Origin of the sequence: Acinetobacter sp. 826659 (assembly GCF_000588515.1) — a bacterium.
Taxonomy (GTDB): domain Bacteria; phylum Pseudomonadota; class Gammaproteobacteria; order Pseudomonadales; family Moraxellaceae; genus Acinetobacter; species Acinetobacter pittii.
The window spans coordinates 1-56,067 of record NZ_JFYD01000003.1 but is presented as its reverse complement, the minus strand read 5'-3'; the positions used below and the strand labels follow the sequence as shown (position 1 = coordinate 56,067).

Genomic DNA, 56,067 nt, shown 5'->3' with positions numbered 1-56,067 from the left:
AAGTGGCTGATGAGTTGCGTCAATATATTTTATATGCAGCAGGCCAGAGTGGTGGCCATTTCGGTGCTAACCTCGGCGTGGTTGAGCTGACGGTTGCGCTGCATTATTGCTTTAATACTCCAAATGACCGATTAGTTTGGGATGTAGGACATCAGGCGTATCCACACAAAGTCTTGACTGGTCGCCGTGAGCAAATGACAACAATCCGTGCTAAAAACGGTTTGGCAGCATTTCCCGCTAGAGAAGAATCAGTTTTTGATACTTTTGGTGTAGGGCATTCATCAACTGCAATTTCGGCAGGTTTGGGAATGTCTTTAGCACGTCGCTATCAAAATGACCCATGTGAAGTCGTTTGTATTGTGGGTGATGGCGCAATGACAGCAGGTATGGCATTTGAAGCCATGAACGATGCTGTGGCACACGATGCCGATTTAATTGTTGTACTTAATGACAATGACATGTCGATTTCTTGCAGTACAGGTGGTTTTGCTAAGCATTTAGCTGCAATTTGGGAAAAAGGCCATTTAGTTAATGTCGATGAACATGGCGAGGCGTATGTACAGCCACATCCGAAATGGACGTACAACTCTCGTTTACATCAATCGGCAACAGATGCGGCTGATAATTTATTTAAAGCGATTGGTTTTGATTACTTCGGTCCTTTCGATGGACATGACGTAAATCAACTCGTTCAAGTATTTAATGCTTTGAAAAAACGTAAAGGTCCACGCTTAGTCCACGTCTATACTAAAAAGGGTAAAGGCTTTACTCCGGCAGAAGCAGACCCTATTACCTATCATGCAATTGGCAAAATTAATGCAACTTCAGCAGGTAAAACGCCACCAAAATATTCTGATGTATTTGGTCAATGGTTGTGTGACGAAGCTGCACAGGATGAACGTTTATTAGCAATTACCCCAGCTATGTGTGAAGGCTCGGGCATGGTTAAGTTTGCTAAAGAATTTCCAAAGCGCTTCTTCGATGTTGCAATTGCTGAACAGCATGCAGTAACACTTGCAGCAGGCATGGCTTTTGAAGGGTTAAAACCTGTTGTTGCGATTTATTCAACATTCTTGCAGCGTGGTTATGATCAACTTATTCATGATGTCGCATTACAAAATCTTGATGTGACTTTCGGAATTGATCGTGCAGGCTTGGTTGGTGAAGATGGTCCAACCCATGCTGGTGCATATGACTATGCATATATGCGGACAGTTCCGAACATGGTCATCATGGCACCAAAAGATGAAAATGAATGCCGTCAAATGCTACATACCGCTTATGCTTATAATGGGCCAGCAGCAGTACGTTATCCACGTGGTGCGGGAGTAGGCGTTGAAATTCAGCAAGAGCTAACGGCCATTGAATTAGGTAAAGCAGAAGTCGTTGCTGAAATTAAACCTGCTTGTGATGAGCAGATTACGATTTTAGCGTTTGGTAGCCGCGTTATGGTTGCCATAGAAGCTGCTGAGCAGTTTGCACAAAAACATGATGTTGGTGTGCGTGTTGTAAATATGCGTTTTGTGAAACCACTTGATGAAAAAATTATTCGTGATTTGGCTGAACACACACATTTATTTGTCACTGTTGAAGAGCACGCAATTATGGGTGGTGCAGGCAGTGCGGTAAATGAGTTCATGGCACAAGAACAAATTGTTAAACCTATCATTAATTTAGGTCTGCCAGATTTGTTCTTGCAGCAAGCATCACATGGTCAAATGCTACAAGATTGTGGCTTAGATGCTAAAGGTATTTTAAACTCAATTGAGCGAGCTTGGCTTAAGCTAAATCAGGTGGTTTAAGCCTTTAATAAAATTTTTGAAACATTTTTTCCCCTAAAGCGCATTCATTTGCTAAAATGTATGCGCTTTTATGCATTATTCTTTGTCAAAATCTTCAAATTTGTATTGTAGTGGGTGTTCAATGGAACCTATGGTGGTTATGGCTGCGCGTGCGGCTCAAACAGTTGGTCAAGAGCTTTTAAAAGCGCATCAAAATCGTCATAAACTCGATTTGCAAGTTGAAGAGAAAGGTATTGATGGCCCAGTAACACGTGTAGATCGTTATTTGGAACAATTGACGATTGATACATTACGTAAAAGTTATAAAAACCATAGCTTCTTAGGTGAAGAGTTCGGTTTGCAAGAGGGCAAAGGCCACGATGCAGACTGGTGCTGGGTAATCGACCCGCTTGATGGCACGCAAAACTTTATTAATGGTTTCCCTCATTTCTGTATTTCTATTGCAGTTCAGCATAAAGGCGTTACTCAGCACGGCGTAATCTACGACCCAGTACGTGACGAATTATTCTCTGCAAGTCGCGGTCGCGGTGCGGTGATGAATCAACGCCGTATTCGTGTAAATGTAAAAGATACTTTAGAAAATACATTCTTGGCAGTAGGCCATCCTTACCGTGCTAAACGTGCTGGTGAGATTGTATCTTATGCAGAACAACACTTTGCTTCATTATTAGCTGTGACTCAAGCAGGCGCACAAATTCGTCGTGGTGGTTCAGCTGCCCTAGATTTAGCATATGTTGCTGCTGGCCGTTTTGATGGTTTCTTTGAGCTTGGTTTAAAACCATGGGATATCGCTGCTGGTGAACTTATTATTAAAGAAGCAGGCGGTGTAGTGGTTGACGCGCGCGGTGGTAATGAGTCTCTTGAAAATGGTCAAGTGCTTGCAAGTTCACTCAAAATGCTAAAACCTTTAATGCAAACTGTAGTTCCAGCTTGGGGTAAAGCCGCAAAATAATTTAATTATTTATTAATAAAACCCTCTATTATCAGAGGGTTTTATTTTTTTAAGCCATGGGTAAATTTTACTGAGTTCAATAAATATGAAGAAAGTTGATTAAAACACATGACTTTTAATTTCTTTCTGCTATAATCCGCCCACGCACTTAAATTTCCGTTCATTACCTGAACATTCTGTTCTATTCATTGTAAGCGCACGCTGTCCATAGAGAGGACCATTTCTTGCGCCCCGATCGCTCAGCGATTCTTCAGGTTCGGCCGTAATCAAGCGTGCGTTTAGTCCACATCGTCGTTACTCGGATTGCTGCTGAAAAAAACGTTTCAGCTAACTTTGCTTTGCCGCTTTGTGCCGATGTCTATTTTGTATTTATTAAAAATGGAGCACCCACTAGGGTGAAACTCTCTATGAGCAAAACTTTTGCCGAATTTTCTTTGCATGAAACCTTACAACAAGCGCTTGAAGGTTTAGGTTTTACTACCCCGACTCCTGTGCAAGAACAATCTATTCCTGCAGCTTTAGAAGGAAAAGACCTTCTAGTATCTAGCCAGACTGGTTCTGGTAAAACTGCGGCATTTTTATTACCGACATTACATAATTTAGCTGGTCAAGAAACTTTTGTTCCGTTCAAAGAACGTATGAAAGCTGTGACCCAACCTAACATTTTAGTTTTATGCCCAACACGTGAATTGGCTCAACAAGTTAGCCAAGATGCGATTGCTTTCGTACGTCACATGAAAGGTGTTCGTATTGCTGCAATCATGGGTGGTATGCCTTTTGGTAAGCAAATCCAACAACTTAAAGGCGCGCAAGTTATTGTTGCGACTCCTGGTCGTTTATTAGATTTAGTAAACCGTCGTCAATTAAAGTTAGATAAAGTTGAAGCTTTAATCGTTGACGAAGCTGACCGTATGTTAGACCTCGGCTTCTCTGAAGATTTAGAAGCGATTAGCGATTTAGCTGGTAACCGTCGTCAAACATTAATGTTCTCTGCAACTTTCGCTGACCGTATTATTCGTCTTGCTGAGCGCATGATGAATGAACCTGAGCGTATTGCAATTGAAACAGGTCACAGTACAAACACTGACATCACCCAAACTTTACACTGGACAGATGGTTTCGAACACAAGAAGAAACTTCTGACTCACTGGTTGGCTGATGAAACTCTTGATCAAGCGGTTGTATTCGCGAGTACTCAAGAAGATACAGATATGTTGGCTGAAGAACTTGCAGAAGCAGGTCACTCTGTAGTTGCACTTCACGGTGCAATGCCGCAAACAGTTCGTAACCGTCGTTTACGTAGTATTCGTGAAGGTCGTGCAAAAATCTTGGTAGCAACTGACGTTGCTGCACGTGGTCTTGACGTACCGACAATTTCACACGTAATTAACTTCGGTTTACCAATGAAACATGAAGACTATGTACACCGTATTGGTCGTACAGGTCGTGCTGGTCGTACAGGTCAAGCAATTACTTTAGCGACTTATCGTGAACGCGGTAAAATCCGTGCGCTTGAAGACTATTTAGATGCACGTTTAAGTGTTTCTGAAATTGAAGGCTTAGAGCCATCTCCACCTCCTGCTCGTTCAGGTCGTGATGGCGGTGGTCGTGGTCGTGGCGGCAACGGTGGTCGTGATGGTCGTCGTGGTGGCGGTTTTGGCGGTGGTCGTCGTTTTGAAGGCGAAAGCAACTTCAAACGCCGTGAAGGTGGTCGTGATGACCGTCCACGTCGTAGCTTTGATGACAAACCACGTGGTGAACGTCCATTCGGTGGTGAAGATCGTCCACGTCGCGAGTTCAATTCAGATCGCCCACGTCGTGAAGGTGGTTTTGAAGATCGTCCACGTCGTGAGTTCAACTCAGATCGTCCACGTCGTGAAGGTGGGTTCAACGATAAACCGCGTTTTGACTCAAATGATGACAACCGTGGTAACCGCGTAGATTACAAACCACGTCGTGAAAATGGTTTTGGTGATCGTCCAAAACGTAGTTTCGGTGGTGAAGATCGTCCACGTCGTAGTTTTGATGATAAACCTCGTGGCGAGCGTCCATTATTTGGTGGCGAAGATCGTCCACGTCGTGAGTTCAACTCAGATCGTCCACGTCGCGAAGGTGGTTTTAACGATAAACCGCGTCGTAGCTTTGATGATAAACCACGTGGTGAGCGTCCAGCGTTTGGTGGCGAAGATCGTCCAAAACGTAGCTTCGGTGGTGAAGATCGTCCACGTCGTAGTTTTGATGATAAACCGCGTCGTAAATTCGACCGTTAATCAAAAGTTCGTTTAAAGAAAGGCCAGTAGAAATACTGGCCTTTTTTATTTTCCAGTTTTGTTATAAAATAACAAAGTGTGAATTGGTTCAATTTTTTATTAAATAATGAGTAAAAGTAAACGAAAAGAAACAATAATGGCACAGTTGAAGAACTTATTAGTTCAGCATGGCTTGCCTTATCTTTTTATTGCACTTGTTTTGTGTAATGGGGTTTATTTTGCCTATGCTTTTATAACTGGAAGTTCTATTGAGCAGTTTCAAATTTCTGAATTAACCTCTTTTTACGAACATACCTCTTCTATTTCTACCAATTAAGTTAGCTTTGCTTTTGTCAAAATAACAACAAGTTTGCCAATTTTCAGTGTTATAGTATGCGTGCATAAAAGTGCAGGAACGATTGCCATTATGAATAATAAAACTCCTCTCTCGACTCAACCACTTATTGAAGTGAAAAATTTGAGTTTTAATCGAGGGGAACGCGTCATTTATGACAATATTAGTTTAAATATACGTCGTGGCCAGATTACGGCTATTATGGGACCTTCTGGTACAGGTAAAACAACATTATTACGTCTGATTGGTGGACAGTTAGTTCCTGATCAGGGTGAAGTTTTGCTCGACGGTAAAGATATTGCAAAAATGTCCCGTCAGGAACTTTTTTCAGCCCGTGCACGTATGGGAATGTTATTTCAGAGTGGTGCTTTATTTACGGATATGTCGGTCTATGAAAATGTGGCATTTCCGATTCGAGCACATACCAAGCTTCCTGAAAATCTAATTGCTGAACTGGTTGCATTAAAACTGGAATCAGTTGGTTTGCGTGGTTCTGAACAATTAATGCCTACAGAACTCTCAGGTGGTATGAACCGTCGTGTTGCCTTAGCACGTGCGATCGCACTTGACCCTGATTTAATCATGTACGATGAACCGTTTGCAGGGCAAGACCCAATTGTAAAAGGCGTGTTGACACGTTTAATTCGTTCATTGCGAGAAGCTTTAGATTTAACCACTATTATTGTTTCGCATGATGTTCCCGAAACCCTTTCTATTGCTGACTACATTTATGTTGTAGCAGAAGGAAAAATTCAGGGGGAAGGAACACCAGAAGAATTACAGGCATATGCTTCTCCATTTGTGCGCCAATTCTTAACAGGTTCGGCAGAAGGACCAGTTGAATACCAATTTAGTCATCAAGCCTATTTAGATAACGAGGTTCGTCCATGAATACGATTGCCTGGTTAGGTAGACTCGTTATTGAGCGGATTCGAGGGATTGGTGTTGCGGCACTAATGCTCTTACAAATTGTTTTTTCTTTTCCTTCATCTGGTGGGTTTGGACGATTTATTTACCAAATGCATCGGGTAGGGGTGATGTCTTTGTTAATTATCACTGTGTCGGGCCTATTTATTGGTTTGGTACTGGGTTTACAAGGATATTCAATTTTAGTGAACGTCGGCAGTGAATCAATGCTAGGCACAATGGTGTCTTTAACATTGCTGCGTGAATTGGCACCTGTGGTTGCTGCTTTATTATTTGCTGGTCGAGCAGGTTCTGCATTAACAGCAGAAATTGGTTCAATGAAGCAAAGCGAACAACTTGCCAGCATGGAAATGATCGGGGTTGACCCATTAAAACAAATCGTATCACCACGTCTTTGGGCGGGAGTGGTCAGTTTACCGATGCTAACTGTCATTTTTGCTGCGATTGGTATTGTGGGCGGTAAAATGGTAGGTGTCGATTTTCTTGGCGTCGATGAAGGCTCATTCTGGAGCGGAATGCAAAACAACGTGCAATTTGGGCATGATGTCGTAAATGGCATTATCAAAAGTATTGTGTTTGCTTTGTTATGTACATGGATTGCGGTATATCAAGGATATGCGTGTGATCCGACTCCAGAAGGAATCGCAACTGCAATGACGAGAACAGTTGTATATTCTTCATTATGTGTTTTAGGTTTTGATTTCGTGTTGACTGCGGTCATGTTCGGAGGGATTTAATGAAATCACGTAGTAGTGAGCTGGCCGTAGGTATCTTTGTTATTATCTTCGGTATTGCCTTGTTCTTTTTAGCCATGAAAGTTAGTGGCCTTGTTGGTACCAACTTAAATGATAGTTATACCATGAAGGCTCAGTTTGATAACGTCAATGGTTTAAAGCCTCGTGCTAAAGTAACGATGAGCGGTGTCACAATTGGTCGTGTTGATTCAATTACCCTTGATCCAGTTACGCGTTTGGCTACGGTAACCTTTGGTTTAGATGGAAAATTGACAAGTTTTAATGCTGAGCAGCTAAAAGAAGTTCAGAAAAATGCTTTAGATGAACTACGTTATAGTTCTGACTATACGCAGGCTTCTCCAGAGCAACAAAAAGCAATGGAACAGCAACTGATCAGTAACATGTCCTCCATCACCAGTATTGATGAAGATGCTTATATAATGGTTGCAACCAATGGTTTGTTGGGTGAGAAATATTTGAAAGTCGTTCCAGGTGGTGGTTTAAACTATCTTAAACGTGGCGATACAATTTCAAATACCCAAGGAACCATGGATTTAGAAGATTTAATTAGTAAATTTATTACTGGTGGTGGCGCAGGTAAAGTTGCCGCTGGTTCATCCTCAGCAGAAGAAAAAGCTCCTGCAAGTACCGACAGCAGTGCACAGCCGTCATTTGTTGAGTAAGAGTTTATTTGAAGGAGTGGTTCCAGGTGAATACGTTGTTTAAACAAACCCTGACAGCAAGTCTTTTGTCTACTATGATTGCAGGTACAGCTTTTGCTGCACCTTCAGAAGCACCACCTGATTTTATCAAGCGTGTTGCTGATGGCTTGATCGCTCGTTTAAAAGCAGATCATGCTAAGTTGCAGAACAATCCTGCTTTAGTAAAATCAATTGTACGTCAGAACTTAGACCCATATGTTGATTCACAAGCGTTCACTCGTATTGTGATGGGTACTTATGCGACGAATCAGTATAGTACAGCTGCACAGCGTGCTCAGTTTGAAACAAACTTCCGTAATACATTAATTGAAAATTACGGTAGCGCATTTGCTAAATATACAAATCAAAGCTATACCATGCGTCCTTACAAGGCAACTGCGGGTAAAAACCCTGTAGTGACATTGGACTTTAATCACAATGGTGAAAAAATTCCTGTTTCTTTCCAGTTGGCTGACAAAGGTACTCAATGGAAAATCCGTAATATCAATGTTTCTGGTATTGATCTAGGATTACAGTTCCGTAATCAGTTTGCTGCAACAGTGAAACGCAATGGCGGTGATTTAAATAAAGCAATTGCAACTTTCCAACCTGATGCAGACGCAGCTGTTAATCAAAACAAAAAGAAATAAGTAGGTGACGTGTGGTTCAGTATCTCAACCAACAATTGGTTGTTTCGGGAAAAATTGATTTTGAAAATGCGGAACAACAGTATCAAGCAGGTTTAGCTATCATAAAGAAGCAGCAAAGCTTCCCACTTGTGGTGGATTTAACTGAGCTTGAGCATGGTAGTACTTTGGCATTGGCTGTTTTAGTTCAATGGTTACGAGAGACTCCAAAAAATACTGGTTTGCATTTTAAAAATGTCCCTGAAAAAATGCTGAAGATCATTCAAGCCTGTCATTTGCAGGATGATCTGCAAATGATCTGATGTTTTTGATGTAAAAAAAGCACCTATATTTAGGTGCTTTTTTATGCTCGAAATTAGCATTTTATTACAAAGCTTAGATCCATTTTTTCCAGCGGAAATAAATGATCGGCCCAATAAAGAAACCCATAATAATCAGCAAAACAACGAAGAAACTGGTCGTACCATGTGCAAAAGGTAATACGTCTGTGTTCATGCCATAAATACTGGCAATAAGCATTGGAGGAGCTAACATACTTGGTAAGATCGAGAATCGACGAATCGTATCATTCTGTTCAGTGTTAATGAATCCAGAAGTTGTATCAAGTAAGAATCGTACTTTTTGGAATAAGAACGCATCATGTTCTACCAGTGAGCGCACATCTTCACTGAGCTCTCGAATGTCTGCATCATAAATATGACTGCCTAAAGCACGTGGACGTGATAAGAAAGTAAGTACACGTCGTAAGTCAATGAGACAAAGCTGTGCTTTTCCTAGCATGTCTTCTTGTTGAGCTAGGCGTGTAATCATGTCATCGAGATCTAGAATTTTTTCACGTTGGTGGTTATTAAGAACCTCTGTGGAGTATTTTTCTAAATCTTTGTGGATATCTTCTAAGATATCCGCAAGCTCATCGAGTTTTGCTTCAAGAAGGCCTAATAAGATCCAAGTAGGATCTTTATAGTCCATGTCATAGTCATTTCGGCGAGCACGGGCACGAAAGGCACGAAACGCAACTAGTTTTTCTCCGCGCATCGTAAAGAGGCGGTCTTTATGTAAAATGAAAGCGACCGTTTGCACCATGGCAAGCATATGTGATGACTCTTCAGCGTCGCCATCCACCTGATAATTTTTATTTTTCGTTAAAAAATAAGTACTGATGTGCAAAATACCGTCATCATCACGGTAAAATCGTGCAGAAGATGAAATGTCTTCAAGCGACTTTAGTGTTGGTAAATTTTGGTCATAGGCATCTAATACCCATTGTTGCTCTTCTTGCGAGGGTGCAATAAGATCAAGCCAGACTAATTCGGGATGTAGATCAAATCCACCATTGATGGTGGCATCTTCCAGACTTCCGCGTTCTGTGGCATAAAAGGCTTCAAGCATGTGTCTTTTTTCCTCACGCAGTCTGATGGAAATGGATGGGTGTATTTTAGACAAGGATTTGCCGAAAAACACTTGCCAATACGCTATTTTGCAAAAAAAAACTCTATCGATAGTTTAGTTTGTCAGCATGACAGTTCAATAAAACGGTTTTTTACACTATGAAATCAATTTGTATTTTCTGTGGTTCATCTCTTGGTTCAAACCCAATTTTCCAAAAAATTGCCCAAGCTACAGGCGAGGCTATTGCAAAACAAGGGAAGACCTTGGTTTATGGTGGTGGTCGCTCAGGCCTAATGGGTGTGGTGGCCGATAGCGCTTTACAAGCAGGTGGACAAGTCATTGGCGTGATCCCTCGTGCTTTAGTTGATCGTGAGTTAGCTCATCCGGGTTTAACCAGATTATATGTGGTTGAAAATATGCATGAGCGTAAAACCAAGATGGCGGATCTTTCAGATGGCTTTATTGCTTTGCCGGGTGGCGCTGGTACATTGGAAGAAATCTTTGAACAATGGACGTGGGCGCAATTAGGGATTCATCAAAAGCCATGTGCTTTCTTAAATGTAGCGGGCTTTTATGAAGATTTACTTAAAATGATTCAAGGAACGGTGGATAATGGATTCAGCCAAGCACGGTTCGTTGATAAATTGATCGCATCAGACAAAATTGAAGATATTCTTCAGCAATTCGAGCAATATCAGGCTCCTGCTCCAAAATGGACAAACGCAGATGTCCAACCATAAACGAGGTTAAATAGGTGAAAACAATTACGGTCGCTGCCGCAGTGATCTTAAATGAGCAAAATCAGTTGTTGCTTGTAAGAAAGCGTAATACACACACTTTTATGCAAGTGGGTGGCAAGCTAGAACCTAATGAGGCCCCAGAGATCACCATGCAGCGAGAAATTTTAGAAGAAGTCGGGAGCTCTTGTGTAATTGAGCAATTTATTGGTCATTTCGAAACAGCAGCTGCCAATGAGCCAGATCATATTCTGGTGAGTCATTTATATCTTGTTCAGCTCGACCAAGCACCTAAAATTGCAGCCGAAATTGCAGAAATGAAGTGGATAGATTTAAATGATTCGGAAACTCAACTTGCACCATTGACCCGAGAAATTGTCATTCCTTGGTGTGAAGAGTATTTATCTACGGTGCAATAGCTTAACTCTTTAGTGTTGCCGCTAGGCACGCCGTATGAATGGATGTGCAGCCTAATTGTTTAAGGGCTTGACTGAGCGCATGAACAGAGCTTCCTGTGGTTATCACGTCATCAATAATGAGAACGCGGCGATAACGTCGTTTCTCTTGATGATGGGGTAAAAATTGTTGTTCTATATTTTCAAAGCGTTCTAGCCGAGTAAGTCCTTTTTGAGAGTGCTCGTTTAAACGTTGGATTGGTTGCCAAACAGGTATTTTTAAGTGTCTGCTTAAGATATTGGCAAGTAGTAATGATTGATTGAAACCACGCTCGATTAAACGCTGATTGGAAATAGGCATGGGTACAATAGCTTGTACCTTGGGAAATTTTAATTGTTTTAAAATTTCACCTAATAAGATTTGATAATGTAACTTTTGTTCATATTTAAACTGCTGAATAATCCGGTTAACTGGATAAGCATAATTACAGGCCACAAGAACAGAGTGATTATTACGTTGAATCGTTTGTTTAAGCCAAGGTAGCTGTTCCCAGCAGTCTTTACAGAGCGAGTATTTTTCTCGCGTGCCTAACTCGCACAATGAGCAAGGTGAAAATAACTGAATAAGATGTTGGAAGTTTAAAAAATTAAACATAGGCGTAGCGAGGCGCCTCAGGAAGCCAACGTTTTAATAGAGCATCTGCCTGTTCTGGATAATCTTTTAAAACTTGCTGTGCCACATAGTGGGCTTGACTCAGTAGATGATCATCTCGCTCTAATCGGGCCACCCTAAATCCCATATCCCCAGTTTGTTTAGTCCCTAGTAATTCACCTGGTCCGCGTAATTCCAGATCTTTTTCCGCAATAACAAAGCCATCATTACTTTCTCTTAAAATAGAAAGTCTCTCTTGTCCATTTTGAGAGAGAGGGGTTTTATATAAAAGTACGCAAAAACTAGCTTGAGCGCCTCGACCTACGCGACCTCGTAATTGGTGTAGCTGAGAAAGCCCTAAACGCTCGGCATTTTCAATGACCATAATAGAAGAGTTAGGAACGTCTACTCCAACTTCAATCACTGTTGTTGCGATAAGAAGTTGTAATTCATTATTTTTAAATGCTTGCATGACGGCTTGCTTTTCATCGGCTTTCATTTTGCCATGCACCAAGCCAATGTTGAGCTCAGGAAAGCGCTCTTTCATCTCTTGGTAAGTTGCTTCCGCTGCTTGAGCGTCTAAAGTCTCAGACTGCTCAACCAATGTGCATACCCAATAGGCCTGTTTCCCATCTCTACAATTCGAAGCAATACGTTGGAGTACTTCTTCTCGACGATCAAGAGGAATCGTAACTGTTTGAATTGGGGTACGGCCTGGAGGTAACTCATCAATTATAGATGTGTCTAAATCACCATAAGCACTCATTGCTAGAGTTCTTGGAATCGGAGTGGCTGTCATCACGAGTTGATGTGGAGTGAACTGCTCAGCACCTTTATTGCGTAAAGCTAAACGTTGGTCTACACCAAAACGATGTTGTTCATCAATAATCACTAGCCCTAATTTAGCGAAGCCAACATTGTCTTGAAATAAGGCATGGGTACCGACAATAAGTTCCGCGTGGCCTTCTTTAATCTGTTGTTCTGCTTGGGCACGGGCTTTACCTTTTTGTTTGCCAGATAACCATGCCACGGTAATACCTAATGGTTCAAACCAACGTTTAAAGTTTAAATAATGCTGTTCTGCAAGAATTTCAGTCGGAGCCATTAATGCAACCTGCCAATCTGCTTCTAAAGCATGGCAAGCGGCTACAGCTGCAACTAGGGTCTTTCCAGCACCTACGTCGCCTTGTACTAAACGTAGCATAGGTTGGTGTTGTTTTAAGTCATTTAAAATTTCTTTAGATACACGTTTTTGTGCATTGGTCATTTGAAATGGTAAAGCTTCTAATAGTTTTTTAGCTAATACTTTACTGCTTGAAAATGCAGGTGAGGCAATTTGTCGAATATAAGCACGGCGATTAAGTAAACTAATTTGGTGCGCAACCAACTCTTCAAAAATAAGCCGTTGCTGTGCAGGGTGCGAGCCTTGAGCCAATTGCAGCATGTTGGCATCCACAGGAGGCTCATGAATGTAATACAAAGCCTCTTTAAGCGCATAGCCATTGGTATATTGCTTTGGGAGTAGCTCTGGTAAGGCGTCGCTATGATGCTTTAAAGCTTGTTTAACGTATTCGCGTAATTTGGGTTGAGTTAATCCATCCGTACTTGGGTAAATTGCTGTAAGCTGAGTTTTTGGTAGAGGCGTATGTTCATGAATGAGCTGAATTTCAGGATGATACATCTCAAGGCCACGAGCACCTACGCGGACTTCACCAAAAATACGTAAGCGATGACCGGGTTTTATTTTATCAGTCAGGTTTTTATAAATATGATAAAAGCGTAAGGTGACTTTACCGAATTCATCTTGCACCAAGGCTGCCATAGATTTTCGTTTTCCCGGAGGGAAATCAATTGATTTGACTTCACCTTCGAGTAAATAGCTCCGCCCAACCACAAGTTGATTCATTGGAATAATCGTACTTCGGTCTTCATAATCACGTGGCAGATGAAACAGTAAATCATCTGTGGTAAAAATATTTAGTTTTTCGAGCAGGGCTGCTGAAGCCGATCCAACGCCTTGTAACTGATGGACTGAAGTCATGTCCCCTCAACGAGTTTTCTATGCATATATTATTTATCGGTTATGGTAAAACATCTCAGCGTGTTGCTAAACAACTATTTGAGAAAGAACATCAAATTACCACAATCAGCCGTAGTGTAAAAACGGATAGTTACGCAACACATCTTGTTCAGGATATTTTTACGCTCGACTTAAGTAAAATTGAACCTGTAGATGTCGTATATATTTTACTTTCTCCAAGCGAGAGTACGGTTGAGGGCTATCAACATACTTATGTAGATAGTATTGAACCGATTCGAGAAGCATTAAAAATACATCCAGTAAAAAAAATAATTGTTGTCTCTTCTACGCGGGTGTATGGTGAAAATGCAGGGGAGATCATTGATGATTTTAGTGAAATTCATCCAAATGATGCTCAAGGCAATATATTGCGTAATATGGAGCTACTCTGGCAAAAACATTATCCAACTCAATCTATAATTATTCGCCCGACAGGTATTTATGGAACTTCCATTGCCCGTTTAAAGAAAATGGCTGAAAATCATCAAAGTTATCCAAATATACATTATAGCAATCGAATACATATTGATGATTTAGCAAGATTTTTGGCTTTTATGGCTGATTATGCAAATCATCAAGCAAGCTATATTGTGACTAATAATCAACCATTACCTCTGCACGAAGTTATCGCGTGGTTTCAAAAACAATTGGGTTTGCCAGAATTAACTTTAGAATCAAACCAAATTTCAGGTAAAAGAATTTATGCAAAACATTTATCTACAACAGGTTTTCAGTTGGAACATCCAATTTGCTTTAATGACTATTTATTATGTTTAAATGTTCATAGCACTAAATGAAATTTTGATTAAACTTTAAATAAGAACATAAATACCTGATGAGGCAGTCAAATTGCCGATAAAGATAAAAAGGTTGAAAGTGAAAAAAATTTGTTTAGCTCTTATCTTGAGCGTAACAGCTGTTGCGAGTTGGGCTGAGGATCAGGTGTGGTGTGCCTATGATCCTATCGGGTCCCAAGGGGATATTACTCGCCGTTTAAATGACATTCGACTTTATGCCCAGCAATACCAAGTCAAATTTAAAGTGGTTACCTATCAAAAAGAACAGCAGGCCATACAAGCCTTTGATGATGGAAAATGTTCAGGTTTAGCTGCATCCAATTTCAATACTTATCGTTATAGCCAATTTATGGGAAGTACCGCGGGTATAGGGCTTATTCCTAATAACCGTACGGCCAAAAGCTTTTTGCAGCTTTTAAATCATCCTACAATCGAGAAAAGGTTAGTTTCTAAGAATTATGAAGCTATAGGAATGATTCCAATTGGAACTGCTTACATGGTTCTAAAAAATAAGAACCTCTCTAGAGTCGCTCAATTAAGAAATCAGCGTATTGGGGTGCTACCCAACAATCCACCACAACAAGCACTGGTACGAAGTGTAGGTGCTCAGCCAGTCTATGTCGATTTATCTAACGCGATTGCGCAGTTTAAGCAAAATAAAATCGATATTATTGCTGCCCCAGTGTATGGATTATTGCCGTATAACTTAAAAAAAGAATTTGGACCAGATACTCAAGTCATTAATTTTCCTTTAGCATATTTCGGTGTCAATTTAATTATTAAGCCGCAAGCTTATCCTGCTAATTTTGGCCGAAAAATTCGAGGATGGTTCGTTCAAAATAGCCAATTGCTGACGAATCGTGCGACACAATGGGAAAATCATTTACCTGCTTATTATTGGGTAGATGTCTCTTTTTATGAGAAGCAAAGTTATGACGTAATGGTTGCCAAAATACGTAATCAGTACGTTCTTTCAGGTTATTACGATGCTTATTTCGTTCAGCTTATGAAGCGCTTACGTTGTATGGACGATCCACGTTATTTTGAATGTCCAATTCGCTAATAAAATAAAAGGCAACCGAAGTTGCCTTTTATTTTGACTGAAGACTTTAAGCTTTTTTGCGTTTTAAACGGCGTTTAGCTTGTTGAGATGCCATTGCTTCAAGAGCATCTTTCAATTCTTCGTCAGTAAAGGTAGTGATGTGCTGCAACATTTGCAAGGTTACTTCATCAAGCACCAACTGTGCGCCAGCAGCCATTTGACGGAAGTTGTCATCAAACTCAATTTGGCCTTGATCGTTAGTGCGAATGTAATTTTGCTGCGTAAGTACTTTTAAGAAGCTTTGGAATAAAGCTTTATCGAAGAACTCTGGCGAATTAAATTCATATAGAACTGATAAACGTTGTCCTAATAAATGACTTAATTCTTCAACTTGTTTAGCAGAGATATTACCTGAACCACGTTGAGTAATGAGCGCAAGTGTCATGTAGTAGCGCTCAAGACTTTGCTTAACTGGCGTTGCTAAAACAACAAGCTGATTATGCTCTTCTGTATTTGGCGCAGAGCTAACCAAGTTACCTTCATCGTCTTGTTGAATAAGGTTAGATTGAACTAGAGCATCTGCATATTGCTCAACTTGTGCTTTAAGCTCGCTGCTCTTCCATTTAAGGAATAACTCAGCTTTCAAGAATGGATAGAGCGTATAGATGACATTAGTTAAATCTGAACGACTGATTTTTCCATTATGCTCAACAAGCGATGCCACTAATGAAGGTAAAACAAAGGCGTGCAAGATGTTATTACGGAAGTAAGTCAGAAGAACAGCTTGGTTATCTTCAATCGCAATAATATCGCCAAGCGCATGCTGAACGCGTTTAATGAGTTTAAGCTTTAAACCATACGCAATAATTTCTTTACCAGAAAGTGGCGTTACTTCCATACGTTGGTCATATGGGAAGTTCGATGCCAAGTTACGATAAGCTTCTAGCTGCTTAATACAAATTTCTTCATCAAGCGTATGCTTTGGAGTCGCAAGCAAAATAATAGAAAGTAAAGAAACAGGGTTAATCACCACAGCTCGGTTAATATTTTCTAAAATTGCATGTGCAGAGCTATTTACTGCATCTGAAACAGCTTGAGGAATTGGGTCGTCATTTTTCTCGATATAAACGTTTTCTGCATTATGTTGCTTAAGCAGATCATCAAGGAAAACGGGTTCACCAAAATTCACGTGGACTTTACCAAAGATACGTTCAATTTTTCGTAAGGTTTTCACAATACCAAAAATAGATTCGGCTTCTTTTGGCTTACCTTGCATTTCGCCTACGTAAGTTGAGCCTTCCATGAGTCGTTCATAACCAATATAAGTTGGTAAGAAAACGATCGGTTTGGCACGGCCACGTAAATGGCTGTGAACTGTCATGGCAAGCATACCAGTTTTAGGCGGTAATAAACGTCCAGTACGTGAACGTCCACCTTCAATAAAGTACTCAAGTGGCGTGTTGCGTGACAAAATACTATATAGATATTCTTTAAATACAGTAGTGTAGAGCCCATTTCCACGGAAAGAGCGACGAATGAAGAATGCACCGCCACCACGTAAAAGCTGACCAACGAAAGGTAAGTTTAAGTTATCGCCTGCAGCAATATACGGAACCATTAAGCCACGTTTATAGATGACATATGACAATAGTAAATAGTCAATGTGACTGCGGTGGCAAGGTGTGTAGACAACTTCATAGTCTTTCGCTAGTTCACGAACGGTACTAAAGTTATGCACCTCTACGCCGTCATAAAGCTGGGTCCATAGGCGTGTTAAGGCAAGATCGGCAAAGCGCACTGCTGAGTGTGAATAATCCGATACGATTTCATTCACATAGCCGATCGCACGGCGTTCAGCTTCAAGCATGCTCACTTTTCCGCGAATACTTTCACGGCGGATTGCTTCTTGCACATCACGAGATTTAACAACCGATTGCATGACATTGCGGCGATCCGACAAATCGGGGCCTAACACGACTTCACGCTGACGGTCTAAATAATCATTTAACGTACTTACAATATAAGTTGCTGGTGAAAGATTTGGATAATGCTGCTGTGCATATTCAACCAATTCACGTAGCGATTGTGGTTCATGAAACTCTAAATAAGACTGACGGCCATGCAAACCAATATTAACCAGCTGCTTAACTGTGCTTGGTGTTGCCCATGTGTCTGAAAATAATAATTTAAACCAAGAATCTTCTTTATCTGGCGAACGGCCCCATAAAACTGTAACCGGAACAAGCTCTATATCAAGTTCAGGATTTTCTTGTAAAACTTCAATCAGTTTTAATAAGCGTGGTGGAAAAGCATGAGGAGGCGGATTCAGTAAATTATTTTCATCATTGTGCTGTAAAAATAAAACTGATGCTTTTTCCTGATGAGTACCCACAATGAGTGGGTCTAACGCAGGTTTTAAATTTAAACGACGCGTTTCTCCATCAACCACTAAAGCATTGCTTCGAGAGTGGTTTTGTAAGACGTAACAAACCACTTTTTGGCGGTCAGTTTTTGCTTCTGTTTCTGTTGTTTCTGATACTGGTTCAGTAGGAACTTCCCCAAGAACATGTGGTGTTACCACGAGGTCAAGTAGTTTACTCGAAAGCCGACGATACATTTGACCAAACCCACTCTTGGACATAAGAACTCCTACTTCTTAAAGACAAATCCCAGCACCAAATGCAGAGGGTAATTATTTTGCGGCATTTATTAAAAAAAACAATATGCTACTTTCTTATAAATTATAATGCTTTTGGCATATTTTATCGTTAAAAATCGTATTTTTAGCTGTTATATGAGCAATCTTCGTCAGAAGTTGACTGATTGTTCCATGTTCAAATAGTTTTTTATGGCACAATAGATTCTACACATCTGTACTTTAATACGATTTTTTACCTGAAATATGAAGGTATCTCTCATGAATGCGTTAACCCAAGAACTTGTCGATCTTCTTACTTTAGAGAAGCTAGAAGAAAATATTTACCGTGGCATAAGCCGTAATCTTGTCGGTAAACGTGTCTTTGGTGGGCAGGTTTTGGGGCAGGCCTTACGTGCGGCATCTTATACAACCGATCGCCCAGCGCATTCTTTGCATGCATATTTTTTATATGGCGGCGATATTAATGCCCCAATTATTTATGAAGTAGACCGTTTACGTGATGGGAAAAGTTTCGTAAGTCGTCAGGTTCGTGCCATTCAACACGGACGAGTTATCTTTTCGGCGATGGTTTCTTTTGCTAACCCCGAAGAAGGCTTGAACTATCAACATCAAGAGCCAGAGTATCCTGCACCAGAGACTCTTAAATCTGAAAATGAGCTCAAAGAAGGTATTTTAAATTTCGTACCTGAAAATGTTCGTGCTAGTTTCATGCGTGAGCGCCATGTAGAAATTCGCCCAATTGATCCGGTAAATCCGTTTCAGCCTCAACCTGAAGCTCCTTATAATGCGCACTATATCCGCACACATGACCGTATTCCAAAACAATTAGATGATATTGCTTTGCATCAAGCAATTGTTGCGTTTTATTCAGACTTTACCTTAATGACAACTGCTTTGAGACCGCATGGGCTTAGCTATATTTCTCCAAGTTTGCAGTGTGCGAGTATTGATCATGCCATCTATTTCCATCGCCCGCTGCGTGCTGATGAATGGATGCTTTACGATATGGAAGCAACCGTTAGCGCAGCTTCTCGCGGCTTGAACTTTGGCCGTATGTGGCAAAATGGTCAGTTGGTATGCAGTACCGTGCAAGAGGGTTTAATTCGTTTGCGGGAAATTGAAACGCAATAAACTTATTTATAAAGCCATCTCATCAGATGGCTTTTTTATTTTTAATTGAAACGATGTGACAAAAAATTGCTCGTATGAAAAGCGCGCTCATGTCATATTTGCAAAAGGATTGCCAACTGAAAAAAATAATGCTGATATGAACTTAAACACACAAATTCTTATTGCGGCCATTTTAGGCTTAGCCTTTGGTTTTATATTAACGTTGTATCCCGATACTGCGTTTGTAAAACATAGTTTATATGGGTTAGGCATATTAAGTAGTGTCTTTATTGGGCTGCTTAAAATGTTGTTGGTGCCTTTGATTTTTAGCTCGATTGTTGTGGGTGTTTCTAATTTGCAGGCGGGGGGGCAGTTAGGTCCAGTCTGGAAAATTACCTTTTTATGTTGTTTGACCACAACAACATTGGCTTTAATTTTAGGTATAAGTTGTGCTCATCTATTTGAAGTAGGGCGTGGTATAGATATCTCTATTTTCCAAACGTCTATGCAAAACTATCAGGCGCCAGATAGTTTAAATCCTGCAAGTTTTTTCACTAATTTTATTCAAAATACATTAATTAACCCATTTAAAGCATTCAGCGATGGTAACGTTTTAGCTGTTGTGGTGTTTGCGCTATTTGTTGGTGTTGCTTTAGTCCATGGCGGTGAGCGTTTTAAAAGTATTCGTGTATTAAGTCATCAATTTTTTGAAATGATGATGATGCTAGTCGGCTGGGTAATGAAGCTAGCGCCTTTGGGTATTTTTGCTTTATTAGCAAAGTTAATGGCAACGGAAGATATTTCAGTACTCAGTCGTTTGGCTGAGTTTGCTGTTGTAGTGACAGGGACTACCATTTTTCATGGTGCTGTTGTTTTACCGTTACTACTTTGGATTTTTGGCCGCATGAGTCCTTGGACTTTTTTCAAAGGAACACGTACAGCGCTAATTACAGCATTTGCAACCAGCTCTAGTTCTGCCACAATGCCTCTTAGTATGAAATGCGCACAGGAAAACTTAGGTGTTCGTCCGCAAACAGCTGGTTTTGTAATTCCTTTAGGTACACAGCTTAATATGGATGGTACGGCTTTATATGAAGCAGCCGCTGCATTGTTTGTCGCAAATTTGGTGGGGCTAGACTTAAACCTGACACAACAAATTATTGTGTGTTTAACAGCAATGATTGCATCACTGGGTGCACCTGGAATTCCGAGTGCTGGTATGGTCACCATGATTATGGTTTTACAGTCTGTAGGCTTGCCAGCCGAAGCGATTGCAATTTTACTTCCGATTGACCGTTTATTGGATACGGTAAGAACAGTGGTAAATGTTCAGGGCGATATGATGATTAGTGTGGTTGTAGATCGATATACTAAAGAAAAAGATATCAGTATCTGATCATTCAATAAAAAAGCAGGATTTAAAATCCTGCTTTTTTATTTTTAAGCTGCTTGTAACTCGGCTCTTTTTGCTGCTGGAGATTGAGATAAATAACTTACCGCATCTTCAGTACTGCCTTCTTTAACTGGATCATACCAAGGCATGAGGTAATCAATTTGTTGGGCAATCAGCCAGAATGGATTTGGTAGCACTTGGTTATCTTTGCGACTAATCTTAAGCCATTCTACAGCAACCCATACTGGGAAAAATCTGGATTTAGCTGCATCAGCAAAACGTGGATCTTGTTTCATAATATGTGCAGCGCCATCTACCCATAATCCAAGCACCAGTACAATCACTGCAAGACTTAAATAGTAGCGTGGAATATATCCACCACCCAAATGGCGGTATAAATCAAAAGCAACGGTACGGTGTTCAATTTCTTCTGAACCATGCCATTTAACCAGATCGACCATTTCAGGGTCAGCACCTAATTCTTCCCAACGCGTATTATAGAGTGCATATTTCCCTAATACACAGGTCATATGCTCAACAGTTGCAATAACGCCTAAACGGAAAAGATCCCATTGCCCTTGTAGAAATTGAGGGACTTCTTTATCAAATGGTTTATCTGCTAAGGCAGTAGTAAATAGATAATTCATAATGTCCAGATTTCGCTGGATATCAATATTACGTGCACTTAAATATTCTTTATTGGCCGAAGTATGCGCATTGGCATGCATAGCTTCCTGTCGAATAAATGCTTGTACATCCTGTTTAAGTTTTTCATCTTTAATTTGTGGTAAAACTTTATTGTACAAACGGCAAAACCAGAACTCTCCAGCAGGTAAAATGTTATTAATTTCATTAATAAAATAACTTGCAAAAGGCTGATTTGGAATCCAGTCCACAGGGGTATCTTTCCAGTCAAATTTTACTTTACGTGGAAGAATTTTATAGTCAATAGAAGAACCTAAAGCCTTGTTCTTCAAAAAAGATAACAATTTCATCATTTAGTCCTGATTTTTAACTCGATGAAGTTATAACGAGTATAAAAAAAGCCCCTACATTTGTGTTTAGCAATAGGGGCCAATTTGAAAATAAATTTAATAAAGAAATTGTATCTGTTTTGACGATTTACTCTTCAGCATCCTCATCTGATGCTTCAGGGATCGCGTCAACGTCAAATTCCGGCTCTTGATCAAGCGTAAAATGCAGGCGTCCAGCCATAACACTTGCTAGCTCTTCTAAACCTAATTTATTAAGTGATGAGAAAAGTTGAATCGAGAAATCAAGCTTCATTTTTTTCAGTTGTTGCTTAACTTCTAATAGCACTTTGTTTGCAGGGCCACGATTAAGTTTGTCTGCTTTCGTTAAGAGAATATGAACAAAGAGATGACGTGAATAAGCCCACTCTAGCATCATCATGTCGAAATGCTGTAGAGGATGGCGAATATCCATTAGTAATACTAAGCCTTGTAAGCTTTTACGATGGATTAAATAGTTCTCTAATTCTTTTTGCCATACTCGTTTCATATCTTCAGGTACGGCTGCATAGCCATAGCCGGGAAGATCGACTAAACGTTGATCGGGGTTGCCGAGACTAAAGAAGTTAATCATCTGGGTACGGCCAGGTTTTTTAGAGGCGCGCGCGAGTTGTTTTTTGTTGGTTAGTGCATTGATAGCACTGGACTTACCGGCATTTGAGCGTCCTGCAAAAGCGATCTCGTAGCCACTATCTTCAACACAAAGTGCCAATTTAGGTGCACTCATTAGAAACTCAGCTTGGCGTAACCAGTTGAGTGATTGCACAGCATATGCCGTGATCGCTGGGTCTGGTTTCTTTTCATAGCTGATCTTTTGCTTGGGTGCGAGTCTGGCTTTGGTGTCTTTCGATTTTTCACTACGACGCATAAAAAATAACTTTTTAAATGAGAGGGCTCGCGCCTAGTATAAAGGAGCTTGGGTATTCTTGCTAATTTTCAATAAGTCGACTTATCAAAATCAGTAGAGCTTAGATTTGTAAAAATGCAATAGGGGAGTTGGCAGGAGCAGATTTTGATTGCTGCAAAACTTCTCCGAGTGTGTATTGGTCTAGGCTTTGATAAAAACTCTCTAAAGCCTGATCTAAAATACCTTTTAAACCACAGTGACTGCGTAATACACAAGGTGGTGTATTACATTCAACGATTTGATTGTCGCCCTGTAATATTCGAACGATTGAACCTAAATTTGAGTTAAGTGCATCTGGATTTAAGCGAATTCCGCCGCCTTTTCCACGAATGGTAATAATCCATTCCTGCTTGCCCATGAAGTGAACAACTTTAACTAGATGGTTTTGTGAAACATGCAAATCTTTCGCGATTTCTGCAATCGTGTAGGGTGCATCACTTGGGCGTGCAACATACATTAAGAGTCGTAATGCATAATCGGTAAATTTATTAAGCTGCATGATCACCAAAAATGGAAGAGATTAAAAGGATGATCATCTTAGCCTGAAAGTCTAAATAAGAAAACTTTCAGGCAAGAGGTTTTTACATTACAGCGTTAAAGGGGCTGAAACCTGTACTTGATCACCCACTCTATAATGCTCAAGTAAAATATTAGCAACCGAAAACTCTGTATGATTTTCTTCAGGCTGCACTTCAAAGTGATACGAGTTATCTTCTTGAGCTTCAGTAAATTTAAAAGCTTTCGGTTGTTCAAGTTGTTGTTCGGGAACTTGTACTTTAACAGAAATAAAAGCATTTGCTGGGCTAGTCAGTACGTCTTCATGGTCAGTTGCTTTTAAAGTGAAGCGTTTGCCAGATTCCAAAGGATCAATTTGAGTAATTTCAAATGAACGCCAGCCAGCCCATCCACCTTTTAAGCTCTCAAGTTGCTCATATTTTTGTTTTTCAACACCAATCAAGATATCAGCCAACTGTAAGTATGCTTGTTTCCACGCTTCAATAAGCTCTGATTCGAATGGCACGTTGAGTACTTCACTAATTGAATGAAGCAAGTTGTCTCCAACAATTGCATATTGGTCTGGTTGAATATCTAAGCTCACGTGTTTAGTGGTGATGCGTTCTACCGCTTTAGCTAGAACAGTAGGGTTCTCAATATTTTCTGCATAAGCAAGCACAGCAGCTGCAAGAGCACGTGGCTGACGTAAGCTGGTTTGGTCATCTAAATTAAAAACATTTTTTAACTCGGGATTGTTATTAAGCATGCGCTTATAAAAGTATGTAGTCAGCGTAACGCCGTGTTCACGTAAAACCGGTACAGTAGATTTAACAAGTTCAATTTGTTGTGGAGTCATGGCTAGACCTTATTTATCTGGCTATATAAGATGTATTTAAAATACATCTTTAAAAAATTAATGGCAATAACTTTTTTATAAAAACCATAAAAAAATTAGGGGATATAAAATCCCCTAAAATTAACTCAATTTTTTTAATATTTTTATTTACCAAATAAAGTGCCGAGCAAGCCTCTTACGAGTTTTTGGCCGGTACTTCCTCCTAAACTGCGTGCAGCACTTTTGGCAAAAGTTCCAACAATGTCTTGTGTGAGTTTAGCTCGTTCACGGGCTGCTCTTTCTTCCTCTTTTAATTGCTCACGTGCCAAACGTTCCTGCTCTTTAGCTTGCTGTTTTGCTAAAGTTTCTTGTTCTTTAGCTTGTTGTTTTGCAAGTTCGGCGTCTTGCTGCTGTTGTTCGCGTTCAGCAACTTTATTCTGTAGCATTTCATAGGCACTATCACGATCTACAGCTTGTTCATAAACCCCAGCAATAATACTTTGCGAGATTAAAGTCTGACGCTCTTCTGGAGTGATCGGTGTAAATGCAGAGTACGGAGGCATAACCCAACCACGTTCTACAATCTGTGGCGTACCTTGCTCATCTAGACAGCTAATTAATGCCTCACCAACACCTAGTTGGGTAATAGCTTCATCAACTTTAAACTCGGGATTAGCACGGAAAGTGTCTGCTGCGGTTTTTACAGCTTTTTGATCTTTAGGGGTGAATGCGCGTAATGCATGTTGAACGCGATTACCAAGTTGACCCAGAACGCTTTCGGGTAAATCGAGTGGGTTTTGAGTAATAAAGTAGATACCCACCCCTTTGGAGCGGATTAAACGTACCACTTGTTCAATTTTGTCTTGGAGTGCTTGGCTAGCATTATCAAATAACAAGTGAGCTTCATCAAAGAAAAACACGAGTTTAGGCTTATCCATATCACCCACTTCTGGTAGCTGTTCAAATAACTCTGAAAGCATCCATAAGAGGAAAGTGGCATATAACTTAGGCGTATTCATGAGCTTGTCAGCAGCAAGAATATTGATATAACCGTGTCCGTTTGCATCGGTTTGGATAAAATCCAGAATATTTAAAGCTGGTTCCCCAAAGAACTGTTCTCCACCTTGGTCGGCAAGAGCGAGTAAGTTGCGCTGAATGGCACCTAGGCTGGCTGGAGATAAATTGCCATACTCGGCTTTAAATTCAGCTGCATGTTCACTCACAAAAGTGATCATGGCTTTTAAATCTTTAAAGTCGACTAAAAGTAAACCTTGGTCATCTGCAATACGGAATACAGCAGATAAAACACCTTCTTGGGTATCATTTAAGTTTAGTATGCGTGCTAATAAAATTGGCCCAATTTCAGAAATGGTGGTTCGGATAGGATGACCTTGCTGACCAAATAAATCCCAAAAAACAACTGGGTTCGCTGCGAATGGAACACTATCAATTTGTAAAAGTTTTAAGCGTTCATTAAATTTATCCGAAGCTTCACCAGCTTTTGCAAGACTCGAAACATCGCCTTTAGCATCGGCAAGAAATACCGGCACACCGATTCGAGAGAAACTCTCTGCTAGAACTTTTAACGTAACTGTTTTACCTGTACCTGTCGCGCCTGCAATAAGTCCATGACGGTTAGCAAACTGGGGAAGTAAAACAATTTCTTTTGATGTGTCCTTAATATTTTTAGCAATAACAATCGGTGTACCCATATATTTTTATCCTATGGTTTGAGTCACTATAATCTTGTCGTTTTACAGTTGTTTCAGTGCATTTTCGATATCTTGTATCAAATCTTGCGGATCTTCTAGTCCTATACAGAATCGAACCAATAATCCTTGTTGTAAATGTGTATTCTCAAGTTTTCTCATCATTTTTAAATCATAAAGCATAATCAGGCTAACAGGTCCACCCCAGCTAAAGCCGAGCTTAAATAACTCTAATGCATCGCAGAAACGACGTACTGCTGTAATGTCATATTCAGGTTTAAAAATAACACTCACTAAGCCAGCACTTTGACCGTCTATACAGATCTCTTGCCAATATTGATGGCCTGGTGAGGATTCATCACTTGGGTGTAGAACTTGTGCAAATTGAGGCTGGTTCTTTAGCCATTTAAGTAGAGTATGAGCATTGGCTGACTGTTGTTCATAGCGTAAAGACATATGAGCAAGGCTACGTTGAACTTGAGCCGCATCATCTCCAGAGATTGCGATGCCTAAAATGGCATGTGTGCGGAATAGGCGGTGATGAAGTTTCTCATCACGAGTTACAATGCTGCCCATTAAAATGTCACCACCACCACTTGGATATTTTGTTAGTGCGTGAACGGTTAAATCGACTGATAGATGTTCATCAGAAAAATTAAAAGCATTAAACGCAAGCCCAGCTCCCCAAGTATTATCTAGAACAGTCAATACACCATGCTTTTTAGCTTTCTTGACTAGATTTTTAAGATCAGGGAATTCTAAAGTAACTGAACCTGCAGCTTCTAACCATAATAGTTTACTTCTTTCGGTGGGTTGAAAACTTGCAGCGTCAATAGGGTTATATACTTTAACAATAATGCCATATTGGCTTTGTAGATAAGTTAAGTGTTCTAGATTTGGCCCGTAAATATTGTCTGGAACCCATACTTCATCATTAGTGCTTAAAAATGCTGAGTTCACAATATTAATTGCGGATAGGCCACTCGGTGCAAGCAAACAATGCAAACCACCTTCAATTTGCGCAATATTGTCGCCTAAGGTGAATGTGGTAGGGGTGCCATGTGTTCCATAGCTATAGTCGTACTTATCAGTCCAGTGACGATCAAAAAGGTGCGAAGTTGATTTGAAAATAATGGTTGATGCGCGAAATAAGGGAGGTTGCACTGTTTCAATGAATTGCGGAGCCTTTCTTGGGGCATGAATGAGACGAGTCTGGAAATCGTTATGCTTTTTCATAGTGCGTTATGTTTTAAATGATAAAGTTAGATTAAGAGAAATTTAAATTCTTCGCTAGATTTATAAAGTTTTGTAAGACGTTTCGTTACAGTAGACCTATAAAACAAAAACTTGGCTTTATTTTTGCAAAGACCACTACAACATTCTAACAACAATAGGTTTAAGCGCATGAAGTCGCATTTAAGAGTTCATTATTTTCAACATATCGCGGGTGAGGGTTTTGGGAGTTGTTATTCATTTTTAAAAGCTCACCACGCGACTATTAGTTCTACGGAGTTTTTTGCACTTCCGGTTGATCGGTCACTTGAAATAGAAGCTTTACCACAAATTGATGAGGTTGACTTATTATTAGTCATGGGTGGCACCATGAGTGTAAATGATGAGGCGAATTATCCATGGCTTAAGATAGAGAAAAGATGGTTGCGTCGTTATTTAGCAGCAGGAAAGCCTGCTATAGGTCTCTGTTTGGGTGGGCAGCTAATTGCTAATGCGCTAGGCGCCGCAGTCAGTCGAAACCGCTATCAGGAACTTGGCTGGTCGACAGTTCAAAGGGTAGCAAATTTACCTCAAGACAGCTTTCCATTGCCTGAAAAGATAAAGGTGATGCAGTGGCATAGCGAAACATTTGAAATACCCAAAGGTGCTATACACTTAGCCGAGAATATAGCTTGTCGTAATCAGATGTATCAAATTGGAAAAAATGTGCTTGGTTTTCAATTTCATCCAGAAATGACACCAGCAACGTTAGAACTCTTGCTTGAAAATGAAGAAGAGCTATCTATTTTTAATGGGGAATATGTTCAGCCTGTGAGTGAACTGCAATATTCAGAAGCACAAAAATTTGAACAAGGTAATCAACTCTTAAATAAAGCGATTGAATTTGTCATAAATGCCTAGAGTGAGTTGAGAATACTAGGTTAAAGTGCGTTTTGAACAAAAAATAGAAAAAGAGAATTGCATAAGACTTAAACAATCGTTATAATGGGCGACCCTCAAAAAGAGGGGCATTTACTGCGAAGAAAGTAGTAAATGTGCATTACAGTCGTGGCATCGATCATGACCTTAGTGATTTTCACTGCCTTTGACACTTACCAATGGGTGAGATGCGTCAAGGGTGATTCTTTATATGTTTGGCTTGGAGTTTACTGGTATGTCTAACCAGAGAATTCGTATCCGTTTGAAGTCTTTTGATCATCGTCTGATTGATCAATCTGCTCAAGAGATCGTAGAAACCGCTAAGCGTACTGGCGCACAAGTTTGTGGTCCAATTCCGATGCCTACTCGCATCGAACGCTTCAACGTTCTTACTTCACCGCACGTTAACAAAGATGCGCGTGACCAGTACGAAATCCGCACCTACAAACGTTTGATCGATATCGTTCAACCTACAGATAAAACTGTTGATGCATTGATGAAATTAGATCTTGCGGCTGGGGTTGATGTTCAGATCGCTTTGGGTTAAGGCTTTCGGTTGATTAACTTCTAAGTTAATTAGGCCGCTTTTTTAGAGGTTTATGCACATGGCTATTGGTTTAGTCGGTCGCAAATGTGGTATGACTCGCATCTTCACAGATGCAGGTGTTTCTGTACCTGTTACAGTCATCGAAGTCGATCCAAACCGCATTACGCAAATCAAAACACTTGAAACTGATGGTTATCAAGCTGTTCAAGTAACTACTGGTGAACGTCGCGAATCTCGCGTAACTAACGCTCAGAAAGGTCACTTCGCGAAAGCTGGTGTTGCTGCTGGTCGTTTAGTTAAAGAGTTCCGTGTTACTGAAGCTGAGCTTGAAGGCCGTGAAGTTGGCGGTACTATTGGCGTTGATTTGTTCGCAGTTGGTCAAATTGTTGACGTAACTGGTCAATCAAAAGGTAAAGGTTTCCAAGGTGGTGTTAAACGTTGGAACTTCCGTACTCAAGACGCTACTCACGGTAACTCAGTTTCTCACCGTGTATTAGGTTCTACAGGTCAAAACCAGACTCCTGGACGCGTGTTCAAAGGCAAGAAAATGGCTGGACACTTAGGTGACGAACGCGTAACAGTACAAGGTCTTGAAATCGTATCTATTGACGCTGAACGTTCTGTTTTAGTTGTTAAAGGTGCAATTCCTGGTGCAACTGGCGGTGACGTGATTGTACGTCCTACCATCAAGGCCTGAGGGGAAATACCGTGAATTTGAAAACTGTTTCCGGCTCTGCTGTTGAATTGTCTGAAGTTGCTTTCGGACGTGAATTTAACGAAGCTCTTGTACACCAAGTTGTTACTGCTTACTTAGCAGGTGGTCGTCAAGGTACTCGTGCTCAAAAATCACGTGCAGACGTTTCTGGCGGTGGTAAGAAGCCATTCCGTCAAAAAGGTACTGGTCGTGCTCGTGCGGGTTCTATTCGTAGCCCTATCTGGGTTGGCGGTGGTAAAACTTTTGCTGCTCGTCCACAAGATTGGTCTCAAAAAGTAAACCGTAAGATGTACCGCGGTGCAATGCAATGTATCTTAGCTGAACTTGTTCGCCAAGATCGTCTTGTATTAGTTGAAGAGTTTGCAGTTGCAGCTCCAAAAACTAAAGAATTGCTTGCAAAGCTTAACGACTTAAATGCTGCTCGTGCATTAATCGTTACTGACGCTGTAGATGAGAACTTATATCTTGCAGCACGCAACCTTCCGCATGTAGATGTGGTAGATGCAACTGCAATCGATCCTGTAAGCTTGATCGCGTTTGATAAAGTTGTGATGTCTGTAGCTGCTGCTAAGAAAATTGAGGTAGAACTCGGATGAACAACGAACGTATCTATCAAGTCCTAAAAGGACCAGTCTTCTCAGAAAAGGCACAAGTATTAGGTGATACTGTTGGTGTTCAAGTATTTAAAGTAGACATCAATGCTACTAAACTTGAAATCAAAAAAGCAGTTGAAAAACTTTTTGGTGTAGAAGTTGTTAAAGTTAACACAACTATTACTAAAGGTAAGACTAAGCGCTTTGGTCGTACATTGGGACGCCGTTCTGATGTTAAAAAAGCATACGTCACCCTGAAAGCTGGCCAAGATGTTGAAATGGCTGACTTGGGCGATACCGCTGAAAGCGCAGCGGAATAAGGACGAAAATTATGCCGATTCAAAAATGTAAGCCAACGTCTCCAGGACGTCGCTTTGTAGAGAAAGTGGTTCATGACCATCTTCACAAAGGCGCTCCTTACGCACCGTTGGTTGAAGCTAAAAAACGTACTGGTGGTCGTAATAACAACGGTCACATTACTACTCGTCACGTTGGTGGTGGTCATAAACAACACTACCGTATCGTTGACTTCAAACGTAACAAAGACAGCATCCCAGCTGTTGTAGAGCGTATTGAATACGATCCAAACCGTACAGCACATATTGCTTTGTTGAAATATGCTGATGGTGAGCGTCGTTATATCATCGCACCTAAAGGCTTACGTGCTGGCGATAAAGTACAATCTGGTAACGATGCTCCAATTCGTCCAGGTAACTGCTTGCCACTTCGTAATATGCCGATCGGTTCTACACTTCATAACGTTGAACTTAAAATTGGTAAGGGTGCGCAATTAGCGCGTTCTGCTGGTGCTTCTGTTCAGTTGTTGGGTCGTGATGGTTCTTACGCAATTATTCGTCTTCGTTCAGGCGAAATGCGTAAAGTACATGTTGAATGCCGCGCTGTAATTGGTGAAGTTTCTAACCAAGAAAACAACCTTCGTTCATTGGGTAAAGCTGGTGCTTCGCGCTGGCGTGGTGTTCGTCCTACCGTACGTGGTATGGCGATGAACCCGATTGATCACCCGCACGGTGGTGGTGAAGGGCGTAACAAAGGTATTCAACCTGTAAGCCCATGGGGTCAAAAAGCTAAAGGGTACAAGACACGTACCAATAAGCGTACGACTAAGATGATTATTCGCGACCGTCGCGTCAAGTAAAGGAATCTGACTAATGCCTCGTTCTCTGAAAAAAGGCCCATTCGTCGATGCGCACTTGTTCGCTAAGGTTGAAGCGGCTGTTGCTAGTAACTCTCGCAAGCCGATTAAAACTTGGTCTCGTCGTTCGATGATCCTTCCAGATTTTGTTGGTTTAACAATTTCTGTTCATAATGGTCGCAACCACGTTCCAGTAATTGTTACTGAGCATATGGTTGGTCATAAACTCGGTGAATTCGCGCCAACTCGTACCTATCGTGGTCACGGTGTTGACAAGAAATCTAAACGTTAATAGGTGTCATGATGGAAGTAACTGCTAAATTACGCGGTGCCGCTATCTCGGCACAGAAAGCACGTTTGGTTGCAGATCTTATTCGCGGCAAATCTGTTGCGCATGCTTTAAATATCTTAAACTTCAGCAATAAAAAAGCTGCTGTTTTAGTAAAAAAAGCATTGGAATCTGCGATTGCAAACGCTGAACACAATAACAGTTTAGATGTTGACGATCTTAAAGTATCTACGATTTACGTTGACGAAGGCATGAGCCTTAAACGTATTATGCCACGTGCTAAAGGCCGTGCAGATCGTATTACTAAGCGTACTTGTCACATCACCGTTAAGGTAGGGGTTTGATATGGGTCAGAAGGTTCATCCAATCGGTATCCGCCTAGGTGTTGTGAAACGTCATAACGCTAACTGGTATGCGAATCCGAAACAATACGCTGAATACTTGCTTAAAGATCTTCAAGTTCGTGAGTTTTTAACTAAAAAACTTAAGAATGCGATGGTAAGCAACATTCTTATCGAACGTCCATCAGGCGCTGCTAAAGTAACTATTAGCACAGCTCGTCCTGGTATCGTAATCGGTAAAAAAGGCGAAGATATTGAGAAATTACAGCGCGAACTTACCAGCATTATGGGTGTTCCAGCGCAAGTAAGTATCAACGAAATTGATCGCCCAGACTTAGATGCGCGTTTAGTTGCTGAAGCAATCGCTTCTCAATTAGAAAAGCGTGTAATGTTCCGTCGTGCTATGAAGCGTGCGGTTCAAAACACTATGCGTGCTGGTGCTAAAGGTATCAAAGTTGAAGTGTCTGGCCGTTTAGGTGGTGCAGAGATTGCTCGTACAGAATGGTATCGTGAAGGTCGTGTACCTTTACATACGCTACGTGCAGACATTGACTATGCAACTATGCGTGCAGAAACAACTTACGGTACGATTGGTGTTAAAGTTTGGATTTTCCGTGGCGAGATTTTAGGTGGCATGAAACAAGTCATGAACCCTGCTCCTGCTGAAGATCGTCCAGCTAAACGTGGTCGTGGTCGTGGTGAAGGTCAAGAGCGTCGTGGTCGTCGCGGTGACCGTGCTGCTGACAAGGGAGAATAATCCATGTTGCAACCTAAACGTACCAAATTCCGTAAGGTGCACAAAGGCCGTAATACTGGTCTAGCGCATCGTGGTAGTACAGTATCATTTGGTTCGATTGCAATCAAAGCAACTGAACGTGGTCGTATGACTGCTCGTCAGATTGAAGCTGCACGTCGTACTATTAGCCGCCGTATTAAGCGTGGTGGTAAAATCTTTATTCGCGTATTCCCGGATAAACCAATTACTCAAAAGCCTCTTGAAGTGCGTATGGGTAAAGGTAAGGGTAGCGTGGAGTACTGGGTTTGCCAGATCCAACCAGGTAAGATCCTGTACGAAATTGAAGGTGTGAACGAAGAATTAGCGCGTGAAGCATTTGCTTTAGCTGCTGCTAAACTTCCGTTTAAAACCACTATCGTGACTCGGACGGTAATGTAATGAAAACTAAAGATCTACGTGAAAAATCGGTAGAAGAGTTGAAAGCTTTGCTTGATGAGCAACAGCTTAATCAATTCCGTCTTCGTATGGCGAAAGCAACTGGTCAGTTGGGTAAATCGCATGAAGTGCAAGTTGCTCGTAAGACAATTGCTCGTATTAAGACACTCCTTACCGAAAAACAGGGGAACGGACAATGAGTGAAAAAACAGTCCGCACGTTAACCGGCAAAGTAGTAAGCGACAAAATGGACAAGTCTATTGTTGTTCTTATCGAACGCCGCGTTCAACACCCGTTGTATGGCAAATCAATTCGCCGTTCAACTAAGTTACACGCTCATGATGAGAACAATGTTGCTAAACTTGGCGATGTTGTGACCATTAAAGAAAGCCGCCCAATTTCTAAAACTAAAGCTTGGACTTTAGTGGAAGTAGTTGAAGCAGCTGCTGAGTAATTCGACGTTCTTGTTGCATCATCGGTCAATTTCGAGTACTCTTTGAGCCTTTCGAAATTGTGACCGGTGATGCTCGGTTTTGGAGTAGGGCAATGATTCAAACCGAAACTATGCTCGACGTAGCAGACAACAGTGGTGCTCGCCGCGTACAATGTATTAAAGTACTTGGTGGTTCACATCGTCGTTATGCTTCTGTTGGCGACATTATTAAAGTTACTGTAAAAGAAGCAATCCCACGCGCACGTGTTAAAAAAGGTGACGTGATGAATGCGGTTGTAGTTCGTACTAAATTCGGCATTCGTCGTCCAGATGGTTCTGTGATCCGTTTTGATGATAATGCTGCAGTTATCCTGAACAACAACAAAGCTCCGATTGCTACTCGTATCTTCGGACCAGTGACTCGTGAACTTCGTACTGAACAGTTCATGAAAATCATTTCATTGGCTCCTGAAGTTCTATAAGAGGCAATCATGGCTAAGATTAAAAAAGGCGATCAAGTTATCGTGATCGCAGGTAAAGAAAAAGGCAAACAGGGTACTGTATTGTCTGTTTCTGAAGACCGCGTTAAGGTTGAAGGCCTTAACTTAGTGAAGAAGCATCAAAAGCCGAATCGTGTAACTGGCGCTGAAGGCGGTATCGTTACTCAAGAAGCTTCGCTTCATATTTCAAACGTGGCAATTTTAAATGCTACAACCCAGAAGGCTGACCGTGTTGGTTACCAAGTGATTGATGGCGTGAAAACTCGCGTTTATAAATCAAATGGTGAATCAGTGGCGGTAGCGAAGTAATAGGTTGAAAAGGCAATGGCCAGACTTAAAGCACGTTACAACGAAGAACTTAAAGCGAAGTTACAAGAAGAACTTAGCATTAAGAACGTGATGGAAATTCCACGCATCACAAAAATTACCCTAAACATGGGTGTAGGCGCAGCTGCAACTGATAAGAAATTATTAGATGGCGCTGTAGTCGACATGCAATTAATTGCTGGTCAAAAACCAGTAATTACACTTGCTCGTAAATCTATCGCTGGTTTCAAAATCCGTGATGGTTGGCCGATTGGTTGTAAAGTTACTTTACGTGGCGACCAAATGTACGAATTCTTGGACCGTTTGATCTCAATCGCAATCCCTCGTATCCGTGACTTCCGTGGTTTCTCTTCGAAATCATTTGACGGTCGTGGTAACTACTCAATGGGTTTGAAAGAGCAAATCGTTTTCCCTGAAATCGATTTCGATAAGATTGATCGTATTCGTGGTATGGATATTACTATTACTACGACTGCTCGCACCGATGACGAAGGCCGTGCGCTTATGCGTGCATTCGGCTTCCCGTTCAAATAAGAGGTCGATATGGCTAAGAAAGGTATGATTAATCGCGAATTGAAACGCGAAAAAACAGTTGCTAAATACGCTGCAAAACGTGCTGAATTAAAAGCTACGATTGCAAACGTAAATGCAAGTGAAGAAGAGCGTTTCGAAGCGATGTTAAAGTTACAAGCATTGCCACGTAATGCATCTCCGGTACGTCTTCGTAACCGTTGTGGTTTAACTGGTCGTCCTCATGGTTACTTCCGTAAGTTCGGTTTAAGCCGTAACAAATTACGTGACACAGTAATGCAGGGTGATGTACCAGGCGTTGTTAAGGCAAGCTGGTAAGGAGCGACTAAATGAGTATGCAAGATACCGTTGCCGACATGCTAACACGTGTTCGTAACGCACAAATGGCTAAGAAACAAACTGTTTCTATGCCTTCTTCTAAGTTGAAAGTTGCAATTGCAAACGTACTTCAACAAGAAGGTTATATTTCAAATGTAGAAGTTGCTCAAGAAGAGACAAAATCTACTTTGACAATTACTTTAAAATATTTCGAAGGCAAACCAGTTATCGAAATGGTTAAACGCGTAAGCCGTCCAGGTCTTCGCCAATACCGTGGTAAAGATAAACTTCCAAGCGTTAAGCAAGGTTTAGGTATTGCAATTGTTTCTACAAGCAAAGGCATCATGACTGATCGCGCTGCACGTGCTGCGGGCGTTGGTGGTGAAGTTATTGCTTTTGTTTCTTAATAGGTGATTCCTCATGTCTCGTGTGGCTAAAGCCCCAGTAACTGTACCTAATGGTGTAGCAGTTACTCAGAACGGCCGGCAGGTCGAAGTGAAAGGCAGCAAAGGTACATTGTCTTTCAACCTGCATGCGCTGGTCGAGCTAAAACAGGAAGAAGGTAAACTTCAACTTGCTCCAGTTAAAGAATCGAAAGATGCTTGGATGCAAGCTGGTACTGCTCGCGCTGTATTGAATAACCTTGTTAAAGGGGTTAGTGAAGGCTTCGAACGTAAGTTGCAGCTAGTTGGTGTTGGTTATAAAGCTGCGGTTAAAGGTACTGTTGTAAACCTTAACCTTGGTTTTTCACACCCAATTGACTACGCTTTACCTGAAGGTGTAACAGCGGAAACTCCAACTGCTACTGAAATCATTTTGAAATCAGCAAACAAGCAGTTGTTAGGTCAAGTAGCGGCAGAAATCCGTGCATATCGTTCTCCTGAACCATATAAAGGTAAAGGTGTTCGTTATTCGGATGAAGTCATTCTTCGTAAAGAAGCTAAGAAGAAATAAGGCGCGAGGTTCTTATGAACGAAAAGAAACAATCCCGTTTGCGTCGTGCGAAAAGCACACGCTTGCACATTCGTGCATTGGGTGCGACTCGTTTGTGTGTAAACCGCACTCCGCGTCACATCTATGCTCAAGTTATTTCAGCAGATGGTGGCAAAGTTTTAGCACAAGCTTCAACTTTGGATGCATCTTTACGTAGCGGTACTACAGGTAATGTAGATGCGGCTACTAAAGTAGGCGCTTTAATCGCAGAGCGTGCGAAAGCAGCTGGTGTAACTAAAGTTGCATTTGACCGTTCTGGTTTTAAATATCATGGTCGTATCAAAGCCTTGGCTGATGCTGCTCGTGAAAACGGCTTGGAGTTCTAATCATGGCTAAAGTTGAACAAAACGAAGGTCTTGTTGAAAAGCTGGTTGCCGTTGATCGTGTAGCCAAAGTTGTTAAGGGTGGTCGTATCTTCTCTTTCACAGCATTAACTGTTGTGGGTGATGGTAATGGTCGTGTTGGTTTTGGTCGTGGTAAAGCTCGTGAAGTTCCAGCTGCTATTTCTAAAGCACTTGAAGCTGCACGTCGCAACATGATTACTGTAGACCTTGCAGGTACTACTTTACAACACCCTGTGAATGCTCGTCATGGTGCAAGCCGTGTATATATGCAACCTGCTTCTGAAGGTACTGGCGTAATCGCTGGTGGTGCTATGCGTGCCGTTCTAGAAGCTGCAGGTGTACATAACGTACTTGCTAAATGTTATGGTTCTACTAATGCTGCAAACGTAGTAAACGCAACTTTCAAAGGTTTGCGTGATATGACTTCTCCTGAGAAAGTCGCTGCGAAACGTGGTAAATCAGTAGAAGAAATTCAAGGGTAATCAATCATGAAAACGATTAAAGTTACCCAGACTAAATCTTCTTCACATCGCTTGAAAAATCACAAGCTTTGCTTACAAGGTTTAGGTCTGCGTCGTATTGGTCATACTGTAGAAGTGCAAGATACGCCTTCTAACCGCGGTATGATCAACAAAGTCTACTATATGGTTAGTGTAGAGGAATAAGCCATGACTCTGCGTTTAAATGAACTTGCGCCTGCAGAAGGTGCAAAACGTGAACACCGTCGTTTAGGCCGTGGTATCGGTTCTGGCGTTGGTAAGACTGGTGGCCGTGGTGTCAAAGGTCAAAAATCACGTAAAAGTGGTGGCGTTCGTCCAGGCTTTGAAGGCGGTCAAACAGCGATTTATCGTCGTTTACCTAAATTCGGTTTCACTAGCCAAATCGCTTTAAAAACTGCTGAAGTACGTTTATCTGAGTTAAGCAAAGTTGAAGGCGACATCGTTAGCCTAGAAACTTTGAAAGCTGCGAATGTTGTTCGTCGTGACCAAATTCGTGCTCGTATCGTACTTTCTGGTGAAATCACTCGTGCATTCACTGTTCAAGGTGTTGCATTGACTAAAGGCGCTAAAGCTGCGATTGAAGCAGCTGGCGGTAAAGTCGAGGAGTAATCTCGAGTGTCTATGTCTCCTAGTTCTTCAGGTCATGTCAACATGATGAAAGGTCAGCCATTTCATGTGAAATACCGTGAAATTATTCGCCGGATGAGTTTTCTAATCGGTGCATTGCTGGTCTTTCGACTAGGAGCGCATATTCCAGTACCAGGCATTAATAATGCTGCGTTAGAAAATTTATTTCATGCGAACCAAGGAACTATTCTTGGGCTATTCAATATGTTTTCTGGCGGTGCTTTAGAGCGAATGTCTATTCTTGCTTTAGGGATTATGCCTTACATTTCTGCATCAATTATTGTGCAGTTAATGTCTACTGTAATTCCATCACTTGAAGCCTTGAAAAAGGAAGGTGAGCAAGGTAAGCGTAAAATTAATCAATATACGCGTCAGGGTACATTACTACTTGCTGTGGTTCAGGCTGTTGGTATGTGTGCTGGCTTAATTGGTCAAGGTATTACTTTGACAAATGGCCTCGCATTTTACGTACCGGCTGTTACTTCTTTAGTTGCGGGAACAATGTTCCTAATGTGGCTAGGTGAACAGATCACAGAAAGAGGTATTGGTAACGGTATCTCAATGATTATTTTTGCAGGTATTGTTGCTGGTTTGCCTAATTTAATTATGCAATCTATCTCTTCTGTAGATAATGGTCAGACAAGTTTAATAGGTCTTGTAATCTTTGGTCTTTTGTCTCTAGGTGTATTGGCAGCTATTGTGTTTATTGAAAAAGCACAACGTCGCATTCCAGTAAACTATGCGCAAAAGCAACAAGGGCGTCGTATATTTACAGCACAGCAGACGCATTTGCCATTAAAAATTAATATGGCTGGGGTTATTCCTGCGATTTTTGCAAGTTCTCTACTCTTGTTCCCAGCAAGTCTTGGTCAATGGGGGGGGAGTGCAGATCCAAATGCTGGTTTTATTAAAAGCAGCTTACAAGATTTAGCTTTAGTATTGTCGCCTGGACAGCCTTTGTATTTGGTGCTCTTTGGTGCGTTAATTATCTTTTTCTGTTACTTTTATACGGCTTTAGTATTTAGCCCTAAGGAAGTATCAGAAAATCTAAAACGCAGCGGAGCTTATGTGCCTGGTATTCGCCCAGGTGAGCAAACTGCTCGTTACTTAGATCATATTCTTAATCGTTTGACGTTTATTGGTGCGATTTATATTACGGTCATTTGTTTAATGCCAATGATTCTACAAAGTTCTTTTGGGATTCCATTCTATTTGGGTGGTACCTCATTATTGATCGTAGTTGTCGTGGTTATGGACTTTATGGCTCAGCTACAAGCGCATTTAACATCTCATCAATATGATAATCAAACATTAATGAGAAAAACGACTGCTCATCCTAAGGGATAAGCGCACTTAGAGGTTTCATCATGAAAGTACAAGCTTCTGTAAAGAAAATTTGTGGTAGCTGTAAAGTTATCCGTCGTAATGGGGTTATTCGCGTAATTTGTAGCGCAGAACCTCGTCATAAGCAGCGTCAAGGTTAATCTAATCAAGACCTGTTGATTTCAGTAGGCGAATTGGGTTAATATCCGCCCCTCAAGATTTTTGTGGGGCGGTTGATTATCTCTACTGCCTTTTTGGAGAAAGTGAATGGCTCGTATTGCCGGTGTAAACATTCCGGATAACAAGCATGCTGTTATCTCCCTCACTTACATCTTTGGTATCGGTCGCCACACTGCTAAGAATATCTTAGCTACAGTTGGTATTACTGAAACTACTAAGATCCGTGAGTTGGACGATGCTCAGCTTGATGCGATTCGTGCAGAAGTTGCTAAGGTTCCTACCGAAGGTGACTTACGTCGCGAAATTTCCATGAACATTAAACGTTTAATGGATTTGGGTTGCTACCGCGGCCTTCGCCATCGTCGCAGCTTGCCTGTCCGTGGTCAACGCACCAAAACTAACGCACGTACCCGTAAAGGTCCGCGCAAACCGATTAAAAAGTAAGATTTCTGGAAGCTAAAAGATGGCTAAAGATACTCGCACACGCAAGAAGGTCACTCGTACCGTCTCTGAAGGTGTTGCACACATTCACGCGTCTTTTAATAACACCATTGTTACGATTACTGATCGTCAAGGTAATGCATTGGCTTGGGCCACCTCAGGTGGACAAGGCTTCCGTGGTTCACGTAAATCAACTCCGTTTGCTGCTCAGGTAGCTGCTGAAGTTGCTGGTAAAGCAGCTTTAGATTACGGTTTGAAAAATCTGGATGTCCTTGTAAAAGGTCCTGGTCCAGGTCGTGAGTCTGCGGTTCGTGCATTAGGCGCAGTGGGTTATAAGATTAACAGCATTACCGATGTGACTCCAATTCCTCACAACGGTTGCCGTCCACCTAAAAAACGTCGCGTGTAAGGAGAAACATTCATGGCTCGTTATATTGGTCCAAAATGCAAACTCTCTCGCCGCGAAGGGACAGACCTGCAACTTAAATCTGGCGTTAAACCATTTGACGTCAAAACTAAAAAAGCTAACAAAGCACCTGGTCAACATGGTCAGGCACGCGGTGGTAAGCAATCTGAGTATTCACTACAATTACGTGAAAAACAAAAAGTCCGTCGTATTTACGGTGTGTTAGAACGTCAATTTAGTAACTACTATAAAGAAGCAGCTCGTGTTAAAGGCGCAACAGGTGAGAACTTGTTGAAATTGCTTGAAAGCCGTCTTGATAACGTTGTTTATCGCATGGGTTTTGGTTCTACACGTGCAGAAGCTCGTCAGTTAGTAAGTCACCGTAGCATTACTTTGAATGGTCGTCGTGTAAACATCGCATCTATTCAAGTTAAAGCTGGTGATGTAATTGCGGTTCACGAAGGTGCTAAACAACAATTGCGTATTAAAAACGCGATTGAGTTAGCTGCACAACGTGGTATTCCAGCTTGGATCGAAGTTGATCATTCTAAGCTTGAAGGTACGTTTAAAGCTGCACCAGATCGTTCTGATTTACCTGCTGAAATCAACGAAAGCTTGATTGTAGAATTGTATTCTAAATAATCCTTGAGGTAGCAATAATGACGCGTACTGCAAACGAGTTTCTAACTCCGCAAGCGATCAAGGTCGAAGCGGTAAGCGGGACCTCGGCAAAAGTGATTCTAGAACCTTTAGAGCGTGGTTTTGGCCACACTCTAGGTAATGCTTTACGTCGCATTCTATTGTCTTCTTTACCTGGCGCTGCTGTGGTTGAAGTTGAGATAGAAGGTGTCGAGCACGAGTACAGTACTTTAGAAGGCTTGCAGCAGGACATCGTCGAGCTCTTGCTGAACCTAAAAGGATTGTCTATTAAGCTGTTCGATCAAAATGAAGCATATTTAACATTAGAGAAACAAGGTCCTGGCGATATTACTGCTGCTGACCTTCGTTTACCTCATAATGTTGAAGTGGTTAACCCAGAACATTTAATCGGTACTTTAAGTGCTTCAGGCTCATTAAAAATGCGCTTGAAAGTTGCTCAAGGTCGTGGTTATGAAACATCTGATTCTCGTTTCCCTGAAGGCGAAACACGTCCTGTTGGTCGTTTGCAATTAGATGCTTCTTATAGCCCGATTAAACGTGTTTCTTACACCGTTGAAAATGCGCGTGTAGAACAACGTACCGATTTAGATAAACTGGTAATCGACCTCGAAACAAATGGAACGGTTGATCCTGAAGAAGCAATCCGTAAAGCGGCAACAATCTTGCAACAACAAATTGCAATTTTTGTTGATCTTCAGAAAGACCAAACTCCAGTTGCTCAAGAGCCTCGTGAAGAAGTTGACCCAATCTTGCTTCGCCCAGTAGATGATCTAGAGCTTACTGTTCGTTCTGCTAACTGTTTGAAAGCAGAAAATATTTACTACATTGGTGATCTTGTTCAACGTACTGAAGTTGAGTTGTTAAAAACTCCTAACCTTGGTAAAAAATCGTTAACAGAGATCAAAGATGTTTTGGCATCGAAAGGCTTACAACTCGGTATGCGTCTTGAAAACTGGCCACCAGCTAGTCTTCGTATGGACGACCGTTTTGCCTATCGTAGCCGTTAATTAAGTAGGACTATCACCATGCGTCATCGTAATAGTGGTGTGAAATTAGGCCGTACAAGCAGCCATCGTAAAGCGATGTTCCAAAACTTGGCTAATTCTTTATTTGAACACGAGTTGATCAAAACAACTGTGCCTAAAGCTAAAGAATTACGTCGTGTTGCTGAGCCTTTAATCACTCTAGCAAAAAACGATACTGTAGCAAATCGTCGTTTAGCATTTGCTCGTACTCGTAATGCTGCAACTGTTGGTAAATTATTTACCGTACTCGGCCCTCGTTACAAAGAACGTAACGGCGGTTATCTACGTGTTCTTAAAGCGGGCTTCCGTGCTGGTGATGCAGCACCGATGGCTTACGTTGAGCTTGTAGATCGTGAAGTAAACACTTCAGCTGAATAATTGATTTTATTCAAAAAAGACCGGTTTTATGCCGGTCTTTTTTATTTCTACTCACAAAATAAATTATAAAAATGTCCTCAAGTGACATAAAAAAGTAGATAAACGGTCAAACTTGACATTGTGTATTGTCAAAATTGTGTTTTAATAAACTTATATTCTCAACAATGGGTATAAAAATAAAATGGAAAAGCAAGTTGATATTTTAATCATTGGCGCAGGTATTTCAGGAATCGGAATTGCTGCCCATTTGTCAAAAAATTCACCACAACGACAATTCGAGATTTTAGAACGTCGTGAGTCTTTTGGTGGAACATGGGATCTTTTCCGTTATCCTGGTATCCGTTCAGATTCAGATATGTCTACCTTTGGTTTTAACTTTAAACCATGGTGTAAAGCGAATGTATTAGCTGATGGTGCTTCTATTAAAGGATATTTAGGTGAAGTAATTAATGAATTTAAATTAAAAGAAAAAATTCATTTTGGTCATCGCGTACTTTCTGCTAATTATGATTCGGCTTCAAAAAAATGGCAGGTTGTAGTCGAAGATAGCAATAAAAAACAGCAGACTTGGATTGCTAACTTTGTGGTCGGTTGTACAGGTTACTATAATTATGATCAGGGTTATGCGCCTTCTTTCCCAAATCAAGAAGCATTTAAAGGGCAACTCATTCACCCACAGCATTGGCCTGAAAACTTAGATTACACAGGTAAAAAGGTGGTTATTATTGGTAGTGGTGCAACAGCGATTACTTTAGTACCAGCAATGGCTAAAGGTGGGGCAGGTCATGTGACCATGTTGCAGCGTTCACCAACATATATTGCTAGCGTTCCTTCTATCGATTTTATCTATGAAAAAACGCGTAAATTTATGTCTGAAGAGGCAGCTTATAAATTTACTCGAGCTCGCAACATTGGTATGCAGCGCGCTATTTATGCGCTGTCTCAGAAACATCCTAAAACTGTACGTCGTTTACTTTTAAAAGCAATTGAAGTGCAGCTTAAAGGTAAGGTTGATATGAAGCATTTTACACCTTCATACAATCCTTGGGATCAGCGTTTATGTGTAGTGCCAGATGGGGACTTGTTTAAGATTTTACGTGAAGGCAAAGCGAGCGTAGAAACTGATCAAATCGAGAAATTTACTGAAAAAGGTATTTTACTTAAATCTGGCAAACATCTTGATGCTGATATCGTTGTTTCTGCAACAGGATTACAAGTTCAGATTATGGGCGGAGTTCAGGCGACTCTTGATGGGAAACCAATCAACTCATCTGAACATATGCTTTATAACGGCATAATGCTAAGTGATGTACCGAATATGGCTATGATTATTGGCTATGTAAATGCCTCATGGACACTCAAAGTAGATATCGCTGCCGAATATATTTGTCGCTTATTAAACTATATGGACAAAAATAGTTATGATGAAGTGATTCCATCAGGTGATAAGACTGTGATGGAAGAAGATACTGTAATGGGTAAACTATCTTCAGGTTATATTAATCGTGCAGCACATGAACTTCCTAAACAAGGTAAGCGTGCTCCATGGCAGGTGACTAATAATTATTTAGAAGATAGAAAGTCTTTGAAAAATGCAAAATTTGAAGATGGCATTCTTCATTTTCATAAGCGTTCTGAAGCGAATGAGCGTAAACCAAAATTAGTATCTTAAGTCGTGTTAAATAAGAAAAGGGGCGTAATGCCCCTTTTTTTATTGAAGGTATTAAAGTGTTCTTGAAATTAATTCTTTCATGATTTCATTTGTACCTGCATAAATTCGATTTGCTCGATGATCAATGTATGCACGTGCAATTGGATATTCAAGCATATAGCCATAACCGCCATGTAACTGAAGACATTCATCTACAATCTTTGAGAACATATCAGAAATTTTATATTTAGCAGCTGCTGCAGCTTCTACACTCAACTTTTCTTCAAGTTGTAATTCCATACAACGATCTAAATATGTCCGGCAGAAATCGATTTCTGTTCTGAGTTCGGCAAGTTTAAAGCGTGTATTCTGAAATGCGCCAATAGGTTTACCAAATGCTTTTCGATCTTTTGTATATTGAACGGTATGTGCAAATGCTGCTTCAGCACCGGCCTGACAAATAATAGCAACTAACATTCGTTCCCATGCTAATTCTTTCATGAGCATGATAAAGCCCATACCTTCCATGCCTAAAAGGTTTTCTTTAGGAACGCGAACGTTATCAAAGAATAATTCGCAGGTATCTTGGCCTTTCATTCCAATTTTGTTTAGAGGTTTACCTTTACTAAAACCAGCACGATCTGCTTCTACAATAATTAAGGATAAGTTCGCCGAACCTTTATCACTATTGCCAGTCTTACAAACGACTACTGCCATGTCGCATAAGTAGCCATTCGTAATAAAAATTTTAGAGCCATTAATGACATATTCATCACCATCAAGTACGGCGGTTGTTCTTACCGCTTGTAAATCTGAACCAGTGCCTGGTTCCGTCATGGCAATAGCAGTAACAACTTCTCCAGTTGCCATTTTTGGTAACCATTTTTGTTTTTGCTCTTCATTACCAAAATTATTAACGTAATTAGCAACAATATCGGAATGTAGAGAAAAACCAGTACTTGAGTCCATCGCATACGCTTGTTCTTCGATAAGAATCATACTGTATAGGCGATCTACCCCAGAGCCACCATATTCCTCGGGCATTGTGGTGCAAAGAAGACCCAGTTCTCCAGCTTTATTCCAAAGATCTCGGTCAACATGTTGCTGTTTTTCATATTTCTCTATATTGGGAACGACTTCCTTTTCATAGAATTTACGCACTGTCTCACGGAAGGCTTCGTGTTCTTCATTGAATAATTGTCTTGGTAACATATTTGGAATAGGACGGATGGCACCAGATTGCATTTGTATTTCTTCCTTGGTTCAGGTGTGATGTTATACCCTAAACATACGTAAGCATTTCATGCCTCACAATGTGATGAATGCTCAATTATGCAGACAAGATGATAAATTTGGTCAATTTGATATTTTTAGCGATCTTTAGGATGTGATCAGGTAAACTAGGCGCACTATCAACACAGATGGGGACGTAAATGTCTGACGAAATGACCTTGGAAGAACGTAAAGTAATTTATCGAGCACGCCGCGGCTTAAAAGAAATTGACGTCTATTTTGACCCGTATGTAAAAAACTATTATTTAAAAGCTGATCCAGCAGAAAAAGCATTATTTGCAGAGTTAGTCGATCAAGAAGATCCGGATTTATTAGATTGGTTCATGGAAGTTTCTGAACCTCCACGTACTGAGTTACGTGAATTTATTTATAAACTAAAACAGTATGTGCATGGCTAAACTGTTTTGATAAAAGAATTAAATTTTGAGCTGAAATATAGCCTTGTCTCGGTAATATTTCAGCTTTTTGTTGGTTTGGGTTTAGCAATCCTGCTTTATCAATTATTAACACCGATATGGTGGCTATGTGCTGTCATTCTTCTATTTATTGGTTTTATTTTCTTTCTAAAGCAAGCCCAAATATCTCAAATTGAATATTTAGATCAAAAATTATGGTCGGTTGCATATTTTTCGAAAAAAGAAATTTACCGCGCGGAAATTACTAAAATAATTGATTATCAGTTATTTGTAGTTATTTATCTTGAAGAAACTCCTACGAACATAGCTATTGTTTGGTTCGATCAGCTTCCTATTCAGCAGTGGAAAAGATTAAAAGTTTTAGAAAAGCTCTATTAATTGTTAGACAATTCTACAATTGTATATTTATTTAAAAACCATAAAAAACAAAAACTTAATAATTTTTTTCTTCATTAAACTTCGGATTGTCTAATTAGAATATAGAAAAAAGCCAAGGAAAGACAATTGTCTGACAATTTCACCTATAGGTAGCTATTTGATCGGTTAAAGTACAAACACCAACGTAAAGTGTGTCGGAGGTCTCAAAATGGAGATGCCAACATGGTCGTTCTTGGTCATTGCCATAATTCTGGCAGTGGTGATAGGAAGAGCAGGAACTTTACTCAGGGAACATCTTAACAAAGTTAGTTTTAACAAGGTTAAGAGACAGAGGATGCAAGGTCGTCGATCAGTCAATTATTAAAATTGGTTAATCGATTAATTTCATCAAGTGTCCAGTTTATAACTGGGTGCGATTGTAGTAAGGAGGTCTCTCATGGAGATTTCAATGTGGATGTTTCTGTTAATTGCAGTTGTTATGGCTGTAGTAGTAGGAAGAGCAGGAACTTTACTTAAGGATTATATAGAACAAAAATAATATAAGCCGTTAAAAGCTTATCCCAGTTAATAAGTAGCATGTGCTGAACCGTCGCAATGCTACTTTTTTTTGCCTAAAATTTCTGTTTCCTCGAAAAACTGTCAATTTTATCTGCTGTGAAGTGTGTCAAAGTATAAGCGCTACAATTAGAGTAATTACTCTTTTATTCAAGATATGCATCTGCTAATGTACATCTGAAAAGGAAAAAACAAATTACATAGAGGACAGGAAGATGTCTAAAGTCCAAAAAATAAGCCAAGGTTTGGCGGTGAGTTTTCTTGCAGCTTCAGTTTTATCAGGTTGTTCATACGTCGTGAAAACCGGAGCAAATGTTGCTCTAGGTTTTACGGAAAAGCACGTCGTTCCACCTATTTTGGCAATGCAAGATGCTGAAATGGTATGTAATACCGGTAGTGCGTTAACACCTGCAATCATGTCTACTAAAGGGATGGGTGCAGATCCGACACGTGTTGCAGTATTAATGTATGCAGCATCAGGTGTATGTGCGGAAAATCAAGCTTTAGAACAAGAACTGCGTTATTTACGTGCTTCAAAAGCAGGTCAAGTGACAGAAGCCCAAGATGCACGTATTGCACAGAAGCGTTGGGCAGCAATTGCAGCTGAACGTCAGTATACAGGCTATAAGTTATTTGCTGATCGTTGGGAATCTAAATATAAATATCACTTAGGTGACTCTTGCCCAACGATGCGTAATGATACTGATCAAACCGTTTATTTGCTTGGCATGATCAGTGGTCTTCAGGCTGTGACCAACGATATTAACTCAGGCGGCGCAGTCAATGTTCCTAAAGATATTGCTGCTATTGTAGAGCGTGGCATGGTTTGTCTAGATAATGAAAAATTCTGGGGCGCACCTAACGCAACGCGTGCTGTTATCTGGACTTTATTGCCAGGTGCTGATGAAGGGAAACCTGATCCATACCAAACTTTAAAACAGTCAATTCAGATTGGTGAGAAAAAAGGTGTTCGCTTATCTCATGCCTTATATGCCGTAGCTGCTCAAGCAAGCGGTGATGATGCAAAAATCCGTGATGCATTAAGATCTTATGCAGCGTCTCAAGCTGATGACAAACCTGTCAATCCTAACTTTAAGTTAATTGATAGTATGGCTGGCCTTATTGTACGTGGTATCTCTGACCGTTACTGGACTGAACATACTGGTGTACGTACCGGAGATGATGGTATGTCTCATTTCTGGGATGATAAGAATGAAGGTGCAGCAGAGCTAGATGAGTTGTTTGAAGGGGGAGCCGCTTCAGAAGTTCCTGCTGATTCATCTGCTCCACCAGCAGCGCAGTAAAGAATATTTGAAAGGCTAACTTCTTGCGAGTCTATTGTTAAGTTCTACAATAATCGTAAGAAGTTTAATTTCAAGGAGTGTGCCATGAAGGATCATGTACTGAATAGTAAAGTGCTTTTGGTCGCAGTGTGCATTTCCATATCTGCTTGTCTACAAGTGTTTCCTGATACTTTTATTTATTGGCGCGAAAGTTTACTTGGCGAATTCTGGCGTTTATGGACTGCTCATTGGGTACACGTTGGATGGGTTCATTTCCTTTTAAATATGATGGCATTCGCCTGTTTACCCTTTATCTTTCCACATACAAAAGCATGGCATCTTCTAAGTCTACTTTTACTATTGCCACCTTTTATTAGTTTGGTGTTCTACTTTTATTTACCTTATATCGAAGCTTATGCGGGCCTATCTGGTGTCTTACATGGGCTATATACAGCGGTTGCTTTAGTCTATCTGCAATATCGTAAAGAGCGAAATTTTGCTTTGCTGGTTTTAGGGTTAATTATTGCCAAACTTATATGGGAAAACACTTTTGGGCAAACAGGGACCGCTCAGTTAATAGGGAGTCCAGTTTTAACTGAAGCTCACTTATATGGAGCAATTGGTGGCTCAATCTTTGGAGGATGCTATTGGCTTTTCCAGAGATTAAAAAAGAAACATTGACAATACAAACTGTTAAAAAAGAGATTTTAGTCATTCTTTATTAACAAAGTTTGATGCAAATTTGATCGTTGAATAAAGGGATTGGTAGAAGGGGGATGGATTTAACCCCTGACCAAGAAAAATTGCATGACTCAATTCTTTAATTTTTAGGGACTTGAGAGAACAAAATTGGAATATTTATGCAAGAACATCAAGAAAAAAGATCTGGATTAGGTCTGCTGGGTTATATCTGGAACGAATGGATCTCAACATTCGTCATCCTCATTCTGCTATTAATGACGCTAATTATTGGTACCGGGGAAATGATCCACGGACAATTATTACGTATCGGGGAACGTCTTTATGGCGACCCTGCTACAGGTATGCAATATTCTTTTTTGCGTGCTGAGCCTGAAAAGCCAACTTGTGATCGACATCCAAATATCGAGGCTCAAGTAAAAGAACAAATGAAAGCGAATGCGTCTGATGATTTCGCGAGTTTCTTTGGTGCAGCATCGGAAAGTGATGTCCGTGCATCACTACTCGCAGCGCAGCAACAATGTGATGAAAAATATCAGGTATATGATAAAACTATTAAATATATCGAAGCTAACCCTGGGGTACGTACTTATCGTGCTATCGAGACTGGTTTCTTTGGTATTTTTAAATTTGGTACAGAAAACCGTGCCATTTTACTGGTCTTTATGGTTCTGATTTCTGCGATTACTGCATCGTTGAAATATCACCATATTGGCTTTCGTAACCCAGCAACAAAAAAAGATTACAAAGTGTATTCCTTGTTTATGTTGATTGGTAATGCGCTGCTTAGTACCTCTGTCATTAGTCAGTATCGTTCAGTCATAAATTCTGGGGTAACACCTACCTATGAAACAGTAACGATTTACTGGATCTGGATGATTCTATTTGTTGTTCTGACTTTAATTAGTTTGTATCAATTATTTGTTTCACCTCCACCAAAGCGTGAAGGCGGAAATATAGGCTTAGCCTTATTATCGGTGCCTTTATACGCTTACATGGCCCTAATTACAGGCATCGTATTTACATTCTTTATGGATTACCCAATGGGGCAAGGTATTTACCTTGGTTTATTGGTTGAGTTCTCGGGTATCTTCTTAAACCTTGCCTTGTTCATTTGGGCAGGTATGCTTTTAACTCAAACACGCGTTATGGACTTGTTCCTTAATGTGCTTCGTCCATGGAACTTGGCACCAGAAACCTTAACTTGGTTAATTCTAATTGCTGCTGCTGTACCAACAGCTTATACAGGTGCATCAGGTATTTTCGTTATCGCAGCAGGTGCAATTATTTATAAAGAAGTCTGGAATGCGGGTGCTCGCCGTCAATATGCTTTGGCTGTGTCTGCAATGTCAGGTTCTTTAGGGGTAGTTGTACGTCCATGTCTACTGGTCGTTTTAATTGCAATGCTTGATAGCCGTCATGTTACGTCGGATGAGCTGTTTGGGCATGGTATTTATGTATTTTGGTTAACTGCATTTATTTTCTTGGGCGTTTCACTACTTTTGGCTGAAGAAAAATTCCGTGTGAATTCACCAAAAGTTGCGATTCCGGGCATGATGCGTGCCTTTGTACCTGTAATTCCATACATTCTGATCACTGCTGTTGTTCTTGCGATCTATAAATATGCATTAGATACAGGAATGAACGAATTTACTGCACCAGTAATTTTGCCATTAGTTCTGATCGCAATGATCTTGTATGACAAATTGGTTGCTACTAAAGAAGCGCCTGCAATCAATATTCATGAAGCGATTGTTCGTGAACACGAACAAAAATCACCATTTCTTCGTGCACATGATCCGCATAGCTCTCAATACCGTCTCGGTTTTGGTGGAGCACTTCGTTTTGCGACCTCAGAAACTGTAGGCCATATCGGTGCTTTAATTATCTTGATGGCATTGTCTGCAAGTGTAGGTGGTTTAATTGAACGCTCTGAAGTGGTCGAATTATTACCGACTCATTTGGGCAGTATTTATATCTCACTTGCATGTATTGCGCTATTACTTGCCATTATTGGTATGTGTACAGATCCATTTGGTGCTGTAATTTTAGTTGCTGCAACTATTGCACCTGTAGCATACGAAAATGGTATCCATCCAATTCATTTCTGGATGATTGTGTTGGTTGCATTCGAATTTGGTTACGTAACACCACCAGTTGCCTTGAACCATCTACTTACGCGGTTGTCCGTCGGAGATGATGAAGTGAACGCTGCTGATGCTGAAGCGAAAGAGAAATATACAAGCTTCTACTTCCGTTATGAGCGCTGGTTGCTACCAATTATTGTCTTGTTCTCATCATTGGTATTAGTGACTTATGTGCCATATGTATTTAAGTTATTCGATTGGTATAAATAACTTAAATCAAAGTATTGGTTATACAAAAAAGCCTTCCTAAATGGAGGGCTTTTTTAATAAGTAGATTGAGTAAATTTAGAACAAGATGATTAGAATTATTTAAATCTGGCCAAAAAAGCTAAAGATGTACAGCTTTAGCTTTTTTTAAGAGTTCATTGAAAAACTACTGCTGTTTAAGCTGAGCTTCAAGCAATTTAACTTGTTCTTCTTTGAGTTTAGTTAGTTGATCCGCATCTGCATGCTGAGCTTTTAAGGTGGCTTCCTGATCTTTTAGCTGGTGATGAATATCTTCAAGTTTAGATACTTCTTCTTTTGCTAAAGACTCTTGGGCAGGGACAGGCTCTTTAAGCACATTTTCACTGACAAGTTGCTGAGAACTTGCATTTTCAGCTAAAGGTTCAGAACTTGGTAATGGCTCAGCCGATTTCGGTTTAGCAGGAGCAGGAGTCGAGACAGGTTGTGGATCAACCAGTGGTGCTGACGACTCGGTTTTTTTAAAAAACCATTGCGCTGCAAAAAAAAGCACTACGAGAATGCTTAAGCCCCCAATTAAAATCCATAATAATTTTGAGTTTTGTTTTCTTTGTAGTGGCATGTTTAAGACCTTTAGTCGGGACGACGTGGTTTGAACTGTATTACCCCAATTTCATCCGGTTCAGCAGGTGTTTCAGGCTCATCAACATGAGTCGGACGATTTTCGCTATAACCGCATTCGATACATTCAATCCATTCGTCTTCTGCGGTGGTTAGCATGATAATCCGATCCATGGCTTCACATTTTGGACATTTTGCCCCAGCAATGAAACGTTTTTTCATCTTTATCACCCTAACCACACGATCAATTTAGGCCCATAGTTTAAGCGGTTTTGTTGTCATTCGTCCAACCTTGATGACGTAACAATGCATCAATTTTAGGCTCGCGTCCACGGAAATTAACAAATGCCTCAAGCGCAGTGTCTTTTCCACCCACAGCTAGAATTGCCTGACGGAATTCTTTACCCGTTTGAGTGTTAAAAATGCCTTCATTTTCAAAACGATCAAATGCATCGCTCGCTAAGACTTCTGCCCATTTGTAAGAGTAATAACCTGCAGCATAACCGCCCGCAAAAATATGACTAAAACTATGTTGGAAACGGTTGTAGTCGACAGTAGGAACGACTGCATACTGCTTACGAATATCGTTTAAGGTTTGCTGAATTTGCTCACTGTTCAGGGCAGGCGTTTTGGTGTGAATGGTCAAGTCAAACAATGCAAATTCAAGCTGACGTAAAGTTTGCATACCAGATTGGAAGAATCGAGCATTTAATAAAGCATCTAGTAATTCTTGTGGCAAAGTCTGTTTACTATTGATGTGTTCACTTAATACGTCTAGACTTTCTTTATCCCATGACCAGAACTCCATAAACTGGCTTGGTAGTTCTACTGCATCCCAAGCAACACCATGAGTTCCTGCAACCGAGATATTATCTACTTCGGTTAACATATGATGTAAACCATGTCCAAACTCGTGGAACAAAGTAATGACTTCATCATGAGTCAATAACGCAGGTTGGTCACCTACCGGAGGAGTAAAGTTACACACCATATAGCAAATTGGTTTTTGTAAGCCATGAAGTGTTTGCATGCGCGAGCGGAAGCCGTTCATCCATGCGCCACCACGTTTACCTGTACGTGCATAGATGTCAAAAAAGAAGCCACCAATCACTTGACCTTGGTCTTCTAATTCAAAATAACGTGCATCTGGATGCCAGACAGGTGCTTGTCTTTCAATAATGTTAATGCCGTATAGACGCTGCACAATCTGGAATAATCCCTGAATAACTTTAGGTGCAGGGAAGTAAGGTTTTAATGCTTCTTGAGATAAGTTGAATTGTTGCTGTTTAAGTTTTTCAGAATAGTAAGTTGTATCCCAAGGTTTAAGCTCATCAACACCATCTTGTTTAGCAATTTCTTGAAGTTCGGCAACTTCTTGAAGCGCAGGAGCACGCGCATGCTCTGCTAGGTCAACCAAAAACTCATGTACTGTTTTTACGTCTGGTGCCATTTTACTTGCCAGAGAATATTCAGCATAGTTATTGAAACCAAGTAGTTTCGCCATTTCCTGACGAAGACTCAAAATTTCTTCCATAATTTTGCTGTTATCAAACTCAGTTTGTTCAGACTGATCAGATGCACGAGTCACATAAGCTCTATAAAGCTCTTCACGTAATGCACGGTCATCTGCATAAGTCATGATTGCAAAATATGCTGGGAAATCTAGGGTTGCTACAGCTTGGTCAAGTTCACGTTGTTTGCCGTACTGTTTTAATAACTCAATATTACTTTCTGGAAGACCTTTTAGCTGATCTTCGGTAAGTGGTTTAAAGTAAGCTTGTGTTGCATCAAGTACGTGGTTTGAAAAATCAGAAGAAAGCTGTGAAAGACGCGCAGAAATCTCTGCATAACGTTTTTTCTCTTCACCCTCTAAGGCTACACCTGAAAGTTTAAAGTCACGTAAAGCTAGACGGATAGCACTTTGCTGTGCAGGGCTAAGAGAGCTATAACCTTGACCATCATGGATGTGTTGATAGGTTTGATAAAGCGCCGTGTGTTGACCAAGCTGAGTGTAATATTCACTTAATGCTGGTAATAAAGATTGATAGACTTCTCTCGTTTCTGCATTGCTCATTACAGCGTTTAAATGCGATAAAACGCCCCATGATTCACTTAGATTATTTTCAAGCGTATCGACTTGCTCAAGTACGGCAAGTTGCTGAGCTGCATCTGTAGGTGCAGCCGTAAGAGTATTTAAAAATTCCTGACCTGCTTGGATCGCTTGCTGGATGTCTTGTTTTAAATTTTCTAATTCAATTTGGTCAAAACGCGGAGTTGGTAAAGTCGCTTGCTGTAAAGTCATTGCTAATAGCCACATTATTTTTTAAACATGGTATTAGATGTAGGTCCTCTCAAGTCGGAAATCAAGCTTAATGTGTAAAATAACCCTTTTTAAAAAGAAATAAGCCTCCTATTGGAGACTTATTTCTGAAGTGTGATAATTATTTACTCACTATTCAGCCTTTGATTTTGCATTCGACTTTTTCTTTTTAGGCTTAGATTTTTTCTTCACCTTTTCTGATTTAGTCTCGGCTTTTGCTGAGGTTTTCTTACCAGATTTTTTGGTGTAAGAACTTGGCTTACTTTTTTCTTTCTTTTTGTGAACAGGTCGCTCACCATCACTACTGACAGTTGGTTTACTGAAAACTTCTTCAGTCGCCTGCGTAGTAGTTTTAGTCGTACGCGGCGCACGGCTACGAACTACTCGGCCTGCATGGGTAACTTGCTTAATGAGCTGGAAGTCAATTTTACGTTCTTCCAGATTGACACCAGCGACCTGAATTTTAACTTCATCGCCCAAACCAAAGACTTGACCACGATTTTGACCTACTAGATTTTGACTCGCTTGGTCATAAATAAAGAAGTCATCGCCGAGTTGGCTAATATGAATCATGCCATCGACATATAAATCTTTCAGTGTCACGAATAAACCGAATTCGGTCACCGCACTTACAATACCAATGAATTCATCACCTAGATGCTGCTGCATGTAGTGACATTTTAACCAAGTTGTTACGCTACGAGAAGCTTCATCAGCACGGCGCTCTGTTTGAGAGAAATGTTCACCTGCATCATCTAGTGCGGCACCAGAGAGTGGATAAGGCTTTTGTTTCAAGTGAGCTTTAATGGCACGGTGTAATAATAGGTCTGGGTAACGACGAATTGGCGAAGTGAAATGCGTATAAGCTTCATAAGCCAAACCATAGTGCCCTGCATTTTTTGCGCCATAATAAGCTTGCATCATTGAGCGTAATAAGACGGCATGAATGCTTGGTGCATCAATACGATCTTTAGTTGCTTCAATTACTCTTTGATAGTCTGCTTGAGTTGGTTGGTCAGGGAAGGGTAGACCCAGTAATTTAACAAAATCTTTTACTTTCTGAATACGTGAGAACTCTGGAGCTTCATGCACGCGATACAGCATTGGAACATCATGTTCTAATGCATATTCAGCCGCAGCAACGTTAGCAAGTAACATGCACTCTTCAATAAGTTTATGTGCTTCATTACGTGTACGTGGCAAAATTTCTTTAATCCCGCCTAACTCATCAAAAGTCATGTAAGTTTCAATGGTTTCAAATTCCATTGCATGACGATCAGCACGTAAATTTTTCAAAATCTGATAAAGCTGGAAAAGCGTATTTAACGATTTATGAACATCACGGTCTTTTGGAATTGCATCTGTTGCGCCGTCAAAATATTGTGCTACCTGTGTATAGGTCAAACGTGCTTTTGAATGCATCACTGATGGATAAAAATCGTAACCAGTTACACGGCCTGTACGAGAGATTTTCAAGTCACAGACCATGCATAAACGGTCTACATGAGGGTTTAGAGAGCATAAGCCATTTGACAATGCCTCTGGTAGCATCGGTAATACGAAATGCGGGAAGTATACCGAAGTACCACGTTCCTCAGCTTCTTCATTGAGGGCTGAGTCTAAGCGTACATAATGGCTAACATCAGCAATTGCGACAACTACACGATAACCGCCACCTGGACGTTTTTCAGCATAAACCGCATCATCAAAATCTCGAGCATCTTCACCATCGATCGTAACTAATGCTAAATCTCGTAAATCAATGCGGCCTTCACGATCTTGAGCAGATGGTTCTTTAAAACTTTCAGCTTCTTTTAAGACCTGATCTGGAAACTCATATGGCAAACCAAATTCAAGAATGGTTTGTGGAATAATAATTTCTGTATCAGCTTTGTCGGCCATAGATTGAATAATATGCGCCGTCGCAAACTCTTCACGAGTTGGATAACTATCTATTGCGACACGTAGCATATCGCCAACATTTGCTTCAGCATGTGTTACCAGTTCTTTTTCTAAAGGAATAGGTTGGTGCTGATTTGGATTGTTGGGCTGAATAAAATATTCGCCATCGTGAACCGACAATTTACCAATTAATTGTTTAACACGATGTTGTAAAACTTCTGTGATAAAACCCCAAGGTTTGCCTTTACGGTCAACCGAAGTCTGTCGCACTCTAACTCGGTCACCGTTAAAGACTAAACGTAATTCACGTTCAGGAAGTAAAAGGTCACTTTGACCATCAATATGTGCTGTGCCTAAACCTTTGCTATTGATATAAACAGTTGCTTCATAGGTCGGTTGATCTGCCACCAACTGAAATTTAAACCCGTCTTTCATGATTTGACCATCACGGACCATAGCACTTAAGCGATGACTGAGTGCTTCAATACTTTTTTGGTCATGAATATTAAAATGATCGACAAGTTCTGCATGAGATTGCGGTGTCTGCAATTGTTCCAATGTATCTAAAATAAGAGTACGGCTTGGAATAGGATTGTCATAACGTTCAGCTTCAGCTTTCGCTTCGGGGTCAGCCCAGTTTTTTGTCATGTCGTTTGGTTTCACGCTTGGCAGATAAGTTTAGCATAAGTCATGCAGACCCGAACTGCACGTTTAGGTTTGCAATAATGTGTTATGCACTACAGTATTTTGATGAAGAAATAATATCTATCTTAACAAGCGTTTGATCGAAAAAGACGAAAATAATGAGAAAATTGCTTAAAAAATAATTCATTGAACTAAAAAACAAGAAAATTTCACTATGATGACTTGAACAATAGGGTTTTAGTTTGTATTATGGCGGCTCGTTCCGGTGAGGTGGATGAGTGGCTGAAATCACTTCCCTGCTAAGGAAGCATACCTATTACTGGTATCGAGGGTTCGAATCCCTCTCTCACCGCCATTTACTTAATGCGCTCATAGCTCAGCTGGATAGAGCACTTGGCTACGAACTAAGGGGTCGGGAGTTCGAATCTCT

Annotated in this window: 64 protein-coding genes, 1 tRNA gene and 2 pseudogenes (1 of these 67 only partly in view); 51 read left to right on the top strand and 16 right to left on the bottom strand. The window is 40.6% G+C overall.

From position 1 onward, the window contains the following. The 9 genes from dxs to J663_RS07210 all read left to right on the top strand — a co-directional run. Positions 1-1,802, top strand: partial view of a 1-deoxy-D-xylulose-5-phosphate synthase gene (gene dxs / locus J663_RS07250; RefSeq protein ID WP_033848816.1) — the 3' portion only. Its footprint begins 103 nt before the window's first position; the window shows 1,802 of its 1,905 coding nt (coding positions 104-1,905); its start codon lies off the left edge, out of view; the stop codon is at positions 1,800-1,802. A 121-nt stretch (positions 1,803-1,923) separates the two neighbouring features. Continuing rightward, complete coding sequence (locus tag J663_RS07245; RefSeq protein ID WP_032054646.1) at positions 1,924-2,754, top strand: inositol monophosphatase family protein; 831 nt, start codon at positions 1,924-1,926, stop codon at positions 2,752-2,754. A 407-nt stretch (positions 2,755-3,161) separates the two neighbouring features. After that, a complete protein-coding gene (locus tag J663_RS07240; RefSeq protein ID WP_033848814.1) occupies positions 3,162-5,024 on the top strand; it encodes a DEAD/DEAH box helicase in 1,863 nt (620 codons plus the stop codon). A gap of 106 nt (positions 5,025-5,130) precedes the next feature. After that, a complete protein-coding gene (locus J663_RS07235; protein ID WP_005067237.1) occupies positions 5,131-5,340 on the top strand; it encodes a hypothetical protein in 210 nt (69 codons plus the stop codon). Positions 5,341-5,430: 90 nt separating this feature from the next. Further along, positions 5,431-6,249 (top strand): ABC transporter ATP-binding protein, encoded by an 819-nt coding sequence (locus J663_RS07230; RefSeq protein WP_002116999.1) that lies wholly within the window; start codon positions 5,431-5,433, stop codon positions 6,247-6,249. Next, positions 6,246-7,022: a lipid asymmetry maintenance ABC transporter permease subunit MlaE gene (gene mlaE, locus J663_RS07225; protein ID WP_002117010.1), complete on the top strand. Its 777-nt coding sequence runs from the start codon at positions 6,246-6,248 to the stop codon at positions 7,020-7,022. The genes J663_RS07230 and mlaE overlap by 4 nt, the downstream gene beginning before the upstream one ends. Beyond that, positions 7,022-7,702 (top strand): outer membrane lipid asymmetry maintenance protein MlaD, encoded by a 681-nt coding sequence (locus J663_RS07220; RefSeq protein ID WP_005067241.1) that lies wholly within the window; start codon positions 7,022-7,024, stop codon positions 7,700-7,702. Before mlaE ends, J663_RS07220 begins: the two co-directional genes overlap by 1 nt. A gap of 26 nt (positions 7,703-7,728) precedes the next feature. Further along, complete coding sequence (locus tag J663_RS07215; RefSeq protein WP_002116826.1) at positions 7,729-8,370, top strand: MlaC/ttg2D family ABC transporter substrate-binding protein; 642 nt, start codon at positions 7,729-7,731, stop codon at positions 8,368-8,370. Positions 8,371-8,381: 11 nt separating this feature from the next. After that, the gene (locus J663_RS07210; RefSeq protein WP_005078357.1) at positions 8,382-8,669 is read left to right on the top strand and encodes an STAS domain-containing protein; all 288 of its coding nucleotides are present in this window, start codon (positions 8,382-8,384) and stop codon (positions 8,667-8,669) included. 73 nt (positions 8,670-8,742) lie between these two features. Here the strand turns inward: J663_RS07210 and J663_RS07205 are convergent, their stop codons facing one another. Further along, positions 8,743-9,756 carry a magnesium and cobalt transport protein CorA gene (locus J663_RS07205; RefSeq protein WP_002116978.1) on the bottom strand — a complete coding sequence of 338 codons (1,014 nt, stop codon included), beginning with the start codon at positions 9,754-9,756 and terminating at the stop codon, positions 8,743-8,745. Positions 9,757-9,914: 158 nt separating this feature from the next. On the opposite strand from J663_RS07205, the gene J663_RS07200 reads away from it, so the two are divergent. Continuing rightward, on the top strand, positions 9,915-10,496 hold the full coding sequence (locus J663_RS07200) for a TIGR00730 family Rossman fold protein (protein ID WP_005067248.1): 582 nt from the start codon (positions 9,915-9,917) through the stop codon (positions 10,494-10,496). A 14-nt stretch (positions 10,497-10,510) separates the two neighbouring features. Further along, on the top strand, positions 10,511-10,912 hold the full coding sequence (locus tag J663_RS07195; protein WP_033848810.1) for an NUDIX hydrolase: 402 nt from the start codon (positions 10,511-10,513) through the stop codon (positions 10,910-10,912). Between the two features lies 1 nt (position 10,913). Here J663_RS07195 and J663_RS07190 read toward each other — a convergent pair whose 3' ends face one another. Further along, positions 10,914-11,543 carry a ComF family protein gene (locus J663_RS07190; protein ID WP_033848808.1) on the bottom strand — a complete coding sequence of 210 codons (630 nt, stop codon included), beginning with the start codon at positions 11,541-11,543 and terminating at the stop codon, positions 10,914-10,916. Then, on the bottom strand, positions 11,536-13,581 hold the full coding sequence (gene recG, locus J663_RS07185) for an ATP-dependent DNA helicase RecG (protein ID WP_005078352.1): 2,046 nt from the start codon (positions 13,579-13,581) through the stop codon (positions 11,536-11,538). Before recG ends, J663_RS07190 begins: the two co-directional genes overlap by 8 nt. Before the next feature lie 20 nt (positions 13,582-13,601). On the opposite strand from recG, the gene J663_RS07180 reads away from it, so the two are divergent. Continuing rightward, positions 13,602-14,417, top strand: a complete 816-nt coding sequence (locus tag J663_RS07180; RefSeq protein ID WP_033848806.1) for an NAD-dependent epimerase/dehydratase family protein — start codon at positions 13,602-13,604, stop codon at positions 14,415-14,417. A 79-nt stretch (positions 14,418-14,496) separates the two neighbouring features. After that, positions 14,497-15,480 carry a putative solute-binding protein gene (locus J663_RS07175; protein WP_033849231.1) on the top strand — a complete coding sequence of 328 codons (984 nt, stop codon included), beginning with the start codon at positions 14,497-14,499 and terminating at the stop codon, positions 15,478-15,480. 46 nt (positions 15,481-15,526) lie between these two features. On the opposite strand, the gene plsB is transcribed toward J663_RS07175, so the two are convergent. Next, the gene (gene plsB / locus J663_RS07170; protein WP_033848804.1) at positions 15,527-18,100 is read right to left on the bottom strand and encodes a glycerol-3-phosphate 1-O-acyltransferase PlsB; all 2,574 of its coding nucleotides are present in this window, start codon (positions 18,098-18,100) and stop codon (positions 15,527-15,529) included. A 276-nt stretch (positions 18,101-18,376) separates the two neighbouring features. On the opposite strand from plsB, the gene J663_RS07165 reads away from it, so the two are divergent. Continuing rightward, a complete protein-coding gene (locus tag J663_RS07165; RefSeq protein WP_002116924.1) occupies positions 18,377-19,249 on the top strand; it encodes an acyl-CoA thioesterase in 873 nt (290 codons plus the stop codon). Positions 19,250-19,358: 109 nt separating this feature from the next. Then, on the top strand, positions 19,359-20,624 hold the full coding sequence (locus tag J663_RS07160; protein WP_033849229.1) for a dicarboxylate/amino acid:cation symporter: 1,266 nt from the start codon (positions 19,359-19,361) through the stop codon (positions 20,622-20,624). Positions 20,625-20,668: 44 nt separating this feature from the next. On the opposite strand, the gene J663_RS07155 is transcribed toward J663_RS07160, so the two are convergent. The 7 genes and pseudogenes from J663_RS07155 to J663_RS07130 form a co-directional block, all read right to left on the bottom strand. Then, positions 20,669-21,619, bottom strand: a complete 951-nt coding sequence (locus tag J663_RS07155; protein WP_081404663.1) for a metal-dependent hydrolase — start codon at positions 21,617-21,619, stop codon at positions 20,669-20,671. 124 nt (positions 21,620-21,743) lie between these two features. Further along, positions 21,744-22,520 (bottom strand): ribosome biogenesis GTP-binding protein YihA/YsxC, encoded by a 777-nt coding sequence (yihA, locus tag J663_RS07150; RefSeq protein WP_005067265.1) that lies wholly within the window; start codon positions 22,518-22,520, stop codon positions 21,744-21,746. Positions 22,521-22,620: 100 nt separating this feature from the next. Beyond that, positions 22,621-23,058, bottom strand: coding sequence for an RrF2 family transcriptional regulator (locus J663_RS07145; RefSeq protein ID WP_002116968.1), 438 nt, complete (start codon positions 23,056-23,058; stop codon positions 22,621-22,623). An 87-nt stretch (positions 23,059-23,145) separates the two neighbouring features. Further along, positions 23,146-23,910 (bottom strand): globin domain-containing protein, encoded by a 765-nt coding sequence (locus J663_RS07140; RefSeq protein ID WP_014207751.1) that lies wholly within the window; start codon positions 23,908-23,910, stop codon positions 23,146-23,148. Positions 23,911-23,912: 2 nt separating this feature from the next. Then, positions 23,913-24,064 (bottom strand): annotated as a pseudogene (locus tag J663_RS19300) (hypothetical protein). Beyond that, positions 24,054-25,601, bottom strand: coding sequence for a helicase HerA-like domain-containing protein (locus tag J663_RS07135; RefSeq protein ID WP_033848800.1), 1,548 nt, complete (start codon positions 25,599-25,601; stop codon positions 24,054-24,056). The pseudogene J663_RS19300 and the gene J663_RS07135 overlap by 11 nt, the downstream one beginning before the upstream one ends. Before the next feature lie 42 nt (positions 25,602-25,643). Continuing rightward, on the bottom strand, positions 25,644-26,834 hold the full coding sequence (locus J663_RS07130) for a PLP-dependent transferase (protein ID WP_033848798.1): 1,191 nt from the start codon (positions 26,832-26,834) through the stop codon (positions 25,644-25,646). A 168-nt stretch (positions 26,835-27,002) separates the two neighbouring features. On the opposite strand from J663_RS07130, the gene J663_RS07125 reads away from it, so the two are divergent. The 30 genes and pseudogenes from J663_RS07125 to J663_RS06980 all read left to right on the top strand — a co-directional run bounded on the left by J663_RS07125 (position 27,003) and on the right by J663_RS06980 (position 43,216). Further along, positions 27,003-27,731, top strand: a complete 729-nt coding sequence (locus J663_RS07125) for a type 1 glutamine amidotransferase (RefSeq protein WP_002116949.1) — start codon at positions 27,003-27,005, stop codon at positions 27,729-27,731. 253 nt (positions 27,732-27,984) lie between these two features. Beyond that, a complete protein-coding gene (gene rpsJ, locus J663_RS07120; RefSeq protein ID WP_000070912.1) occupies positions 27,985-28,296 on the top strand; it encodes a 30S ribosomal protein S10 in 312 nt (103 codons plus the stop codon). 58 nt (positions 28,297-28,354) lie between these two features. After that, complete coding sequence (rplC, locus tag J663_RS07115; RefSeq protein WP_014207747.1) at positions 28,355-28,993, top strand: 50S ribosomal protein L3; 639 nt, start codon at positions 28,355-28,357, stop codon at positions 28,991-28,993. Between the two features lie 11 nt (positions 28,994-29,004). Next, positions 29,005-29,607 carry a 50S ribosomal protein L4 gene (gene rplD, locus J663_RS07110; protein ID WP_002049755.1) on the top strand — a complete coding sequence of 201 codons (603 nt, stop codon included), beginning with the start codon at positions 29,005-29,007 and terminating at the stop codon, positions 29,605-29,607. Beyond that, a complete protein-coding gene (rplW, locus tag J663_RS07105) occupies positions 29,604-29,924 on the top strand; it encodes a 50S ribosomal protein L23 (RefSeq protein ID WP_002049693.1) in 321 nt (106 codons plus the stop codon). Before rplD ends, rplW begins: the two co-directional genes overlap by 4 nt. Positions 29,925-29,935: 11 nt before the next feature. Next, entirely contained in the window at positions 29,936-30,760 is an 825-nt protein-coding gene (rplB, locus tag J663_RS07100; RefSeq protein ID WP_002049686.1) for a 50S ribosomal protein L2, read from the top strand. 13 nt (positions 30,761-30,773) lie between these two features. Beyond that, a complete protein-coding gene (gene rpsS, locus J663_RS07095; protein ID WP_001138119.1) occupies positions 30,774-31,049 on the top strand; it encodes a 30S ribosomal protein S19 in 276 nt (91 codons plus the stop codon). A gap of 11 nt (positions 31,050-31,060) precedes the next feature. Next, positions 31,061-31,390 carry a 50S ribosomal protein L22 gene (gene rplV / locus J663_RS07090; RefSeq protein WP_001982638.1) on the top strand — a complete coding sequence of 110 codons (330 nt, stop codon included), beginning with the start codon at positions 31,061-31,063 and terminating at the stop codon, positions 31,388-31,390. 1 nt (position 31,391) lies between these two features. Then, positions 31,392-32,208, top strand: a pseudogene (gene rpsC / locus J663_RS07085) (30S ribosomal protein S3). Further along, on the top strand, positions 32,148-32,561 hold the full coding sequence (gene rplP / locus J663_RS07080) for a 50S ribosomal protein L16 (RefSeq protein WP_002049688.1): 414 nt from the start codon (positions 32,148-32,150) through the stop codon (positions 32,559-32,561). The pseudogene rpsC and the gene rplP overlap by 61 nt, the downstream one beginning before the upstream one ends. Further along, positions 32,561-32,758 carry a 50S ribosomal protein L29 gene (rpmC, locus tag J663_RS07075; protein WP_000849928.1) on the top strand — a complete coding sequence of 66 codons (198 nt, stop codon included), beginning with the start codon at positions 32,561-32,563 and terminating at the stop codon, positions 32,756-32,758. The genes rplP and rpmC overlap by 1 nt, the downstream gene beginning before the upstream one ends. Beyond that, a complete protein-coding gene (gene rpsQ, locus J663_RS07070) occupies positions 32,755-33,012 on the top strand; it encodes a 30S ribosomal protein S17 (protein ID WP_002116661.1) in 258 nt (85 codons plus the stop codon). Before rpmC ends, rpsQ begins: the two co-directional genes overlap by 4 nt. Positions 33,013-33,104: 92 nt before the next feature. Next, positions 33,105-33,473: a 50S ribosomal protein L14 gene (gene rplN, locus J663_RS07065; RefSeq protein ID WP_001982634.1), complete on the top strand. Its 369-nt coding sequence runs from the start codon at positions 33,105-33,107 to the stop codon at positions 33,471-33,473. 9 nt (positions 33,474-33,482) lie between these two features. Continuing rightward, positions 33,483-33,800, top strand: coding sequence for a 50S ribosomal protein L24 (gene rplX / locus J663_RS07060; RefSeq protein ID WP_002116820.1), 318 nt, complete (start codon positions 33,483-33,485; stop codon positions 33,798-33,800). A 15-nt stretch (positions 33,801-33,815) separates the two neighbouring features. After that, positions 33,816-34,352 (top strand): 50S ribosomal protein L5, encoded by a 537-nt coding sequence (gene rplE, locus J663_RS07055; protein ID WP_002116961.1) that lies wholly within the window; start codon positions 33,816-33,818, stop codon positions 34,350-34,352. A 9-nt stretch (positions 34,353-34,361) separates the two neighbouring features. After that, entirely contained in the window at positions 34,362-34,667 is a 306-nt protein-coding gene (gene rpsN, locus J663_RS07050; RefSeq protein WP_002049689.1) for a 30S ribosomal protein S14, read from the top strand. An 11-nt stretch (positions 34,668-34,678) separates the two neighbouring features. After that, on the top strand, positions 34,679-35,074 hold the full coding sequence (gene rpsH, locus J663_RS07045) for a 30S ribosomal protein S8 (RefSeq protein WP_002049732.1): 396 nt from the start codon (positions 34,679-34,681) through the stop codon (positions 35,072-35,074). A 13-nt stretch (positions 35,075-35,087) separates the two neighbouring features. Continuing rightward, positions 35,088-35,621, top strand: coding sequence for a 50S ribosomal protein L6 (gene rplF, locus J663_RS07040; protein WP_002116801.1), 534 nt, complete (start codon positions 35,088-35,090; stop codon positions 35,619-35,621). A gap of 14 nt (positions 35,622-35,635) precedes the next feature. Next, positions 35,636-35,986, top strand: a complete 351-nt coding sequence (gene rplR / locus J663_RS07035; protein WP_002049741.1) for a 50S ribosomal protein L18 — start codon at positions 35,636-35,638, stop codon at positions 35,984-35,986. Between the two features lie 2 nt (positions 35,987-35,988). Then, a complete protein-coding gene (gene rpsE / locus J663_RS07030) occupies positions 35,989-36,486 on the top strand; it encodes a 30S ribosomal protein S5 (RefSeq protein ID WP_001141025.1) in 498 nt (165 codons plus the stop codon). Positions 36,487-36,492: 6 nt separating this feature from the next. After that, positions 36,493-36,669 carry a 50S ribosomal protein L30 gene (gene rpmD / locus J663_RS07025; protein ID WP_000849088.1) on the top strand — a complete coding sequence of 59 codons (177 nt, stop codon included), beginning with the start codon at positions 36,493-36,495 and terminating at the stop codon, positions 36,667-36,669. Between the two features lie 3 nt (positions 36,670-36,672). Then, positions 36,673-37,113 carry a 50S ribosomal protein L15 gene (gene rplO / locus J663_RS07020; protein ID WP_002116985.1) on the top strand — a complete coding sequence of 147 codons (441 nt, stop codon included), beginning with the start codon at positions 36,673-36,675 and terminating at the stop codon, positions 37,111-37,113. A 45-nt stretch (positions 37,114-37,158) separates the two neighbouring features. Beyond that, positions 37,159-38,478, top strand: a complete 1,320-nt coding sequence (secY, locus tag J663_RS07015; RefSeq protein ID WP_171073661.1) for a preprotein translocase subunit SecY — start codon at positions 37,159-37,161, stop codon at positions 38,476-38,478. 20 nt (positions 38,479-38,498) lie between these two features. After that, a complete protein-coding gene (rpmJ, locus tag J663_RS07010) occupies positions 38,499-38,615 on the top strand; it encodes a 50S ribosomal protein L36 (RefSeq protein WP_000867907.1) in 117 nt (38 codons plus the stop codon). A gap of 106 nt (positions 38,616-38,721) precedes the next feature. Then, a complete protein-coding gene (rpsM, locus tag J663_RS07005; protein ID WP_000090816.1) occupies positions 38,722-39,078 on the top strand; it encodes a 30S ribosomal protein S13 in 357 nt (118 codons plus the stop codon). A gap of 19 nt (positions 39,079-39,097) precedes the next feature. Then, positions 39,098-39,484, top strand: coding sequence for a 30S ribosomal protein S11 (rpsK, locus tag J663_RS07000; RefSeq protein WP_001040166.1), 387 nt, complete (start codon positions 39,098-39,100; stop codon positions 39,482-39,484). A gap of 12 nt (positions 39,485-39,496) precedes the next feature. Next, positions 39,497-40,123, top strand: coding sequence for a 30S ribosomal protein S4 (gene rpsD / locus J663_RS06995; protein WP_000135204.1), 627 nt, complete (start codon positions 39,497-39,499; stop codon positions 40,121-40,123). A 17-nt stretch (positions 40,124-40,140) separates the two neighbouring features. Continuing rightward, a complete protein-coding gene (locus tag J663_RS06990; protein WP_002116730.1) occupies positions 40,141-41,148 on the top strand; it encodes a DNA-directed RNA polymerase subunit alpha in 1,008 nt (335 codons plus the stop codon). An 18-nt stretch (positions 41,149-41,166) separates the two neighbouring features. Next, a complete protein-coding gene (gene rplQ / locus J663_RS06985; RefSeq protein WP_002049717.1) occupies positions 41,167-41,544 on the top strand; it encodes a 50S ribosomal protein L17 in 378 nt (125 codons plus the stop codon). Positions 41,545-41,725: 181 nt separating this feature from the next. Further along, positions 41,726-43,216, top strand: coding sequence for a flavin-containing monooxygenase (locus J663_RS06980; protein ID WP_002116796.1), 1,491 nt, complete (start codon positions 41,726-41,728; stop codon positions 43,214-43,216). A 51-nt stretch (positions 43,217-43,267) separates the two neighbouring features. Here J663_RS06980 and J663_RS06975 read toward each other — a convergent pair whose 3' ends face one another. Then, positions 43,268-44,440: an acyl-CoA dehydrogenase family protein gene (locus J663_RS06975; protein ID WP_017386981.1), complete on the bottom strand. Its 1,173-nt coding sequence runs from the start codon at positions 44,438-44,440 to the stop codon at positions 43,268-43,270. A gap of 188 nt (positions 44,441-44,628) precedes the next feature. Between J663_RS06975 and J663_RS06970 the strand changes: the two genes are divergently transcribed. The 5 genes from J663_RS06970 (at position 44,629) to J663_RS06950 (ending at position 50,176) form a co-directional block, all read left to right on the top strand. Further along, complete coding sequence (locus J663_RS06970; protein ID WP_002117064.1) at positions 44,629-44,886, top strand: succinate dehydrogenase assembly factor 2; 258 nt, start codon at positions 44,629-44,631, stop codon at positions 44,884-44,886. A 6-nt stretch (positions 44,887-44,892) separates the two neighbouring features. Then, positions 44,893-45,282 (top strand): hypothetical protein, encoded by a 390-nt coding sequence (locus J663_RS06965; RefSeq protein ID WP_005078321.1) that lies wholly within the window; start codon positions 44,893-44,895, stop codon positions 45,280-45,282. A gap of 770 nt (positions 45,283-46,052) precedes the next feature. Continuing rightward, positions 46,053-47,141 (top strand): hypothetical protein, encoded by a 1,089-nt coding sequence (locus J663_RS06960; protein WP_033848790.1) that lies wholly within the window; start codon positions 46,053-46,055, stop codon positions 47,139-47,141. An 84-nt stretch (positions 47,142-47,225) separates the two neighbouring features. Then, complete coding sequence (gene rrtA, locus J663_RS06955) at positions 47,226-47,801, top strand: rhombosortase (RefSeq protein WP_033848788.1); 576 nt, start codon at positions 47,226-47,228, stop codon at positions 47,799-47,801. A 179-nt stretch (positions 47,802-47,980) separates the two neighbouring features. Continuing rightward, entirely contained in the window at positions 47,981-50,176 is a 2,196-nt protein-coding gene (locus J663_RS06950; RefSeq protein ID WP_033848786.1) for a TRAP transporter large permease subunit, read from the top strand. A gap of 163 nt (positions 50,177-50,339) precedes the next feature. On the opposite strand, the gene J663_RS06945 is transcribed toward J663_RS06950, so the two are convergent. The 4 genes from J663_RS06945 to rnr form a co-directional block, all read right to left on the bottom strand. After that, the gene (locus J663_RS06945) at positions 50,340-50,771 is read right to left on the bottom strand and encodes a hypothetical protein (protein ID WP_033848785.1); all 432 of its coding nucleotides are present in this window, start codon (positions 50,769-50,771) and stop codon (positions 50,340-50,342) included. An 11-nt stretch (positions 50,772-50,782) separates the two neighbouring features. Continuing rightward, positions 50,783-50,992, bottom strand: a complete 210-nt coding sequence (locus tag J663_RS06940; RefSeq protein WP_002117042.1) for a YheV family putative zinc ribbon protein — start codon at positions 50,990-50,992, stop codon at positions 50,783-50,785. A gap of 40 nt (positions 50,993-51,032) precedes the next feature. Continuing rightward, entirely contained in the window at positions 51,033-53,087 is a 2,055-nt protein-coding gene (locus tag J663_RS06935; RefSeq protein WP_033848783.1) for a M3 family metallopeptidase, read from the bottom strand. Between the two features lie 135 nt (positions 53,088-53,222). Continuing rightward, entirely contained in the window at positions 53,223-55,640 is a 2,418-nt protein-coding gene (rnr, locus tag J663_RS06930; protein WP_033848781.1) for a ribonuclease R, read from the bottom strand. A 261-nt stretch (positions 55,641-55,901) separates the two neighbouring features. Here rnr and J663_RS06925 point away from each other — a divergent pair. After that, a tRNA-Ser gene (locus J663_RS06925) sits at positions 55,902-55,992 on the top strand. The last annotated feature ends 75 nt before the right edge of the window (positions 55,993-56,067 follow it).

Excerpts from the sequence above, each read along its gene's own strand:
- J663_RS07135 (WP_033848800.1), bottom strand. The coding sequence starts at position 25,601 with ATGGGTACACCGATTGTTATTGCTAAAAATATTAAGGACACATCAAAA.
- J663_RS07145 (WP_002116968.1), bottom strand. The coding sequence starts at position 23,058 with ATGCAGCTTAATAAATTTACCGATTATGCATTACGACTCTTAATGTAT.
- J663_RS06935 (WP_033848783.1), bottom strand. The coding sequence starts at position 53,087 with ATGTGGCTATTAGCAATGACTTTACAGCAAGCGACTTTACCAACTCCG.
- rpsD (WP_000135204.1), top strand. The coding sequence starts at position 39,497 with ATGGCTCGTTATATTGGTCCAAAATGCAAACTCTCTCGCCGCGAAGGG.
- rpsN (WP_002049689.1), top strand. The coding sequence starts at position 34,362 with ATGGCTAAGAAAGGTATGATTAATCGCGAATTGAAACGCGAAAAAACA.
- J663_RS06975 (WP_017386981.1), bottom strand. The coding sequence starts at position 44,440 with ATGCAATCTGGTGCCATCCGTCCTATTCCAAATATGTTACCAAGACAA.
- rpsM (WP_000090816.1), top strand. The coding sequence starts at position 38,722 with ATGGCTCGTATTGCCGGTGTAAACATTCCGGATAACAAGCATGCTGTT.
- J663_RS07140 (WP_014207751.1), bottom strand. The coding sequence starts at position 23,910 with ATGACTCCACAACAAATTGAACTTGTTAAATCTACTGTACCGGTTTTA.
- J663_RS07230 (WP_002116999.1), top strand. The coding sequence starts at position 5,431 with ATGAATAATAAAACTCCTCTCTCGACTCAACCACTTATTGAAGTGAAA.
- rplF (WP_002116801.1), top strand. The coding sequence starts at position 35,088 with ATGTCTCGTGTGGCTAAAGCCCCAGTAACTGTACCTAATGGTGTAGCA.
- rrtA (WP_033848788.1), top strand. The coding sequence starts at position 47,226 with ATGAAGGATCATGTACTGAATAGTAAAGTGCTTTTGGTCGCAGTGTGC.
- J663_RS07235 (WP_005067237.1), top strand. The coding sequence starts at position 5,131 with ATGAGTAAAAGTAAACGAAAAGAAACAATAATGGCACAGTTGAAGAAC.
- rpsJ (WP_000070912.1), top strand. The coding sequence starts at position 27,985 with ATGTCTAACCAGAGAATTCGTATCCGTTTGAAGTCTTTTGATCATCGT.
- secY (WP_171073661.1), top strand. The coding sequence starts at position 37,159 with ATGAAAGGTCAGCCATTTCATGTGAAATACCGTGAAATTATTCGCCGG.
- rplQ (WP_002049717.1), top strand. The coding sequence starts at position 41,167 with ATGCGTCATCGTAATAGTGGTGTGAAATTAGGCCGTACAAGCAGCCAT.
- J663_RS07200 (WP_005067248.1), top strand. The coding sequence starts at position 9,915 with ATGAAATCAATTTGTATTTTCTGTGGTTCATCTCTTGGTTCAAACCCA.
- J663_RS06970 (WP_002117064.1), top strand. The coding sequence starts at position 44,629 with ATGTCTGACGAAATGACCTTGGAAGAACGTAAAGTAATTTATCGAGCA.
- rplO (WP_002116985.1), top strand. The coding sequence starts at position 36,673 with ATGACTCTGCGTTTAAATGAACTTGCGCCTGCAGAAGGTGCAAAACGT.
- rpsE (WP_001141025.1), top strand. The coding sequence starts at position 35,989 with ATGGCTAAAGTTGAACAAAACGAAGGTCTTGTTGAAAAGCTGGTTGCC.
- J663_RS07130 (WP_033848798.1), bottom strand. The coding sequence starts at position 26,834 with ATGAAAAAGCATAACGATTTCCAGACTCGTCTCATTCATGCCCCAAGA.
- plsB (WP_033848804.1), bottom strand. The coding sequence starts at position 18,100 with ATGTCCAAGAGTGGGTTTGGTCAAATGTATCGTCGGCTTTCGAGTAAA.
- rplW (WP_002049693.1), top strand. The coding sequence starts at position 29,604 with ATGAACAACGAACGTATCTATCAAGTCCTAAAAGGACCAGTCTTCTCA.
- rplX (WP_002116820.1), top strand. The coding sequence starts at position 33,483 with ATGGCTAAGATTAAAAAAGGCGATCAAGTTATCGTGATCGCAGGTAAA.
- J663_RS06980 (WP_002116796.1), top strand. The coding sequence starts at position 41,726 with ATGGAAAAGCAAGTTGATATTTTAATCATTGGCGCAGGTATTTCAGGA.
- J663_RS07165 (WP_002116924.1), top strand. The coding sequence starts at position 18,377 with ATGAATGCGTTAACCCAAGAACTTGTCGATCTTCTTACTTTAGAGAAG.
- rpsK (WP_001040166.1), top strand. The coding sequence starts at position 39,098 with ATGGCTAAAGATACTCGCACACGCAAGAAGGTCACTCGTACCGTCTCT.
- J663_RS07245 (WP_032054646.1), top strand. The coding sequence starts at position 1,924 with ATGGAACCTATGGTGGTTATGGCTGCGCGTGCGGCTCAAACAGTTGGT.
- rplC (WP_014207747.1), top strand. The coding sequence starts at position 28,355 with ATGGCTATTGGTTTAGTCGGTCGCAAATGTGGTATGACTCGCATCTTC.
- rpmC (WP_000849928.1), top strand. The coding sequence starts at position 32,561 with ATGAAAACTAAAGATCTACGTGAAAAATCGGTAGAAGAGTTGAAAGCT.
- mlaE (WP_002117010.1), top strand. The coding sequence starts at position 6,246 with ATGAATACGATTGCCTGGTTAGGTAGACTCGTTATTGAGCGGATTCGA.
- J663_RS06960 (WP_033848790.1), top strand. The coding sequence starts at position 46,053 with ATGTCTAAAGTCCAAAAAATAAGCCAAGGTTTGGCGGTGAGTTTTCTT.
- rplN (WP_001982634.1), top strand. The coding sequence starts at position 33,105 with ATGATTCAAACCGAAACTATGCTCGACGTAGCAGACAACAGTGGTGCT.
- J663_RS07205 (WP_002116978.1), bottom strand. The coding sequence starts at position 9,756 with ATGCTTGAAGCCTTTTATGCCACAGAACGCGGAAGTCTGGAAGATGCC.
- rpmD (WP_000849088.1), top strand. The coding sequence starts at position 36,493 with ATGAAAACGATTAAAGTTACCCAGACTAAATCTTCTTCACATCGCTTG.
- J663_RS07240 (WP_033848814.1), top strand. The coding sequence starts at position 3,162 with ATGAGCAAAACTTTTGCCGAATTTTCTTTGCATGAAACCTTACAACAA.
- rnr (WP_033848781.1), bottom strand. The coding sequence starts at position 55,640 with ATGACAAAAAACTGGGCTGACCCCGAAGCGAAAGCTGAAGCTGAACGT.
- J663_RS07220 (WP_005067241.1), top strand. The coding sequence starts at position 7,022 with ATGAAATCACGTAGTAGTGAGCTGGCCGTAGGTATCTTTGTTATTATC.
- rplR (WP_002049741.1), top strand. The coding sequence starts at position 35,636 with ATGAACGAAAAGAAACAATCCCGTTTGCGTCGTGCGAAAAGCACACGC.
- rpsQ (WP_002116661.1), top strand. The coding sequence starts at position 32,755 with ATGAGTGAAAAAACAGTCCGCACGTTAACCGGCAAAGTAGTAAGCGAC.
- yihA (WP_005067265.1), bottom strand. The coding sequence starts at position 22,520 with ATGCGTCGTAGTGAAAAATCGAAAGACACCAAAGCCAGACTCGCACCC.
- J663_RS06945 (WP_033848785.1), bottom strand. The coding sequence starts at position 50,771 with ATGCCACTACAAAGAAAACAAAACTCAAAATTATTATGGATTTTAATT.
- recG (WP_005078352.1), bottom strand. The coding sequence starts at position 13,581 with ATGACTTCAGTCCATCAGTTACAAGGCGTTGGATCGGCTTCAGCAGCC.
- J663_RS07190 (WP_033848808.1), bottom strand. The coding sequence starts at position 11,543 with ATGTTTAATTTTTTAAACTTCCAACATCTTATTCAGTTATTTTCACCT.
- J663_RS07155 (WP_081404663.1), bottom strand. The coding sequence starts at position 21,619 with ATGATGAAATTGTTATCTTTTTTGAAGAACAAGGCTTTAGGTTCTTCT.
- rpmJ (WP_000867907.1), top strand. The coding sequence starts at position 38,499 with ATGAAAGTACAAGCTTCTGTAAAGAAAATTTGTGGTAGCTGTAAAGTT.
- rplE (WP_002116961.1), top strand. The coding sequence starts at position 33,816 with ATGGCCAGACTTAAAGCACGTTACAACGAAGAACTTAAAGCGAAGTTA.
- rplP (WP_002049688.1), top strand. The coding sequence starts at position 32,148 with ATGTTGCAACCTAAACGTACCAAATTCCGTAAGGTGCACAAAGGCCGT.
- J663_RS06990 (WP_002116730.1), top strand. The coding sequence starts at position 40,141 with ATGACGCGTACTGCAAACGAGTTTCTAACTCCGCAAGCGATCAAGGTC.
- rplB (WP_002049686.1), top strand. The coding sequence starts at position 29,936 with ATGCCGATTCAAAAATGTAAGCCAACGTCTCCAGGACGTCGCTTTGTA.
- J663_RS06950 (WP_033848786.1), top strand. The coding sequence starts at position 47,981 with ATGCAAGAACATCAAGAAAAAAGATCTGGATTAGGTCTGCTGGGTTAT.
- J663_RS07180 (WP_033848806.1), top strand. The coding sequence starts at position 13,602 with ATGCATATATTATTTATCGGTTATGGTAAAACATCTCAGCGTGTTGCT.
- J663_RS07125 (WP_002116949.1), top strand. The coding sequence starts at position 27,003 with ATGAAGTCGCATTTAAGAGTTCATTATTTTCAACATATCGCGGGTGAG.
- J663_RS06940 (WP_002117042.1), bottom strand. The coding sequence starts at position 50,992 with ATGAAAAAACGTTTCATTGCTGGGGCAAAATGTCCAAAATGTGAAGCC.
- rplV (WP_001982638.1), top strand. The coding sequence starts at position 31,061 with ATGGAAGTAACTGCTAAATTACGCGGTGCCGCTATCTCGGCACAGAAA.
- rpsS (WP_001138119.1), top strand. The coding sequence starts at position 30,774 with ATGCCTCGTTCTCTGAAAAAAGGCCCATTCGTCGATGCGCACTTGTTC.
- rpsH (WP_002049732.1), top strand. The coding sequence starts at position 34,679 with ATGAGTATGCAAGATACCGTTGCCGACATGCTAACACGTGTTCGTAAC.